The following is a 57,416-nucleotide window of genomic DNA, read 5'->3' as shown; positions in this document are numbered from 1 at the left end:
TGGCCGGACCGGGAGACGGTCACGGATCCGTCGCAGGGTGCTCAGCTGGCCAAGCTGCAGGGGCTGGTCCGGTACTGGGGCAGCGGATACGACTGGCGGAAGGTGGAAGGGAAGCTGAACGCGTTGCCGCAATTCACGACGAACATCGACGGGGTCGACGTCCACTTCATCCACGTCCGCTCTCGTCACAAGAACGCGCTTCCGGTGATCATCACGCACGGTTGGCCGGGCTCCGTGCTCGAGCTCCTCAAGGTCATCGGTCCCCTCACGGATCCCACCGCGCATGGCGGCCGCGCCGAGGACGCGTTCGACGTCGTGATCCCGTCGGTGCCGGGTTACGGCTTCTCCGGCAAGCCGACGGGCACCGGCTGGGACCCGGACCGCATCGCTCGAGCCTGGGCGGAGCTGATGAGGCGCCTCGGATACGACCGCTACGTCGCCCAGGGCGGCGACTGGGGGGCTCCCATCTCCAGCGCGATGGCGCGCCAGGCGCCGGCGGGATTGCTCGGCATCCACCTCAACCTGGCGGCGACGGTGCCGCCCGAGGTGGAGGCGGCGCTGGCCAGCGGGGCGTCCGCGCCGGCGGGGCTCTCCGAGAAGGAGCGCGCGGTGTTCGACGCGCTCGCCGCATACCGCAAGGCGGGGAGCTCGGCCTACTTCGTGATGATGACCGCGCGGCCGCAGGCCGTCGGGTACGGGCTGACGGATTCCCCGGCCGGGCTCGCGGCGTGGATCCTCGTGCATCCGGGCTTCGCGCGATGGACGTACGGTGACGCCCCCGGAGCGTCCCCGACCAAGGATGAGGTGCTGGACGACATCACGCTGTACTGGCTGACGAACAGCGCGACCTCGTCGGCGCGACTGTACTGGGAGAACCGGGGGCGTGGCCCGACGAGCGCCGCCGCGCAGAAGACTGCCGAGATCTCGCTCCCCGTGGCCATCACGGTCTTTCCGGAGGACGTCTATCGGCCCCCGGAGACGTGGGCCCGGCGCGCCTACCGCAACCTGATCTACTTCCACGAGGTCGACAAGGGCGGGCACTTCGCGGCGTGGGAGCAGCCAGAGCTCTTCACGGCCGAGCTCCGCGCGGCGTTCAGGTCGCTGCGCGCCACCCCCGCCCACGCCGCCCGGCGGTGAGCCCCATGAGCGCGCAGGGCCTGCTGGTCGGCGTCCTCGTCGCAAGCGCAGCCGGCTTGATCGGTTCGTCGGGCAGGGAGGAAACCAGGGTGCAGCCGACTCCATCCGAAGCGGTCCAGTTGCCCGTCGAAGGCGACCTGCCTTCTCTCGAAGGCGCCACGCTGTGGCTCAACTCGGAGCCGCTGACCCCTACCAACCTGCGGGGGAAGGTCGTCCTCGTCGAGTTCTGGACGTACACCTGCATCAACTGGCGCCGCCAGCTCCCGTACGTTCGCGCGTGGGCCGAGAAGTACAAGAACAGCGGCCTCGTCGTCATCGGCGTGCACACGCCCGAGTACGAGTTCGAGAAGAACGTCGACAACGTGCGCCGCGAGGCGAAGGAGATGAGGGTCGACTATCCCATCGCGGTCGACAGCGACGGAGCGATCTGGCGTGCTTTCCAGAACCAATACTGGCCCGCCCTCTATTTCGTCGATTCGCGCGGACACATCCGGCATCGTTACTTCGGCGAGGGTGATTACGCGCGGTCCGAGCTGATCCTCCGACAGCTGCTCGCGGAGGCAGGGAGCAGAGACCTCGGTCCCGAGGCCTCGATCGCGCCCCGTGGCTCAGAGGCCGGCGCGGACTGGGAGAGCCTGCGATCCCCCGAGAACTACCTCGGATACGAGCGCACGGAGAACTTCGCGTCCCCCGGCGGCGCGGCGAAGGACCAGCCTCACACGTATGCCGTCCCCGCGCGCATGAAGCTCAACCAGTGGGCGCTCTCGGGTGCCTGGACCATGAAGAAGAACACCTCCGCGCTCGATGCGGCGAACGGACGGCTCGTCTGCCGATTCCACGCCAGGGATCTCCACCTCGTGATGGGCCCGGCTGCTCGGGGGGCTCCGGTGCGCTTCCGCGTCCGTATCGACGGGCAGCCGCCCGGCGCGGCGCACGGCCTCGACGTCGACGAGCAGGGCAATGGCACGGTCTCCGAACAGCGGCTGTACCAGCTGATCCGGCAGCCGAAGCCCATCGCCGATCGACAGTTCGAGATCGAGTTCCTCGAACCCGGCGTGGAGACGTTCGCGTTCACGTTCGGCTGATCCCGTGTCGCATTCGCCCCTCCGCGTCCAGGGGCCCCATACGTCTTCGGGCGCGTCAGAAAGGTCCAAAGCCATGACCGAGGTCACGCAGCAGCCGGGCAATGACGCGACCGCGAACCGCCCGAGCAGGGACACCGCGGATATCCGTCCATTTCAGGTGCACTATCCGGACTCGGCACTTACCGACTTGCGAAGGCGCATCAATGCCACGAAGTGGCCCGGCCGGGAGCCGGTCACGGACCCATCGCAAGGCGTGCAGCTCGACACGATCCGGGAGCTCGCGCGCTACTGGGCGACGGATCACGACTGGCGCAAGTGCGAGGCGAAGCTGAACGCCCTCCCACAGTTCATGACCGAGATCGACGGACTCGACATTCACTTCATCCACGTTCGCTCGAAGCATGAGGACGCCCTTCCCCTCATCGTCACGCACGGATGGCCCGGCTCGGTCATCGAGCAGCTGAAGATCGTCGACCCCCTGACCAACCCCACGGCACATGGCGCGAGCGCTTCGGACGCTTTCCACCTGGTGATCCCATCCTTGCCGGGCTACGGGTTCTCGGGCAAGCCGACCACGACCGGCTGGGGTCCCGACCGCATCGCACGTGCGTGGGTGGAGCTGATGAAGCGCCTCGGATACACGCGCTTTGCTGCGCAAGGCGGCGATTGGGGCGCGATGGTCGCGGATGTGATGGGTACGCAGGCGCCCCCGGAGCTGCTGGGCATTCACCTCAACTGGCCTTTCACGATTCCACCAGACATCGACAAGGCGGTCCAGACTGGCACCGCGCTGCCATCCGATCTCTCGGCCGACGAACGACGCGCGTGCGAGCAGCTGGACTTCTTCTACAAGCACGAGCTGGGCTACGCGCTCGAGATGGCGAGCCGCCCACAGACGCTCTACGGAATCGAGGATTCGCCCGTTGGCCTCGCCGCCTGGCTCATCGACCACGACGCGCGCAGTTACGCGCTGATCGCACGCGTCTTCGGCGGTCAGACCGAGGGGCTCACGCGAGACGACGTCCTCGACAACATCACGCTCTACTGGCTGACCAGCACGGCGGTCTCCTCGGGGCGCATTTACTGGGAGAATAAGCGGTACACTTTCTTTGCGCCGAAACACGTCGCCATCCCGGTCGCGGTGAGCGCCTTTCCCGACGAGGTGGTACAGACCCCGCGGAGCTGGGCGGAGCGGGCGTATCCCAAGCTCATTCATTACGGCAAGCTCGACAAAGGCGGGCATTTTGCGGCGTGGGAACAGCCGCAACTCTTCTCGGAAGAGGTTCGCGCGGGCTTAAGACCGCTGCGGGGCGCGCTGGGCCAGCAGGGATCGCAGCCCACCGTGCACTGAGGCCGGCGCCATGGGCGCCTCGCAACCCCCGGCGCTCGCTGCGCGTTCACGGGCAGAGGGCAGGCTCGACGCGTGCGCGAGAGATCGATCGCCTCATGACCACGCACATTCGTGAGCACCGCTTCCACATTCCCCGACTGATTGCCGTCGTCCTCGCAGGCGTGATCCCCGTCGTGAGCGGCGCCCCCCCGAGCGACACGGCGCGGACCGCACGCTCCAGAGCGCCTCCAGGGACCGCGGGTGCTCCGTATCCACGAATGCCCGCGATCGCGCCCATCGGGGTGAGAGTCGACAAGTACCTCGATGTCCCGGAAGCCGCCAAGGGGCCGCCGATCGATCCGGCAAAGGGGTACCGCACGCAGAAGCTCGGCGACGGACTGTTCATGGTCACGGACGGCAGCTATCAATCGATGTTCATGGTGTACGAGCAAGGAGTCGTCGTCGTGGACGCTCCGCCCTCGTACGCGGCACACCTCCCCGCCGCGATCGCGGAGATCACGGACAGGCCCATCACCCACGTCGTGTACAGCCATTTTCACAAGGATCACATCGGCGGCGTGCGGGGCCTGCTGCGTGACCACCCGATCATCGTCGCGCAAGCGGAGACGAACCGGCTGCTCGCTCGCGCCAAGGACCCGGACCGCCCGCTCGCCACCGTCACGTTCGATCGCAGCCATCGGCTCGCCGTCGGGAGCCAGGTACTGGAGCTCTCGTACCGCGAGGCGGCACACGCTCCGGGAAACATCTTCATCTACGCGCCAAAACAGAAGACGCTCATGATCGTCGACGTCGTGTTCCCCGGCTGGATGCCGTGGCGTCGGCTGGCGCTCGCGCAGAACATTCCGGCGTATTTCGCCCAGGTCAGGGAGATCGCCGGATGGGACTTCGAGACGCTGGTCGGTGGTCACGTGGCTCGAGCCGGAACGCACGCGGACGTCGAGGTGCAGCTCGCGTTCATGGAGGACCTGAAGAACGCGGCCGCTGCGGCGCTGAAGAAGACGACGCCCGGCGAGGGGCTCGACGCCTCCGACCGCGCCAATCCATGGGCCGTGTTCGACAACTACATCGACCGCGTCGTGATCGAGTGCGTCAACCAGCTCGCGCCGAAGTGGTCCGGCAAGCTCGCGGCCTTCGATGTGTACATCTGGGACCAGTGCTATGCGATGGAGCAGAGCCTCCGAATCGATTGAGTAGCCGCCGTGCCGGAGGATCGGCAATTGCCGAGTTCTCGGCGTGCGCCTGCGGGCGCCACCGGCGGGCGCTCGGCCGGCGCCCACCGCTTGCGTCGTGCCCCGGGGCCGACGCGACCACGATCCGGTCGCACCCGGCGGGCATGCCGCTTGCTGCTCCAGCGAGTGTGGGCGGGCAGCGCGCGTCACGCCCCATCGCGAACCGAAGCGTCGACCAGGTCGCCTATCACGCGCACGGTCGACGGGCGCGGACACATCGTTCCATGACGGAGAACACGCAATGGCCGAACCCCAAGTCGACATGAGGCTCGAAGTCGCGATGCTAGGCGTTTCCGACGTCGACCGTGCGAAGACGTTCTACGAGAAGCTCGGCTGGCGGCTCGACGCCGACGTCGCGATCGACGGCTTCCACGCCGTGCAGCTGACGCCGCACAACTCGGAAGCCTCGATCATCTTCGGCAAGGGAGTCACGTCACCCAAGCCTGGCTCGGCGGACAGCCTGGTCCTCGCCGTGAACGACCTCGACGCCGCCCGCAAGGAGTTGATCGCCCACGGCGTCGAGGTGAGCGAGATCTTCCATTACGCCGGCGGCCCCTTCAACAGCTCCGCGAAGAGCCCACGCGTCAGCGGGCGCGACCCGCAAGGTCGTTCCTACTTCTCGTTTGCCGCGTTCGCGGATCCGGACGGGAACGAATGGCTGCTCCAGGAGATCCAGACGCGGCTCCCCGGCCGCGAGTGGACACCGACGCGAGCACGAGCGACGGACGTCCCGACGCTCGCAGCGCTCCTCCACGAGACGGCAGAGCACCACGACCACTTCGAGAAGACGCACGCCGAGCACCACTGGTGGGATTGGTACGCGTCCTACCTGAGCGCCCGTCAGAGCGGCAGCAGTCCCGAGAACGCAGCAGCCGCCGCCGGCCGCTACATGGAGGAGGTCCTTCACGTTCTTCCCCGGTGACGGTGCTTCGGCTGGACGCATCGTCCGGACCGCGCCGGAGGGAAACACATGAGATTCGTCAAGGCCGCTGCCGTTCAGATGAGTCCCGTGCTCTACAGCCGCGATGCGACGGTCGCGAAGGTCACGCGGAAGATCCACGACCTCGGGCAGCAGGGCGTGCAGTTCGCCACGTTCCCGGAGACGGTGATCCCGTACTACCCGTACTTTTCCTTCGTCCAGACTCCCGTGCAGAACATCGCCGGACCCGAGCAGCGGAAGCTGATCGAGCAGGCCGTGACGGTGCCCTCCCCCGCCACGGATGCGATCGGCGAAGCCGCCGGACAGGCGGGCATCGTCGTGTCCATCGGCGTGAACGAGCGTGACGGCGGGACCCTCTACAACACCCAGCTACTCTTCGACGCCGATGGGACCTTGATCCAGAGGCGCCGCAAGATCTCGCCCACCTATCACGAGCGCATGATCTGGGGCGAGGGAGACGGTTCGGGCCTGCGCGCCGTCGACAGCGAGGTCGGCCGCATCGGCCAGCTGGCGTGCTGGGAGCACTACAACCCCCTGGCGCGCTACGCGATGATGGCCGACGGCGAGCAGATCCACTCGGCCATGTATCCGGGCTCCATCTTCGGCGAGCTCTTTGCGCAGCAGACGGAGACGAACGTCCGCCAGCATGCATTGGAGTCCGGGTGCTTCGTCGTCACCGCGGCGGCCTGGCTCGACCCCGATCAGCAGGCACAGATCATGAGGGACACGGGCTGCAGCATCGGGCCGATCTCCGGCGGCTGCTTCACCGCGATCGTGGCTCCCGACGGGACCTTGTTGGGCGAGCCCCTTCGCTCGGGTGAAGGCGTGGTCATTGCCGACCTCGACTTCACGCTGATCGACAAGCGCAAGCAACTGATGGACTCGCGCGGCAACTACGCCCGGCCGGAATTGCTCAGCCTCCTCATCGACCGCACCCCGACCGCCCACGTTCACGAACGCGCCGCGCACGTCGGGAAAGCCGCCGAGCAAGGCTCCGAGGAGCTTCTCGCGACGGTGGCCGGACGTGGAAGGAGCGAGAGAAATGAAGGCCATGGAGGTCAAGGTCCGGAGAATCAGCGTCGTCTCGTCTAGCCCATTCGAGGAGACCGTCAGGCGCTTCACGGCGACCATCGGCCGTCCGGACATGAAGTCGTTCCATGACGCGCTCGAGGCAGCAGCGAGCATGGCGGGACTGGAAGAGATCGTCCGGGCGGCCATCGGGCCCTCGAACCTGATGGAGTTCGTCCGCTTCGACGCGGGCGAGGTCCTGCGCAAGGAGGCAGGCGGTCGGGGCCCGAGGATCCTCCGCCTCCTCGTCGGTAATCCGCTCATCATGAAGGAGATGGCGAGGACCACTCCCGACGCAGCATCCTACGCGCCGGTGACGATCCTGATCGACCAGCGCACGGACGGGGTGCACCTGTCGTACGACTCGATGGCGAGCCTCCTCGCTCCGTACGGCAGTCAGGCGGCTCTCGTCGTCGCCAGGGATCTCGACGCCAAGGTCGAGCAGCTGCTCGAGACGGCGGCGCGGTGAGAGGCAGGGGATGGAGAAGCACCGAACGCTCTCACGCAGCGGCGCGGAGCTGCACGAGCTCGGCCTCATGGCGGCAGCACGTGCGCTCCGCAACGGCGACGTCTCCTCGGAGGAGCTCGCCGGCCGGCTGCTGCAGCGGGCGCGTGCGCACGCCGACCTGAACGCCTTCATCACGATCGATGAAGGCGCCGTGCTGGAGGCCGCCAGGCACGCCGACCGGGGGATCCGAGCACGACGCAGTGACCCCTTGCTCGGCGTGCCTCTCGCGGTGAAGGACAGCTATCTCACGAAGGGGCTGACCACCACCCTCGGCACCTCCGTGCTGGCGCACTTCGAGCCGATGCGCGACGCCGTGGCGGTCTCGATGCTCAGGGAGGCGGGGGCGATCATCTTCGGCAAGAACAACCTCGAGGAGATGTCGTACGGCCTCACCGGGCTGAACGCGCACCATGGCCAGGCGAAGAACCCGTACGACGGGGCGCACGTGACGGGCGGGTCCTCCAGCGGGTCGGCTGCCGCGGTGGCTGCGCGCATCGTTCCCGCCGCGCTCGGCGGGGATACCGTCGGCTCGATCCGTGTTCCCGCCTCGTTGTGCGGTGTCGTGGGGTACAAGCCGACGCCGGGCCGCTGGCCGACCCAGGGCGTCGCGCCGATCTCTGGAACCCTGGACACGACCGGTCTCCTCGCGCGCAGTGTCGAGGATTGCGAGCTCGTGGATTCCATCCTCATCCGAAGCCCTCTTCGAGGCGCGGACGCGACTCGCGACCTGACGGGCGTCCAGCTCGCCTACGCACCCCGGCAGCACCTGGCCGACGTGGCCGCTCGGACGGAGACTGCGTTCCGCGAGACACTGCGCAAGCTCCAGGACGCAGGGGCCGGGCTGGTGGAGGTCGATCTGGGTGGAGACTTCCTGGCCCTGACGGCTCGCACGACGTGGCCCATCTTCTTCCACGAGACGATGCCCGCCGTTCGGGAGTTCCTCGCCTCGAACGACGTGCCCGTCTCCTTCGAGCAGATCCATGCGGGCCTTGGTGAACACATCAACGCCAGCTGGTCACGAGCCGTCGTGCCCTCCGGCGCAGACTACGTCTCCGAGGAGAGGTACCTCACCGCGCTGAACGCGGGCAGGCCAGAGCTGCGCCGGCGGCTCGCGTCGATCGTATTTGGACGCGCCGATGCGCTGCTCTTCCCGACGACGCCGTGTGCAGCGCCTCGGATCGAGAATCAATGGATGTTCCAGGTCGGCGGCAGGGAAGTCACCGACACCTTCCTCGCCCGGAACACGCATCCCTCGAGCTCCGCCGGCATACCGGGGATCAGCCTTCCAATGGCACTGAGCCCGGAAGGGCTTCCGCTGGGCCTCGAGCTCGACGCGGCGTCGGGACGCGATAGCGACCTGCTCGCCCTGGCGCGCCGGGTCGAACGCGTGATCGGGCCGGTGCCCGGACCCGGCTAGCGGCCCTCCTCGCCGGGTCGGACGTCGACGATCCCGAGCTTCTCCGCGACCTCGACGCGGTCCTCGAGGTCGGCGCGGATCCCCTCGTCCGAGAGATCGAGGGGGTGCGAGTGCCTCCAGTCGTGGTGCACGACCTTCTCGAGGTGCTCCACCACGTCGTCGTCGCGTACGGCGATCGCGAGCTCGCGGCGGTCGTCGAAGCTGCCCGGGCTGAGGTTGATCGAGCCGACCAGGGCGGAGACGCCATCGGCGACGAGCACCTTCGCGTGCAGCCTGAGGTGCTTGAGCTTGTGTACCTTGATCCCCACGTCGTTCATGATCCGCAGGCCCCCGACGCCCTCGACCAGCTTCTCCGGCTTGAGCGTGTGCGGCGGCCGCGTCATGACGTGGACCTTCACTCCACGGCGGCTGGCCCGAACCAGGTGCTCGATCAGGATGGTGTCCTGGTACCGCTCGTTCTGGAGGAAGAGCGTGTGCTTCGCCTCGTCGATCAAGTGGGCCATCTGCTCCCGGCCCCCCGGGCACCACACCAGCTTCGAGCCCTCGCCACGATCGAACCGCTGCCGGTTCCAGTCCGCCTCGAAGCAATCGACGATCTCGCGGACCTCGTGCTTGTGCGACGTGACCACCGCGAAGTCGCGCGTCTCGCTCAGGTTCCGCGTCGCCCAGTTGAACGACTTCACGAACGCGACGGTCTCGTCCACCACCATCGACTTCTCGTGCGTCACCTGGAACTCCGGGTTGCTGTCGATGACCTCGACCCGCCCGCGGCGGAGCCGCTTGCGCGCGTCCTCGTTGTCCTCCTCGCCGCTACGGCGCGCCGGGTTCAACATGATCCGCACCGCGACGCCACGGCGCCTCGCCGCGACCACCGCATCGAGCAGCGCCTCGTCCGAGAAGATGAACATCTTCACCTGGAGCGACTTCGAGGCGGCTCCTATCGCGTCGAGGATCGGCTTCGCGGAGTCGTCGGGCAGGACGACGAGCGATCGTCGGAACGACATTCAGGCTCCCGCTCTTCGGATGGTCGGATGATCGCCGGCGAGATCGCCGGATCGGGCCTGGGTGCGATGGAGCGCTCCGTAGATCCCGTCCATCGAGAGCAGCTCGTCGTGCGTGCCTTGCTCGGCGACGACGCCGCCGTCGAGGACGACGACCCGATCGGCGTCGTGGATCGTGCTCAGGCGGTGGGCGATCATTATCACCGTCCGTCCTTTCATGAGGCGCTCCAGCGCCTCGATGACGACGCGTTCGGATTCGACGTCCAGCGCCGCGGTGGGCTCGTCGAGGATGAGGATGGGCGAGTCGCGAACGAGGGCGCGGGCGATCCCGATGCGCTGCCGCTGGCCCCCCGAAAGCGTCGTCCCTCGCTCGCCCACCTGGGAGGCATATCCATGGGACATCCGGACGATGAACTCGTGGGCGTTGGCGAGCTTGGCAGCCTCGACGATCTGCTCTTCCGACGCGCCCGGTCGGCCGTACGCGATGTTCTCGCGGATCGTCCCGCGGAAGAGGATCGTGTCCTGGAGCACGAAGCCCATCTGGTCCCGCAGCCGCTGGAGACTGTAGTCGCGGACGTCGACGCCATCGACGAGAACGCGCCCGGCGCTGGGATCGTAGAAGCGCGGGATCAAGCTCACGACCGTGGACTTGCCGCTTCCGGTCGTCCCGACGATCCCGATGAACTGGCCCGGATCGATCGAGAAGGTCACCTCCCGCAGCACCGGCGTGGCGGGATCGTACGCGAACGCGACGTGATCGAACTCGATCGCTCCCCGCAGCGTACCGGGGTCCCGCGCATCCGGCCGCTCGGGGAGGCTCATGTCGAGCTCCAGGATGCCGCGAACGCGCTCCACGGCCACGGCCGCCTGCGCGATCGTGCCGCTCAGCTTCGCGAGGTCCTGCACCGGCTTGAAGAACTTGCCGAGGTACGAGAGGAACACCGTCAGCGACCCGGCCGTCATCGCCGATGCAAGCACGAGCAAGGTGCCTCGCCAGAGCACGAACGCGGTGCAGAGAGAGACGACGACCGTGACCACGGGAGAGACGATGGATTTGACTCGCCGCGCGCGGAGCGCCGCCCGCACCTCGGCCCGGCTCGCGTCCTCGAGGCGCTTCTCCTCGAGCTCCTGCCGGCCGAATGCGTTCACCACCCGGACCGACTCGAGCCCTTGCTCGATGACGCTCACGATGTCGCTCTCGCGCGCCCGGACCTCGCGGGTCGCCCTCTTCACCGCCTTCCTGAAGCGCAACACGAAGAGGAGGAGGAACGGCGCCACCCCGACCGCGATCAGCGCGAAGTCCCAGCGGAGCCAGAACATCAAGCCGAGCATGCCGGCGATCGTGAGGAGGTCCACGACGATGCCGAGCGTCGTCGAGGCGGCGAACTCCTGGATGGTCGCGATGTCGTCGGTGAGGGTGCTGAGGAGTGCGCCGGTCCGATGGGTGTCGTAGTACGCGAGCGGGAGGTGCTCGACATGATCGTAGACGCGGACGCGAAGGTCGTTCGCGACCCATTGGCCGACGTCCTCGGTGTAGTAGTGCTCGACGTAAGAGGAGATTGCGCCGAGCGCGGCGATGAGCACGGTGGCGACGGCGGCGAGCACGGCGAACCGGATGGCGTGACTCCCGGGCATCCAGCGCGCCGCGTGCCGGATCCACGCCAGGGGCTCGCGGCCCTCGATCACGTTGTCGAGGACGATCTTGAGGGGCCAGGGCGCGGCGAGGCTCGCCGCCGTCTCGGCCGCCGTCGCGAGCAGGATCATCGCGAGCCAGACCCGGTACGGCCGCAGCAACTCGGCGATGAGACGTCGCATCCCGCCTGGCCGACGTTCCCGGTCCGCGCTGAGTCTCATTCGCGGCACCTCGCGGGAGAAGCTCCTCGCCCCGCGACTGCTCACGTATTCACGTGCTCACCTGCTTCACCTTATTGATGCCCCCTCGCAGCTCCCGCCACGGATTCGCCGATGATCGGGCGGCGGCCCTCTCTCCCTGGAGTCCGGCAGACGAGCGGGCGCGGCGGTTGCCGCGGAGCGGCTGCCTGCCCGGGTGCACGCCGTGCTCTTGGTCTGGCACGAACCGTGGATTGGAGTGCTCTGGACCTCGAGAGAAAGAGGTTGCTGTCCGACGCGGCTCGTTCGGAGAAGGGGTATGGCGATCTTCTCTCGGTTCGGCGCCTGCGGTGCCCTCCTCTTCGCAATCTCTGCGTCGGGCGCCGACGAGCCCCCCGCCGATCAACAGCACGCGCCGGATGCCGTCGTCGTCGCTCCAGGCGCGCACTACCGTGCGGGCTCGTTCTTCAGGTTCCTCTTCGGTGGGCAGTGGAGAGACGACTGGACGACGGCGATCCAGGTACCGGAGCTCGACCTCTCGACGTTCGACGGCGGCCTCGCGCCCGTCCGGCGCGGCGGCAGCCATGGGCTGCAGACGAACAGCCTCCGCCTGAACAGCGCGAACGGCCACACGTGGGCCTTTCGCTCCGTCGACAAGGACGCGAGGAAGGCGCTCGACCCGGAGCTGCGCGGTTCGATCGCGGGGAACCTCTACCGCGACATCACGACCACGTCGCAGCACCCCGAGGGGGCGCTCGTGGTCGCTTCGCTCCTCGAAGCGGCGGGCGTTCTGCACGCGACCCCCCAGCTGTTCGTCATGCCGGACGATCCTCGCCTGGGCGAGTTCCGCGACTTCGCCGGCGTCCTCGGAGTGATGGAGCTGCACGCGGGGCGCGGGTTCGCTGGGTCGGACAAGGCGCTCGGGACGCTCGAGCTGTTCGCGCGGATGGACCAACGAACGGACGAGCGCGTCGATGCACGGGCGTATCTCCGGGCCCGCCTCATGGACGTCCTGATCGGCGACTGGGACCGGCACTGGAACCAGTGGCGGTGGCTCCGGTTCGAGGAGAACGGCGAACGCGTGTGGCGGCCGGTCCCGCGCGATCGCGACGAGGCCTTCTCCCGCTTCGACGGGATCCTGCCTTCCATCGGCGAGTACTACACGAAGTTCCTCGTCAGCTTCCACGAGGATTACCCCTCGATCGACAAGCTGACCTTCGGCGGGCGGTACATCGATCGCCGGTTCCTCGTCGGGCTGGAACCGTCGGACTGGCGTGCCGTCACGTCGGACGTCGTGGCGCGGCTCACGGACGAAACGATCGCCACCGCCGTCCGACGCCTCCCTCCCGAGATCTACGCGCGGGACGGGGCGAAGCTCGAGCGCGCACTGCGCGCGCGCCGGGACGCCCTCCCGAAGGAGTCCGACGCCTTCTATCGGCTGCTCGCCGAGGACGTGGACGTGTACGGGAGCGAGGGGGCCGACCTCGCCACGATCCACAGGGCTCGCGACGGCGGGGTCGACCTGACATTGAGCGCACGCAACGAGGACACGGGAGAGGCGCTCGGTCCGCACTATTTCCATCGCGCGTTCCGCGCCGGCGAGACCTCGGAGATCCGGCTCTACCTGCTCGGCGGCGCCGACCGCGTGGTCGAGGAAGGCGAGCGGGGCGGGCCGATCCGCGTGCGCATCGTGCGAGGCGGTCCCGACCCAGCCGCGAACCAGAATGCGGCCGCGAACGTTCAGCCCACGAAGACGGACACGCCCGACGCCGTGCAGGTCGCCGATCCCCCGGGCGACGACCAGGAGCGTTTGATCCGGCGGTACGAGCATCCCCGCGACTGGGGCACCGATTGGCTCGTCTACCCGCAGCTCTCGTACGACGGCACCCGCGGGCTCGTCGCGGGCGCGCGACTCGAGCGGACGCAGTTCGGCTTCGCCCGCGAACCGTTCGCGAACCAGATGAACTTCGCAGCGGCGTGGTCGACCGGGCTCGCCCAGCCGCGGCTCGAGTACAGGCTCGACCTGCGCACGCAGTCGCGGCTCGGCGTGGTCGCTTACCTCGCCTACTCCGGGATGGACTTCGCGAACTTCTTCGGGTTCGGCAACACCACCGCGCGCAGCGCGTCGCTGGATTCGCACCACTTCTACCGGGTGGATCAGCAGCGGTTCGTGGTGCGCCCGCTCGTGACCGCGAGCCTCGTCGGGCCGCTGCGCGCGCGCGCCGGGTTCGCGCTCCAACGCTTCTCGAACACGCCCCACGACCCGGGGTCGCCGGCCTCGGGCGCCTACGGCTCCGGCACGATGTCCCTCGCGGACGCGGAGGCGGGCCTCGACCTCGATACCCGCAGCGGAGTCCTGACGCGCCGGCGAGGCCTCCTGGCCGACCTGAGCGTGCGCTACTTTCCGCCGTGGCTCGACAACGCCTCGGCGTTCACGAAGCTTCGGGGCGAGGCCGTGGCGGTGTTCGGCTCGCCGATCGCCTCTCCCGTCCTGCTCAGCCTGCGCGTCGCGGGAGAGAAGAACTGGGGGCGCTATCCGTTCTTCGAGGCCGCCTCCATCGGCGGCATCGCCGTGACCTCTCCGCTCTCACTTTCGGGCGGCGCCACGGGCAACCTCCTGCGCGGATACGATCTGAATCGGTTCGCCGGCGACGCGTCCATCGTCGGCAACCTGGACGTCTTCGTTCCCCTGGGCAGGTACTCCGCGATCGTGCCGCTCCGGTACGGCCTCCAAGGGATCGCCGACGTCGGCCGCGTCTTCTTGGCGGGCGAGTCGTCGCACAGGTGGCATCCCGGCGCGGGAGGCGGCCTCTGGCTCGCGTTGCGCGCCGCCGGGGCGGGGATGGACTACTCCACGGCGATCAGCGCCTCCGTCGTCCACTCGGACGAGGGGACGTCGTTCTACCTCACGAGCGCGTTCAACTTCTGATGCAGCGCCGAATGGTCGGCAATTGCCGAGTTCTCGGCGTGGACGCCTCGGCTCGCGCGACCCGGCAGCCCTTCCCCCCGGCTCGCCGAGATCTCGCCGCCTCTGGCACGGGTGATGAATACCTCGGTTGAGCGGCAGGTGGCGCTCGGCGACGCGCGGGCGTGCCCCCCGGGATGATCGGGCCTGACCAACCGAAGGTCGTCAAGCCCCGCGAAAGGATCTCGCCATGACCTCACGGTCCACGCACCTCGTCACCCCGGAAGGCCCGGGCTCCGTCTCCGGTGCGCCGAATCTCCCGGCCGGGTTCACCGACCAGTTCACCAGCCGTTACATCGACACCGACGGACTCCGTCTGCACGCGGTGATCAGAGGCGAGGGGCAGCCGCTGCTGCTGGTGCACGGCTGGCCCGAGAACTGGTACGCCTGGCGGCTGCTGATGCCGGCGCTGGCGAAGGACTTCGAGGTCATCGCGGTCGACCAGCGCGGTATCGGGCTGTCCGACAAGCCGCAGGACGGGTACGCGCTGGCACCCTCGCTGGCACTCGATGCGACCCTCGCACAGAACGAGCAGCGCAAGACCCGGCGGCTGAAGATGCCCGTCCTGGCGATTGGCGGAGCGGCCAGCTGGGGTGAACACGTCGGCGATGCGATGAAGCCCCTCGCCGACGACGTGCAGAGCGTGGTCATCTCCGGCGCCGGCCACTGGGTCGCGGAGCAGGCTCCCGAGGACATGCTGGCGGCGCTGACGGCGTTCCTGGCCCCGTACCGCGGCGCGGCGGCCCACACACTCAGGCCGGATGCTGGCGCGGGGCCGACGCCTGCGTACCCGTGAACGGCGACCATGAAGGCGATCCGTATCCACCGTCAGGGAGGCCCGGAAGCGCTCGTCTACGAGGATGCCCCGATTCCCGCGCTCCAACCGGGCGACGCGCTGGTCCGCGTCCATGCCGCCGGGATCTCCCCGGCCGAGTTCACCTGGCACATCTGGGAGACGCCCGAGGGCCGCAGCCGGCTTCCGTTGATACCCTCCCACGAAGTCTCGGGCGTCGTCGTGGCTGTCGCACCGGACGTGCGAGATGTCGAGGTCGGCGGTGCCGTCTACGGGCTGACCGATTTTTTTCGGGACGGAGGAGCGGCCGAGTACGTAGCTGTGCGCGCTACCGACCTCGCCCCGAAGCCCCGCAGCCTCGACCATGCGGGCGCCGCGGCAACCCCGCTCTCCGCCCTGACGGCGTGGCAGGCTCTCTTCGACCACGCGCGGCTCATGCCCGGGCAACGGGTGCTGATTCATGGTGCTGCGGGCGGCGTTGGCAGCTTCGCCATCCAGCTCGCCCGCTGGCGCGGGGCGCACGTCATCGGGACTGCCTCCGCCCGCAACGTGGACTTCGTGCGAAAGCTCGGCGCGGACGAGGTCATCGACCATGAGGCGACGCCGTTCGAGACCGTGGTGCGCGATGTCGACGTGGTCCTCGACACCATCGGCGGCACGATCAGGGAGCGGTCCTGGTCCGTCCTGCGGCAGGACGGGCTGCTCGTCACGATCGTGAGGCCGCCACCGCCGGAGGGGGTGGCCGGTCGCGCGAGAGGATTGTTCTTCACCGTGGAACCGCGCCGCACACAATTGAACGAGATCTCTCGCCTGATCGACGCCGGCATCATACGACCGATCGTCGAAGCGGTCCTGCCGCTCCAGCAGGCACGCGAGGCCTATGAGCGCGGGATCAGGGACCACCCCCGAGGAAAGCTGGTCCTCGCGGTGGTGGGCGAGGACGGAGGGACCGGCTGAGGTGCACGCCGCTCGGCGTCCACGGGAGACTCTGAAGCGAGCTCATCTGTCGGACAGCGCGGGTGCAATCGCATCCGGCCTTCGCGATGCCCACAGTCAGCTCACCGTCAGCACGATCCGGCCGAGCGGATGCCCCTTCTCTCCGTACTCCAGCGCAGCGGCTGCCTCCTCGAGCGCGAAGGTCCGCGCGATCGGGACCTGGAGCTGCCCGTCGTCGATCGCCTTGCGAAGCCTCTCGAGCAGCAGCGGCTCATGCGTCGTGTTGACGTTCGTCGCGGCGATTCCGCGTGCCTGGTACGCGGCCTCATCGGCCGCGAACAGCGTCGTCACCAGGCGTCCGCCCGGGTGGAGCAGCGTTGCGATGCGCGAAAGCTCGTCGGGGCGGCTCACCAGGTCGAGGACGGCATCGACTCCTCGCGGGTGCCTTGCTCTCACGGCTTCGACCACGTCCTCCGCCGTGTAGTCCACGGTCTCGGCGGCGCCCATCCGAGTGACGTACTCGCCTTCGCCCGGCCGGACCGTCGCGATCACACGCACTCCCTGCCGCGAAGCGAGCTGGGTCGCGAAGGAGCCCACGGAACCCGCGGCGCCTACGATGAGCAGCGTCTCGTCGCGCTTGGTCCGAAGCGCGTCCGTGGCGACCAGCGCCGTGAGGCCACCCATGGAGGCCGCGGCGGCGTGGACGAAGTCGAGCGTTGATGGCTTCACGCCGAAGAACCAGCGCGCTGGGCTGACCACGTAATCCGCGAACGTTCCATCGAGGAGGACCTGTTTCCACAGCGTGCCATAGACCGCCTCGCCGCCCCGGTATGCGTCGACCCCGTCGCCTGGGCGCTCGACGACTCCGGCCATGTCGAACCCGAGAGTGATCGGGAACCTGTGCTCTTGCGTGCCCTGGTAGGCACCGTGCCACAGCCGCCAATCAGCGGCGTTCACGCCAGCCGCGCGAACGCGGAGCAGCACCTCGCCCGCCTTTGGATCCGGCGTCGGGATCTCGCGCACCGTCACCGGCGCGTCGAAGCCGTCGATCATCACCGCCCTCATGCGATTCTCCCCTCACGCGGGTCGAGCCTCCGCGTCGACAACCTTGCCGGTGCTCATTGCGGGGAGAACACCGTCCCGCCATCACCTTGCGGTGGGAGGCTCCTTCCGAGGGCGCTTCGGAGCTGGGTAGAGCATGAGCATGGCCCTCGCCGCCTCGGCGCTCCGCCGCGCGATCTCGGCCTCATCGGGCCGACCCACGGTTCGTAGAAGCATGTTCAGGAGGAGGTCGCCCCACAGGAGAGCGAAGAACCGTCGCGTCATCTCCTCGGGATCGCCCGAGACGAGATGGTCCGCGCGCGCCTTCGAAAGGGCATCGCGCACGACGGAGCGGCCGCGCTCTCGGCCGAACTCCTCGAGGGCGCGGGCCACCTCGGGTGCGGTCACCGCCTCGGCGATGGCGAGCCGGAACGTCTCGATGACGCTCGGGTCGGTCACCTCTCGCAAGAACCGCTCTGCGAACCTCGTGAGCGCAGCCGTGAGCATCTCGCGGTCCTTCGCCTCGGGCAGGTCCGCCGGGAGCGGGAATCGCTCCGACCGATCCCGGATGCACTCGATGAGCATCGACTCCTTGTTCCCGACGAGCGCGTAAAGCTCGCGCTTCGAGACCCGGGCGCGGGTTGCGATCTCGAGCGTGCTCGTCCGCGAGTAGCCGAGCTCGGTGAAGGCCGTGAAGGCCGCCCCGAGGATGCGCCGGCGCAGCGCCGACTCATCCGTCTCCTTCGACTCATTCTTCCTGTCCTGCTTGGGCCTCATGTGGAACCCCTTGACATGGTACCACCCCGTACCTTACTTCAACCGCGTACGGTACCACTCGGTACCACGGGGACCGGGCGGCTCGCCTCTCCTCCTGGAAGGACGGCAAGCCGAGCAGGCGACCGTTCCAGGAAGAGGACGGCGCTTCGTTCCCAGGAGGAACGAGACGATGAGTGCGCTGGAGAACGGGCCCGTCGCGCGGTTCGAGCGGGTCGGCAAGGTCTACGACGACGAGGGGCTCGCCGTCACGGCCGTGAAGTGCGTCACCTTCGAGATCCCCAGGGAACGCTTCGCGATGATCGTGGGGCCGTCGGGGAGCGGAAAGACGACGCTCCTGAACCTCATCGGCCTGATCGACGTGCCCACCTCGGGCCGCCTCGAGGTGTGCGGCGAGGACGTGGGGGCGCTCGCGGACAACGCCCTCACCGATTTTCGCTCGCGGAACATCGCCTTCATCTTCCAGAGCTTCAATCTCCTCCCCGTCCTCACCGCTTACGAGAACGTGGAGTACCCGCTCCTCCTCATCGGAGTGAAGCAGAAGGAGCGCCGCGAGCGGACCATGGCGGTGCTCGAATCGGTGGGGCTCTCCGACAAGCGACACCACCGGCCGAATCAGCTGAGCGGCGGCCAGAAGCAGCGCGTCGCCGTCGCCCGCGCCCTCGTGAAACGGCCCGCGCTCGTCCTCGCCGACGAGCCCACCGCGAACCTGGACAGCCGCACCGGCGCCGAGATCACCGCGCTCATGCGCAAGATGCAGACGGAGCACAAGGTGAGCTTCGTCTTCTCGACGCACGACCCCCAGCTCATCTCGCACGCCGACGACACCTTCGTCATCCGCGACGGCGAGCTCGTCGCCCATGAAGAGGAAGGGCGGACCCCATGATCGTGAAGATCGCGTTTCGGAACATCCTGCGGAACGGCCGCCGGTCGCTCATGACCCTCCTCGCCATCGCCGTGGGCGGGATCGCCATCGTCCTCTTCGGCGAGTTCATCTCGTTCGTCCGTGTGAGCCTCGAGACGAACGCCGTCGAGAACGTGGGCCACCTCACCGTCTTCAGGAACGGCTACTTCGATTACGGGGCGGGGAATCCGGGCGCCTTCGGCATCGACCGGTACGAGGACGTCATCCGGATGATCGCCGAGGACCCCGTCGTCGCGCCCACCTTGAACGTGGTCACTCCCACCATCTCCCTCACCGGAATCGCCGGGAACTTCGAGATCGACGCGTCGAAGACCTTCCTCGGAACGGGATACGTTCCGAGGGACCGCGAACGGCTGCGCCGGTGGGACGAGCACGGCGTGACCCTGGGACGGATCCGCACCGACTCGGGGCTGAGCGACGAGGACGAGAGCCGCGGTGTGGTCGGCCTGGGGCTCGCCCGCGTGCTCGGGCTCTGCGAGGACCTTCGGATTCCGAATTGCCCGCCGCGGCCCGCGCCCTCGGTCCGGAACGTCTCGGCTTCCTCCCTCGCGCCGCCTCCCATCGCGGTGGACCCCGAGCCGGACGCGGGATCTCGCGTGAAGGGCCCCCGGCTCGACCTCCTCGCCGCGACCGCGAGCGGCGCGCCTAACGTCTTGAGCCTGTACGTCACCCGGGCAGAGCCCCAGGGCGCTCGCGAGCTCGACGAGAACGTCGTCCTCATGTCCTTCTCGCTCGCCCAGAAGCTCCTCTACGGCCGCGGCGAGAAGAAGGCGACCGGGATCATCCTGCAGCTCGAGCGCACGAGCGACCTCGTGAAGGTTCGCGCCCGCCTGAACGAGCTCTTCGCCTCCCGCCACCTGGACCTCGAGGTGCGGGACTTCGCGGAACGCGAGCCGTTCTACCGGCAGGCGGTGGGCATGTTCGGGGCCATCTTCCTCTTCATCTCCTTCATCATGGGCATCATCGTGGTCTTCACCGTGGTGAACACCACGGGGATGAGCGTTGCCGAGCGCACGAACGAGATCGGCACCGTCCGGGCCATGGGCGTGCGGCGCGGTGGAGTACGCCGTCTCTTCGTCGCCGAGGGGGCGATGCTCGGGATCCTCGGAGCGACCCTCGGCGTCCTCGCCGGCCAGGTCCTGGCGATCCTGTTCAACCGCGCCGGCGCGACCTGGACGCCGCCCGGCCAGGCCGCCCCCGTTCCGCTCGCGGTGCTCACCTCGGGCGTGACCGGACTCCTCGTATCGGCCTGGGTGGGCCTCGTCGTCATGGCCACCATCGCCGCCGTCGTTCCCGCGAATCGCGCCGCCCGCCTCGAGGTGGTCGACGCCCTGCGCCACGTCTAGGAGGACACGATGAAGCGCTCCGGACTCCTTTCCCTCCTCTTCCTCTCCTTCGGTATCGAGGCGCTCCCCGCGCCGGGCGAGGCGGCGACGCCCTCGGCGAAGGAGATCGTGGCCGCCGCCGATGCCGTCCGAAATCCCGGCGAGCCGTTCCGGGTCTCCCTCGCGCTCGTCGAGTTCGAGAACGGGAACGCACGGGACGCCGTGCACCTCGCCGTCCACGCCAAGGTGGACTCCGCGACCCACCAGTACCGGAACGTCGTCCGCTACGAGGCGCCGCCGCGCGACGCGGGGAAGGCCGTGCTCCTCGCCGGCGGGAACATGTGGTTCTACGACCCGGCCTCCAAGGCGAGCATCCGCATCTCCCCGCAGCAACGGCTCGTCGGGCAAGCCTCCGACGGCGACGTCCTCACCGTGAACCTCGACCACGACTACGTCGCGAAGCTCGTGGGCGAGGAGACCGTCCAGGACGCCGACAAGAAGAGCCGGACCGTCTGGCACCTCGACCTCGTGGCCTCGACCGGGGAGGCGGCCTACGCGCACCTCGAGTACTTCGTGGAGAAGGAGACGTACCGTCCGGTGAAGGCGAAGTTCTACTCGGACAGCGGCCGGGTCCTCAAGGTCGCCTACTACCGGCGCTTCGACCAGGCACTCGGTGCCACACGTCCCACCGAGACGATCATCATCGACGCGGTCGACAAACACCTCGTCACGGTCATCCGCTACTCGGACTACCGCGCCGAGAAGGTGGAGGACGCCTGGTTCGAGCGCGAGTACCTGCCGCGGTTCGCGAAGGACTAGGTTCGGATGCGCGGGCTCGTGATCACCATCGCCGCCTCGGCTGCGCTCGCTCTCATCCCGGGGGGGCCCAGAGCGGGCGACGACGAGGACCTGGGGCGGATTCCAGGCGAGGCGCTGGCGGAGGAAGCCCCGCCCCAAGGCACCCAGGGCGAACCTCCCGCCGCGGAGGCACGGACGCCGTTCGAGCGGAGGCTCTTCCTGGAGGGCGCCGCCACCGCTTCGCCGTTCACCCGCTCCGTCCCCGTCCCGTACCCGAACGGCGTCGTCGTCCCGTACCAGAACCGCACGAGCCTCGACGGCGCGCTCACCTTCTCGCCCGTGAAGCCCCTTCGATTCGTCCTCTCCGATCGGCTGAACGTGCTCGAAGCGAGTGACCTCTCGTTCTTCTCCTCGCAAACCGTGGAAAACGACCTACGCGAGGCCTTCGTCTCCGCGGAGATCCACCGGAACACCTTTCTCGAGGTGGGGCGGGTGAACGAGCGAAACGGCATCGCCCTCGGTTTCAATCCGACGGATTTCCTGAAGACGCGAACGCTCGTCGGCCAGTCCTCGCTCGACCCATCCGTCATCCGCGAGAACCGGCTCGGCGTGCTCATGGTGCGACTCGAGTCCGTCTTCCCGGGCGGGGGAGCGAGCCTCGCCTTTGCACCAAAGGTGAGAGCCCCCTCGCCGCTCTCCGAGCATCACCCCCTCGGCGTCGATCCACGCTTCGGAGCGACGAACGGCATGAACCGTGCGGTCGGGACGGTGAGCCTCGATCTCCTCGATCTCAGCCCGGAGCTCATCGGATACCTGGAACCCCATCGCCAGAAGATCGGCCTGAACGTCTCTCACGGATTGGGGAGCGCCGTCGTCCTGTACGGGGAATGGGCCGGGGGAAGAGAACGGAACCTCGCGGCGCGCGCGCACGATCTCGGAGTCGCGACGGGCACGCTCCCTCCCAGTGCCCCAGTCCTCCCCCCCACCACGACGAGCACCGCGTTCCTGAACGACCTCGCCGCGGGCTTCTCCCTCACCGTCGGGACCACGGCGACCCTGAACCTCGAGTACCACCTCCACGAGGGCGGCTTGGGGGGTAGCGCCTTTCGACGCTGGCTCTCCGCCGGCTCCTCGCCCTCGGCGCCCTCCTTCGCCTCGGACGAGCTCTGGTACGTCCGCGGCTACGCCGCGGACCTGCAGGAACCGCTCGCTCGCCAGGAACTCTTCTTCCGCGTCTCGTTTCCGAAGACGCTCCGGCATGACCTCGACCTCGGCGCCTTCGCCTTCGTGAACCTGGCGGATGGCTCCTCCCTTTCGCAGCTCTCCCTGAGCTACTACCTCTCCGACGCCTGGACCGTCTCCGCCTACCTGTCCGCGAACCTCGGCGCTCGCGACTCGGAACGCGGCAGCGAGCCCGCGAGCGCGAGCGGGATCCTTTCGATCAAGCTCTATCTGTGAGCGAAAGCGGCCTCGATGTACGTGGGCTCGCCGCCTCGTGAGACACCCGATTGAATGGTTCGAAGGCTGGCGCGGGCGCGTGCTCGGCCGATTACGTTTCGCGGACGAACCAGGAACGTGCGGGACTCCCGCCGGGGCCGAGGTGACCGATGGAGCGAAAGAAGGCGTCCGACTTCCACCCCGAGGTGCTGAGCCTCTTCGATCAGTACGTCCACGGCTCGATCGACCGCCGCGCCTTCCTGGCCAGGGCCGCGAGGTTCGCGGTGGGCGGCATGACCGCCAGCATGCTGCTCGACGCGCTCAACCCCAGGTTCGCCGAGGCCCAGCAGGTCGCCAAGGACGACTCGCGGCTCGGGGCCAGCACCGTGGAGTTCGACTCGCCGAAGGGCTCGGGGAAGGTGCGCGGCTACCTCGCGCTGCCGGCCAAGGCGCAGGGCAAGCTGCCCGGCATCCTGGTCGTTCACGAGAACCGCGGCCTGAACCCGCACATCGAGGACATCGCCCGCCGCATCGCGTTGGAGAACTACGTCGCCTTCGCGCCGGACGCCCTGACGCCGCTGGGCGGCTATCCCGGCGACGAGGACAAGGCGCGCGAGCTGTTCGCGAAGCTCGACCAGGCCAAGACCCGCGAGGACTTCCTCGCCGCGCTGGCCGTTCTGGAGAAGCGCCCGGAGTGCAACGGCAAGGTGGGCGCGGTGGGCTTCTGCTACGGCGGAGGAATGGTGAACTTCCTCGCCACCCGCGCGCCCGAGCTGGCCGCGGCCGTGCCCTTCTACGGCAGCCAGCCGCCGGCGGAGGACGTGGCGAAGATCAAGGCACCGCTCCTCATCCACTACGCGGAGAAGGACGACCGCATCAACGCCGGCATTCCCGCATTCGAGCAGGCGCTCAAGGCCAACAAGGTGAAGTACCAGCTCTTCACGTATCCGGGCACGCAGCACGGCTTCAACAACGACACCACCCCGCGCTACGACAAGGCGGCGGCGGACCTGGCCTGGAAGCGCACCATGGACTTCTTCAAGCAGAATGTACGCGGATGAGCTGCGACGCGGTGCGGGAGATCGCGCGCGCCCTCGCCCGGAGGCGCGCGTCTCATCGGCGCTGACCGCCGCGCCCGGTCGCCAGCGAGACCATCGCGAACCCGAAACGCGCGCGGATGCTGTCGACGACCGCGCCGACCCGCTCGTTACGATCGAAGAGCGGGAGCTGCTCGAACATGCCCAGGTTCGAGAGCTGAACGCCGAGCAGGCGGATGGGCAGAGACCGCGTCCGCGCCGCCGCAAACATCTCCTTGACGATGGGATAGAGCTCGAGCTCCGAGCTGGTCGCCATCGTGGTTTGCGAGCGCGTGAGCGTGTGGAAGTCGGCATAGCGCAGCTTGAGGGTCACGGTGCGCGCCTTGACGTGGCGCTTGCGCGCGCGCCAGCAGACCCGCTCGCACAGACCGCAGAGGACCGCCTCGATCGACGCCGGGTCGGTCACGTCCTCGCGAAAGGTCCGCTCGTTGGAGATGCTGCCGACGGTCTCGCCCTCGGGATCGTGCTCGGCGAACGCCGGGCGCTCGCGGCCGACGTCGCCCGAGCCCAGCCCCTGCACGCCGCGCGAGATCGACGCCGCCCACGCGCCGAAGATGTTCTGTAGATCCTCGACCGAGGCCTCCGCGACCGCGCCCAGCGTCTGGTAGCCGGCGGCGTGCAGCCTGGCCTCGGCAACGGGACCGATGCCGGGGAACGACCGGACCGGCAGCGGCGCGAGCACGGCGCGCTCGACGCCCGCGGGGACCAGCATCACACCGCGCGGCTTGGCCAGCGCCGATGCCACCTTGGCCACGACCTTGCTGGTCGCGACTCCGACGCTCGAAGGCAGTCCGATCTCGTCGAAGACTGCCGTGGTCAACTGCAGCGCCGCGCCTTCGATGGCAACGTCGCCAGCGCGGTCTTCGCCGCCGTTCCCGCTGGCGGCGTCGCCGGAGCGGTAGAGCCGCTCGCAGCCGGAGAAATCGAGATACATCTCGTCGATGCTGGCGACGAGCACCTTGGGCGCGAAGCGACGCGCGATCTCGCGCACGCGCTCCGCGTAGGTGCCGTAGATCTCGTGCCGCGTGGGCAGGTAGATCGCGTTCGGCGCGCGCTTGCTGGCCTCGATCAGCGACATGCCCGACTTCACGCCCAGACGGCGCACCTCGTAGCTGGCGGCGGTGACCACGCCGCGGCTTCCCGGCTTTCCCCCGACGACCACCGGTTTGCCTTCCAGCGTCGGATCGAGCAGTCGCTCGACGGACACGAAGAACGTATCGAGATCCAGGCAGCAGATGCGCGGCGCCGAGAGCGGCTGCGCGCGCGCGAGCTCCGACGCCATTCCCATGGGCAGAACGCTAGCTGATCATCCGTTCAGGTGCAAGCCACGCCCTGAGATTCGAAGGGTGTTCCTCGTCGACTCTCCGATGTCGTGGGCGGTCATCGGCCGACGCGCGCCTGCAGGCGCGCAGGATACCGGTCGCCCGGAGGATGTTGGGGGCGAACGCCTGCCAGACCAGCGGAACACGGGCCACTCGTCTGTTGCGCTTCCAGCTCGCGAAGACGAGCCTCCCGCCTCACGACGCCGCAGGACGCACCCACGAGCACACTTCCCGCCGTCCAGCGTCGCAGCCGACCGTGCACTGACCACGAGGGAATGTGCCATGCCAGGCCTTTCGCAGTTCGACACCGACCGCACCTATCCGGGCCGGTGGACGATCACCTTCAGCAACCCGCCGATCAACATGTTTGGTCCCGAAACTCTCGTCGAATTGGGAGCGCTCATGACCGAGCTCGAGGCGGACCCGTCCGTGAAGGTCGTAGTGTTCCAGTCGGTCAATCCCGATTTCTTCATCGCCCATTTGGACCTATCCAACGCAGCCGAACTGCGCCCAGCCAGTTTTGCGCCTTGGTTCGACTTCGTGCTGCGCCTCTCGTCCACGCCAGTCGTGAGCATCGCCAAGATTCGCGGCCGCACGCGCGGCATCGGTAACGAGTTCGTGCTGGCCTGCGACATGCGCTTCGCCAGCCGGCAAAGCGCCCTGTTCGGCAACCCCGAGGTCGGCGTCGGACTGGTCCCGGGCGGCGGAGCGCTGGAATGGCTCCCGCGCTTGGTCGGCCGCTCGCGCGCACTCGAGATCGTCCTCAGCGGCGACGATTTCGATGCTGATATCGCCGAGCGCTATGGCTGGGTGAACCGCACGCTGGACGATGACGACCTCGACTCGTTTGTCGATGCGCTCGCCCGGCGTCTGGCCTCGTTCGACCGTGAAGCGCTAGGCGCGGTGAAGGCCCAGGTCAATCGGTTCGGGACGCCGACAGCTACCGAGCTCCAGTCGAGCAACGACGTGTTCTTCTCTGCCCTGGCCTGGCCCGGTCAGCGGACGCGCCGTGCCAGGGTCCGCAGCATGGGTTACGGCGTTCCGAGCGACTTCGAATTGAACTTCGGCAAGCACCTGCCTACGCTCGGGCGGGCGGACGACGATGACACGGATGCGCAGCCAGCGCCCCATTAGTACAGCGCGCGACTCGGCCATTCGGACCGATGGAGACGTTTGCACGGCGCGCCGACGCGCAACTGCGTACGCCGCGTGATGGCGCGGTCGAGCGCCGAGTTCAGGCGGTCGCGTCACGGGAACTCTCGGTCCGGGCCTTGGGCCTTCTTTACCCGGGACGGCAGGGCATTCGGCGGTCTGCGCCCCCGCGCCGTCCGACCGGCGTCACGCCTGGAACTTCCGAGCCAGCTTCGCGACGACCCCTGGCAGCGAGCGCACGCGCACGTTGCGGCCGGCCTCGTCGAACGTCTCCGAGAGGACGCGCGCGCTCTCGTACACCTCGGCGATCAGCCCCTGACGCGCGTAGGGAATCCGAAGGTCGGCCTCGACCATCTGCGCCTCGAAGAAGTCGAGCAAGCGCTGGCGGAGCGCGGCGACGTCCTCCGACGCGTGCGCCGAGAGCAGGAGCGCCTCGGGGAACCTCGCCTGGAGCCCGCGCCGGGTCGCCCCGTCGAGCCGGTCGATCTTGTTGAGCAGCAGGAGGTTCGGCACCTCGGCCGCGCCAATCTCACGCAGAACGGCCCTGCTGACCTCGAGCTGGTCCTCCCACGACGGGTCGGAGGCGTCCGCGACGTAAAGTAGTAGCGACGCCTCCAGCGCCTCGTCGAGCGTCGAGCGGAAGGAGGCGACCAGGTCGTGCGGCAGCTTGCGGAGAAAGCCCACGGTGTCCGACACCAGCACGCGAGGCCGGGACTCCGGCTGGAGCGACCGCACCGTCGTGTCGAGCGTCGCGAACAGCTGGTCCGCGACCAGGACCTCGCTGCCGGTGAGCGCCCGCATCAGCGACGACTTGCCGGCGTTGGTGTAGCCGACCAGGGCCACCCGCAGCTGATCCCTCCGAGCGAAGCGGCGGTGATCCTGAGCCCGCTGGACCGCCGCCAGCCCCTCGTTCAGCTCCGCCACACGGTCTCGGATCTTGCGCCGGTCGAGCTCGACCGCGGAGTCGCCCGCGCCCCTCCCTTGCTGACGCTCCGACCGGCCCGATGACTCGCGCAGCCGGGGCGCCAGGTACTTGAGCCGGGCGATCTCCACCTGCATGCGCGCCTCGCGGCTGCGGGCGTGGCGGTGGAAGATGTCGACGATGACGCCGGTGCGATCGAGCACCAGCGCCCCGGTCGCCTTTTCCAGGTTACGCAGCTGGCTCGGAGTCAGCTCGTGGTCGACGACCACCACCGTGGGCTTCTCGCCGGCCGCCGCCAGCGGGTCGGCGGCTGCCGGGTCCTCGTCGGTGGAATCCCCGGCGCGCTCTTCCTCGGCGGCTTCTGCCTCCCAGCGCTCCTTCGCCTTCGAGGTGCGGTCGGCGGCCCCCGAGGCGATGACGCCCGGCCCCCCGGTGAGCCTGGCGAGCTCCTGGAGCTTTCCGGCGCCGAGCACCGTGCCCGCCCCCGTCCCGCCGCGCCGCTGCGAGAGCGTGGCGACCGTCTGGTAGCCGAGGGTGCGCACCAGCCTCCCCAGCTCGGCGAGGTGCGTGGCGTGCTCGAGATCCGACACGTCGGGCAGCTGGACGCCGACGAGGACGGCACCCGGCCGATCGGCGATGGGGCTAGGCATGGCGCCCTCATACCAGTCCCGAGGACGAAAAGCCCGCCACCGCTCGACCGCCCTGGGATGCGCAGCACGCGCCGCACGACACTGCGAACCCGGGGCGGCCCTCTACGGGATCAAGATCGGCGTTCTGGTCCTCGGGTTCGGGTCGCTCGTCATCGAGGTCGGCAGGCGCAGCTCAACTACTTCGTGTCGGCGGGGAGCGTCTTGATGCGCTCGCCCCGGGAGTCGGTCGTGACGGTGCCGTTGGACTTCAGCTGCTCGGCCGTCGGGGTTCCGACTGCGAACGACACGACGGAGCTGCGCTTCGCGGCGCCGAACGTCCCGTTCACCGCGATGACCAGGTTAGAGCGCCCTGGTCCCGGCGTGAACGTCACGTCGAAGGTCGCCGACTGGCCCTTTGCGAAGCGGTTGCCCGAGATCGGGGTCTCGGCCGACGTGACGCTCAGTCCGTCGACGCCGTGGACCTGGACGTCGACGTCCCGGGCCCCGCTCCGGAAGACGATCGTCACCGTCGCGCTCCCGGCCGAGAGCCGTGCCTCGACCTTCACCGGTGCGGACGGCTTGCCGCGGGTCACGGCAGACGCCGCCTTGCGCGAAGGGACGGGCGTGCCGTCCGCGAGCGTGGGGAGACAGATGAGACCCGCAACGAGGGCGATGGCGAGTCGTTTCATATCGTGAGCTCCTGGCCCGTGGACGGTCACGGGCTCGTCACATTCAACGTCACCTGGTACTCCCCGGTGCCCTGGTCCGCGTACCCCGTGAGGACGAGAACGTATGTCTGCCCAGCCTGCGTTGGGCCGCTGATCTGCTCGGTGCCGCCGGGCCCGTACTGGTCCGCCCTCACCAGGACGGTCCCCTGGCGATACAGCGTGATCCCGACGTCCTCCGAGGAGCTCGCGCTGATGGTCACCTGGGCGCCGTTGCCCTGGAAGACGAAGTACTCGTTCTCCGCCCAGGTATTGTACCGACCGTAGGAGAGCAGATACGCGAACGCCCCTCCGCCGACGACCGCCGTCTGGTACATGTCGGCCATCGGGCCGTCGCCCTCGCCCCACTCCGTCGTGACGGGGCCGATCGCGTAATGGGCCAGCAGGGCGTCGATGGCGGTGACGGCGCCGGGGCTGAAACCCTTGAGCCCGGTGATGAAGCTGGCGATCGTCGTGAGCGCTTCCGTCGTCCTCTCGGGGCCGGTCAGCACGTCGACGATCGGGCCCAGTCCGAGCGCGACCTGGTCGAAGCTCTCGTTCGCCCCATCGAACAGGTCGTACAGGAGGCCAGTGATGTTCGCTTCGGAGAAGGCTCCAGGGATCTGGGCGTCGGGTGGGTTGTTCTCGACGTCCGTTCCGCCCGCCGTGAGGGTGCCGCCCGGGCCTCCCCAGAGCGTGTCTGCATATATCGGATCGTTCAGCGTCATCGCGGAGATCGCCGTCCCGTACCCCTCACCGAACGCGACCCGCGGATCCAGCACGTCACCGGGGCCGTGCGGCCCCCCAGGGCTGTCGGACCGGGAGAGCTTCGACTCGAAGAAGTGGCCCCACTCGTGGACGATCACGTGGTTGTCGAACTCGTCGGTATCGATCGCTGCCGCACCGAGGACGTAGATCTGCCCCTCCGCGGGAGAATAGTGGCTGGTCGTGATGAAGCCCTGGGTCTTGTCGCCGGCCTGGGGCACGTTCTTCGGACTCCAGTTCACGACCAGGGGCGGGATGCTCGTGGCGGGGCGAGCGCTCAGCACCGCCTTCGACGCGGTGTACATCGAATCGAGGATCGCGAAGGGTGCGGCGGTTCGTTTGCTCGGGTCGTATGCCGTTCCGGTCCAGCCGTGCGTCGCGTGGAGGTTCAGCGTGGTGTTCGCGGCGGCGAGCGGGGCGCTGATACCCCAGAGTGCTTTCTGATCCGTGTTGTCGCGGACCTCGATCGCCGGGGTCGTCGTCCTCGCGAGCGCCACGAGGGTGAGCGAGCCCGTGCCAGTCGGCGTGTAGGTGATGCTGTATTGTCCCGTGTCGCTGGTGGTCGCGGTCGCGAGCGTGTCGGTGCCCTGGAGAAGCATGACGGTTCCGTCCCGAACCGGCTTCGCCGATGCCTGATTGAACGCCAGCGTCCCCGACTGTGCCTGCGGGTCGAAGATCGCAGGCACGAAATCGTACGTGACCGTGCCCGCGACCGTCCTGACTCCACCGCCGCCCGGGTTCACCGTGATGCTCACGCCGGCAGTGGTCGATCCAGCGGAGTTCGTCGCAGTGATGGTGTAGACGGCCGTGGAGGTCACCGCCGAGGGCGTCCCCGAGATCACGCCCGTCGAGGTGTTCAGGCTCAAGCCGGCGGGCAGCGCCGGCAAGACGGAATACGAGATCACTGCACCTCCTGAGCTGCTGGGCATGTTCGGTGCGATGGTGATCCCGACCGTGTACACGGCAGGGTTGACGGAGTACGTCAGACCGCTCGGCGGGGAGTCATTACTCTCCGTTCCACCGCCACTGCACGAAGACAGAACGAGGGCGGTCGCTCCAACCAGCGTCGTGAGCAGGTATGGGCGCATTTTCATATTCCACCGATTGCAGACCGGATTCCGAGACCGCGCGTCCGCATGATGCCCCGCTCGGCCTGGACCCTGCACAGCATGTCAGGCACGAACACGATGGAGAATCGTCTCGGCGGGCACGCACGTCATGATTAGCTCGGTGGCACCAGATCATGTCGGTCCAGCCGCGTGAATAGCCTGGATTGACGCGTCGATTCATCGCCCCCGGAGGACGCAGCCACGTCGAGGACGTCTGCGTGCGATCCTTCCGCTCCGAGCGCCCTCACCGTTCGCACCCGACTATCCGTGAGCCCCCCTCGCCTCGTGGTGCGAGACTCGCAGGCAGAACGAGCGCTCCTCGGCGACCTCGGAGCCGAGGTCGCTCATTCGCAGCGGAGGAGCAAATGCCTGGCCATCGATCGTGGTGCGGCGCGCTGCTCGCCGTCGTCCTCGCCTACGCGAATGGCTGCTCGGGTGGTGGCGGCGGAGGCGGCGGAGGCGGAGGCGGAGGCGGAGGCGGAGGCGGAGCCACCGCTACACCCGATCCGGTCGACACCTCGCCTCTCACGTCAACGGGGACGATCGCCTACGTGAAGGGGAGCGAGCTGCACCTCGTCGAGCCGGACGGCTCGAACGATCACGTCGTCTGGACCACACCGCCCGTGCAGGGCGCTTCGTATACCGTCTCCGGCCCGGCGTGGCGCCCCGACGGCACCGAGATCGCCTTCGCGAGCGATCATGAGGAAGCGCTGTCACCCTATGAAACCGACATCTACGGAATCCGCCCGGACGGGAAAGCGCTGCGCAAGCTCACGAATGGGCCGACGCGCACGCGCCAGCTCACGTTCGCGAAGGGCGCGGTGCAGGTCACGGTGTCGAACCCGACGTACGACTCCGGCCCGTACTGGATCATCGTGCTGGGAGGCGAGGTGCAGATGGACGTCATCCCAGGCGGCAGCACCAGGACGTACACGTTCCGCGACGTCGCCGACCTGGGCGACGTGCGCCAGCCCGTCGTCGTCACGGACGGTCGCGTCCGGTTCTTCGGAACCGCGAGCGCCGACGTGAAGCCCGGCCAGACCGTCGACGCCGGGTCGATCATGCTCGCCGGCGGGACGCCGCTCGGTGCCCAGGAGCCGTTCTGGCGAAGCGATGCGTCGCGCGTCGGCTACAACTCCCCTCTCTGCAGCCTCGAGAGCATCGCCGCGGTGCCCTCGCCCGGCTGGTCGTACGAGCCGCTCGTCGCGACGGACGCGTTCTTCGGAACCTGTCACGGTGAGTGGGGACCCCCGGCGGCCGCTTCGGATCTGCTCCTCGTCGACTCGTCCCGGGGCGATGGCTTCGTCGATGTGCTCCGCCCCAGCGAGCACGCGACCACGAAGCCGGCGCCGGTCGCGACCTTCCGAGGCTTCTACGCGCCTGACGTCCACTGGGTTCCCGACGGATCGGGCTTCTACATCCTCTCGCAGTCGGACCTCGTGAGTCCCATGCAGATCTTCCTGTACACGTTCGCGACCGGGCTGACGGAGCAGATCTCGGACGTGTCGCTCGGGTACGACACGATCCGGCGGTTCAGCGTATCGCCCGACGGGCGGCGCATCGCGTTCGAGCGGACCGACGATCCATTCGAACTCATGGCCACTCGGACGGATCTCTGGATCATGGACCGAGACGGATCGAACCTGCGACTCCTCGCGACGGGCGGACGGCACCCGACGTGGAACCCGACGCGCCCCTGAACGCCTGACGCGTCGCCCACTATCTTTTTCCTGACGGGGCCGATTCCTCGGCGGAGATCTCGTTCAGGCGCCGTTCGAGCAGGGCTTTCTCGGGAATCGTCGGTGCGGCCGCAAGGGCGCGCTTCGTGTGCATGAGCGCGCGATCGCGATGCCCGCACCTTCGATGAAGCTCGCCGAGCGTCGCATCCCACAAGTAGAAACCAAGGAGCCAACCCGGCGCCTCGAACGCCTCGAGCGCGGCGAGGCCCACGTCGGGTCCCTTCCATTCGGCCAGCGCGATCGCGCGATTCAGGACGTTGAGCGGCGACGGAGCGACGCGCTCGAGCACCTCGTAGAGCCGAACGATCTCCTCCCAGTTGGTCTCGGCATACGAGGGCGCGAGGCAGTGCTGCGCCGCAATGCCCGCTTCGACGTGATAACGCGATACCGCCTCGCCGCGCGCGGATCGCATGAGATGATCGAGCCCGCGCTGGACGAGCTCGCGATCCCAAAGCGAGCGATCCTGCTCTTCGAGGAGCAAGAGGCCTCCGCATCCGTCCACGCGAGCGTCGAAGCGCGCCGCGTGAAAGCACATGAGCGCAACGAGCGCGTCCGTCTCCGGGAGCGCTCCCGATGGATCTTCCCTCAGCATGAGCGCCAATCGAAGCGCTTCGTCGCAGAGCTCGCGGCGGATCACACGATCGGGCTGCGCGGAGCTGTAGCCCTCATTGAAGAGCAGATAGAGCATGTGAAGGACGCCATGCACACGCTCCGGATCGATGCTCTGCACCTCCGCGTGCTCGCGTAGCCGAGCGCGGGCGCGCTGCAATCGCTTGTGAACGGCGTCTTCGCTCTGGAACAACCGAAGCGCGATCTCCTCGGTGCTGAAGCCGCAGAGTGTCTTCAGCGCGAGCACGAGCCGCGACTCGGGCGGGATCGCAGGATCGGCGCAGACGAAGAGCAGCCGAAGCACGTCGTCGTGGACCTCTTGCTGCGCATAGTCGGCGTGGACTTCGGCGAGGTAGCGCTCGTCTCGCTTCTCGCGACGAAGCTCGTCCAGCACGTAGTTGTGCGCGACCCGATAGAGCCACGCCCCTGGATTGTCGGGCAGCTTCGACGACCACGATTGCGTCGCTTGGAGGAGGGCGGTCTGCGCGGCGTCTTCGCAGAGCTCCATGCGATCGACGCCGAAGCGGCGCAAGAGAATGGAGACCAGGCGCCCGAGCTCCCGGCGGAACCAATGCTCTGGAAGCTCGGGCGTCGTCATATCAGAACGTCGTGATCTCGATGATCTCGACGCTCGTGAACATGGGGACCTCCTTGGCGATCCCGACCGCACGCGCGAGCGACTCGGCCTCGATGAACGACCAGCCCGCGACGATCTCCTTGCCTTCGACGTATGGTCCGTCCGTCACCGCGCCGGCCTTGCACACTGCCGATGTGCCGCCCGGCTTCGGGCCCGAGCGCGCAGGGGGCTGTTCGAGGATTTCCTTCGTGTGCTTGGCCATCCAGGACTTCCACTGCATGTATCCAGCCTGCATGTCGGCGGGAGAGGGCTGATCGCGCGGATCGGGTGACTTTCGGTAGAGAAACAGGAACTTCATCGTCGGACCTCCTGAATGACCCGCTCCATCGCAGGTCTGATCGGATGACGTCGGGAGATCCTCGAATGGACACCCCCTTGCTCATTTCTCGCACCGGAAACTCCGGGTGCCAGGCGTCCACCTCCATGAGCGGCTCGGCCCCACGGGGTTGACTCGTCCGCGAGGCAAGAGCGAGCAGCGAGTCATCTCGACATCGCCTGAACCAGAGCCTGGTCCGCTCGGCCGGCTGGTAGGCCATCTGGCGCGAGCGAATTCCCAGTTGAAGTCACATTGGACGGCAGTACCGCGCTTGCCGTCATCCTCGGTCCGTGACCCCGAACGCCAGGCGGTACGGGAGCGTGTCGTCGTATGCGCTGAGCATCCGGGACGCTTCGCCGCGTTCACCGCGCCGGCCGGAAGGTGATCCACCCCGCGGCGACGGCGGACATCGCCTTCATCAGCCTCGCCGAGACGAAATTCACGCCGGCCCGAGGGTCCGCCCGGACGAAGTCCTCCCCATCGTAGACGGCGTCGTTGAATCTGCCGCCCTCCACTTGAATCGACGGAACGACGGCGGGCACCAGCTCCCAAAGCGGACCGAGCTGCTCGGCGATAGCCGCATCGTGCTGCCGCTCCAGAATGTAGTCCTCGGGTTCGCCGGTCTGCGGATACTGCGGAGGCTCGTCTGCCGTTCGGTCCCAAGTGTGCCAGTCGAGGCGCACGATGCGGGCCTTCTCCACCGGCCGAAACACGAGGCCGGGGACCTCTCTCCCCAGGGCTCGGCGAACCTTGTCCGTCACGATCACGTCCCCGAGGCCGGGCAACGTCACCGGCGGGATGAACGGCCCGGTCCGTTCGAGCTGAATGCGCCCACCGCTCCGGCCCAGATGCCCTGACATGCCGTGAACGAGGATGGCGCCGTAGTCACCCCATGGCGCCTCGGCCTGGTCGAGCTCGTACATCGTCATCTCATCCCCCGCGGTCGCGGCGCGCCCCGCGCCGCTCGATCCGTCCTGATGCTGCCGAACGCAGCTCGCGGCGAAGAGCATGATGATCAGCCGGAGCGGTCGCATGGTGGCGCCAAGCTTACCCGGATTGTGGGTACGAGTCCGGGCAAGGGGCGATCAGTCGGCAAGTGACATCGACCACAGCGGCACCTCTGGGCAAGCTCCTTGCGGCGCTTGAGCTCGCCGCCCGGCGTCACCGGGGGAAGCAAGAGGCGTGGCGGCGGAAGATGCCCCAATAATGGAATGTCGAAATCCGGCTGCCGGCTCCGACTCGAGGGTGAAAGGAGCAGGACATGCGGAAGATCATCGTGACGGAGTGGATGAGCCTGGACGGCGTGGTGCAGGCGCCGGCCTACGCGAACGAAGACCCCAGCGGCGGGTTCAAGCACGGGGGATGGCATCTGCCGTACTTCGAGCCGGTAGCCATGAAGTGGGTGGCGCAGACCCTCGAAGGGGCGGGCGGGTACCTGTTTGGCCGCCGCACCTACGAGACCTTCGCGGCGTACTGGCCGGGCGCGCCGAAGGACGAGGAGGTGCTGTCGCGGCCGTTGAACGAGCGGCCGAAGTACGTGGCCAGCCGGACGTTGAAGGGCGAGCTGCCCTGGAACAACGCGCGGGTCATCGAAGGCAGCCTGGCAGCGCTGAAGGACGGAGACGGCGGGGACCTGCTGTGCATCGGCAGCTCCGCGCTGGTGCAGGCACTGTTCGCGCTCGACCTCGTGGACGAGCTGCGGTTGATCGTCGACCCCGTGCTGCTGGGCGGCGGAAAGCGCGCGTTCCGGGACGACGGCGTGCGGCGGCCGTTCCGGCTGGTGGAAGGACAACTCACCAGCACCGGCGCATTGCTGGCGACGTACGCTCGGGCATGAGGAGAGCCCCCTTGAGATACCTCCTGATGATGAACGTCCCCGGCCAGACGGCGTACCAGATGCACACGTGGCCCGAAGAAGACCTGCAGGCGCACTTCGCGTTCCTTCGCCGCTTCAACCAGAAGCTCGTCGAATCCGGAGAGCTGGTCGGCATCGAGGCGCTCACCGCCCCGGACCAAGCGAAGTGGGTGCGCGCCGGGAAGGACGGGCGGCCCGTCACCGACGGCGTGTTCCCGGAGACGAAGGAGTTCCTCGCCGGCTTCTGGGTGGTGGACGTGGAGAGCCCGGAGCGGGCGTACGAGCTAGCGGCGGAGGCGTCCGCCGCGCCGGGTCCGGGCGGCCAGCCCCTCAACATGGCCATCGAGGTGCGGCAGGTGATGACCAGCCCGGCCAAAGACCTCCTGTAGATGCACGAAGCGCTCTTGAAAGAGCTGGGGCCGCAGGTGCTGGCAGTGTTGCTGCGCCGCGAACGGGATTTCACGCTCGCTGAGGACGCGGTGCAGGAGGCGCTCATCGCGGCGGCAGTGCAGTGGAAGGCGCAGGGCATCCCCGAGAACCCGCGCGCGTGGGTACTGCAGGTGGCGCAGCGGAGGCTGGCGGACCACCTGCGCTCGGACGGCGCACGGCGGAGGCGCGAAGAGCAGGTCTTTGCGCTCAGGCCGCTCGTTGGCGAGGCTGCCCCGGCGCGGGACGACACGCTGGAGCTGCTCTTCTTGTGCTGCCACCCCGCGCTCACGGCGGCGTCGGCCATCGCGCTCACCGCGCGGGCGGTGGGCGGGCTAACCACGCAGGAGATTGCGCGCGCGTTCCTGGTGCCGGAGGCGACGATGGGCCAGCGCATCAGCCGCGCGAAGGAGACGATCCAACGGTCGGGCACCCCGCTCGCCGCTTCCGCTGACCGGCTCTCGGAGGTGATGCACGTGCTCTACCTGATGTTCAACGAGGGTTACACCGCGAGTGCCGGTCCGGAGCTGCAGCGGCCGGACCTCGCCCTGGAGGCCATCCGGCTCACCCGCATGCTCGAGGCGGTGTCGCCGGAAGAGCCGGAGGTGGCCGGGCTCCTGTCGCTGATGCTGCTCACCGATGCGCGACGTGCCGCCCGCACCGGGCCCAGCGGCGAGCTGATCCCGCTGGACGAACAGGACCGGTCAAGGTGGGACCGGGCGCTCATCAGCCAAGGCGTGCGCCTGCTCACCGCCGCGCTGTCGAAAGGGAGGGTGGGCGTGTACCAACTGCAGGCGTCCATCGCCGCCGCGCACGTGGAGGCCTCGCGCGCCGAAGACACGGACTGGACGCGGATCCTCGGGCTGTATGGGCTGCTGCGGCGGATCGACGGCAACCCGATGGTGGCGCTGAATCACGCCGTGGCGGTCGCCATGGTGCACGGGGCCGAGGCGGGGCTGAAGGAGGTGGACGCGCTGCCAGAGCTTGCCGGCCACCACCGCACCGCCGCGGTCCGCGCGCACCTTCTGGAGCGGGCCGGGCAACGGGACGCCGCCGCGAAATACTTCCGGAAGGCGGCCGCGCTGACGGACAGCGCGGCCGAGCGGGACTACCTGCTGCTGCGCGCGGCGCGGCTCGGACGTCCGACGAACGGCAGAGCGTGACGCCACAGCGCGTGGGTGCTCACGCCGGACCAGGAGATGGTCCGCGTCGACAGGGGGTCAGTCCTGACGATACCCGGGTGGCGGCGCGAAGCCGGGCAGGACCTGGGCGTTCAGGAGCGCACGGGCGATGGCGAGGATGCGCATCTCGGACCACCTGGGCCCCACGATCTGCACGCCGATGGGCAGCCCGTCCTCGTCGCGACCCGCCGGCGCGACGAGCGCGGGGAGGTCGGCCAGGTTGGCCATGGCCAGCACCGCTCCGTGGCCGAAGTAGTCCGCGAGCTTGCCGTCGACCGGGAGAGGCGTGCCCGGCTCGCAGTGAGGGAAGGCGGTGGTCATGCTGGGCGGCAAGAGCAGCGCGTCGAAGTCGCGGAAGAACGCCTCCCAGGCGGTGATGAAGCGGTCGCGCCGATCGAGCGCGGCGAAGTACCAGGCCAGCTCCTCGCCGCATCGCTCGGCGGTGATGGCCGAGATGAGCTCGCGGACGAGCAGGTTCGCGCCGTCCCAGTCGCAGCTGGGGAGCCGCTCCTCCACCCGGGCCCCCGCCCTCGCGGCCAGGGTCGCCACCTGCTCGACGTGCTTCCTCAGCGAGCTCGCCACGACGGCTCCGGGGACCGTCGTGGCGTAAGCGATCCGCAGGCCGGCCAGCCCGGCCACAGGCGCCCGCTCCAGCGGGATGGGCGCCACGTCGGTGTCGAGCCCGTCGGGGCCGGCGAGGAGCGACAGCGCGAGCTCCAGATCGTCGAGGTCGCGCGCCATGGGCGCCAGCGTCGAGAGGATCCGGACCGAGCGCGGTGCTCCCGGCGGGAGGCGGAAGAACCCGGTCATCGGGATACGGTGCTCGGTCGGCTTGAGGGCGTAGACGCCGCAGAAGTGGGCGGGCAGCCGGCTCGAACCGCCCAGGTCGGAGACGACCTCGAGCGGCGTCATCCCGGCGGCGACCGCCGCCGCGGCCCCACCGCTCGATCCCCCGGCCGTCCGGCCGGGGTTCCACGGATTGGAGGTGCGGCCGAAGAGGGCGTTGGCGCTCTGGTAGTCGGCCAAGAACGGCGCGACGTTGGTGTGGCCGACGATGATCGCCCCCGCCGCCCGGAGTCGCACGGCGACGGTGCCGTCGGCGTCGGCCGTACGTCGAAGACCTCGGTCCCCAGCGTGGTCCGCAGGCCGGCCACGTCGTTGCCGTCCTTGAGTGTGATGGGGACCCCGTGGAGCGGACCTCGAGGCGAGCCCTGCGCGAGCGCCCGGTCGGCATCGTCGGCCTGCGCGCGGGCGGCTGCGACGTCGAGCGACACGACCGCATTCAGCCCGGCGTTCCACCGCTCGATCCTCGCCAGATACGCTTCGAGCACCTCGCGGGCGGACCGCTCGCGACGCGCGATGCTCCTGGCCAGCTCCTTTGCCGAGAGCCAGCAGGGATCGGCGTTCCGGGAGGTCTGCTGCACCGTCGAAGGATCCGAGAGTTGCATCACGCTGACCTCGCGAGCTGGATGTGGAGCTCGGTGACGGGGGCCTGCGCCTGCCCCGGCCCCTGGCTCGGCCTGTTCCGGTAGAGCTCGTAGCTCGCTCCCTCGCCCATCCGATGCCCGCTCCGCGGGAGCCACTCGCCCATGAAGCGAGCCCAGACGTCCCCCAGCTGCGTGCAGCTGCCCACGTGCGCTGTGCAGGCATAGAGGCCCGCGGGTATCCGCTGAACGCGCATCCCTCCCGGCACGACGGAGCCGGGCGAGACGACGATGGCAGCGTCCGAGCGGAGGTCCGGCCCCGGCGTCATCTCGGGGTCGTCGTGGTACAGGGCGAGCATCGCCGCGTCCGGGCCGATGAGCTCCGCGGCGACGGCCAGCTCGCCGAGACGGGCGAACGCCTCCGAGATCCGGTTGTAGGGGCCGAGATGCCGCACGGTCGCGACGCGAAGCTCTGGCATCTCCTTCAGCTCGACCTCCAAGGCGGGTCCCATCTGGTCGAGGTGAACGGACGGTATCGACGCCTGCCCAGGCTGGAAGTGGATTCCCGACCGGGCGGCGAGCTCCACCTGGGTGGGATGGGCGCCGGCTGGACCCTCGGCGTGTCGCCGCTGCCTGAACTCGGACGGCGAGCAGGAATAGCGCGCGCGGAACGCGCGCGTGAAGGCCTCGTGCGTCTCGTAGCCCGCGGCGAACGCCACGTCGGTCACCGAAGAACCAGCGTGCAGCAGGTACCACGCGGCTCGCTCCAGCCTCAGCCGTCGCAGCAGCTCGAGCGGGGTCTCGCCCACCAGCCCGCGGAAGACGCGGTGGAAGTGGAAGGGCGACAGCGCCGCAGCGCGCGCGAGGCCCTGGAGGTCGAGCGCCTGGTCGAGATCCGAGGCCACCCGCTCGATCGCGCGCTGAACGGCCAGCTCGTAGAAGGATCGGGTCTCGGGCTTCATCAGGGGCAAACTAACGGACCGCCCTTGGCCGACGCTTGACGCCCCTTGCTGTTTCGGGCGAGGGCCCCACGTGGAGCGACCGCTACCCTCCTCCGGCTCCAGCGGCAGGAGAGACGCGGGCGGCGACGCACGTGCCAGGCGCGGGGCGGCGATCTCAAGGCGGGCAGATACCCGCTGCCGACCTCAGCTCCCGAATGGCGTCGTCAATTCCGTCTCGTTCGTGTCCACCACGAACACCGCGAGGAGCTTGGCCGGCTTCGTCTCGCTGGCATTGGCGCTGACACCGTGGCGGTCGCCGGGCAGCTCGGAGAAGCTCTGTCCCGCATGGTATGTCGTCACCGGTCCGTCATTGACCTGACTGCGGATCGAGCCCTCGAGCACCGTCGCGTAGATGAAGGCGGATCTGGGATGCGTGTGGCCCGGCGAGTAGCCGCCCGGCCCGTATTCGACGAGCACACCTTTGATGCTCTTGCCGGGCACGTTCGGCAGCTCGTGGTTGTAGACGACAGTCACTTTGGCGTTCTTCGACTTCGGCGCATCGGCGAGGAGGCTGCCGCACGGCACGGCGGCGATGAGCAGCGAACACAGGATGCGTTTCATTTGAAGACCTCTCCTTCCGTCGAGCAGGATCAGGCTGTTGCCTGGGAGCGGCGGAGCCATTCGTCGACACCGATGCGGCCGAGCCGCGCTTCGCCCAATGGCACGAGCGAGCGCTCCTCGATCCGGCCGCCGTAGTATCGGGCGTCGGGGTCACTCACGACGACACGCGGGTCGCCGACCGCCTTGAGATACCGGGCGACGATTTCGTTGAACGGTGCTCGTTCAGGGCCAGCGATCTCGATGATGCGGTTTCGCGGCGCCGCCAGTGCCACCTCGGCGACCATGGCAGCGACGTCGTCCGCTGCGATGGGCTGGAACAGGCTCGGCGAAATCCTGACCATGTTCCCATCCGCGCTTGAATCGGCGCTTGAATCGGCGATGGCGCGGAGGAATTCAAAGAACTGGGTCGAGCGGATGATGGTGAACGGGATACCGGAGGTCTCGACCAGTCTCTCTTGGGCGACCTTGGCGCGGAAATAGCCAATGTCGGGCGACCGATCATCGCCCACGATCGATAGCGTGACATGGTGCTTGACGCCGGCTGCGGCCTCCGCGGCGAGCAGGTTGCGGCCGGAGGCCTCGAAGAAGTTCAACACCGCCTTGTCTTCAAATGAGGGCGAATTGGCGACGTCGATCACCACGTGCGTGCCGCCCATGACCTCTTCGAGGCCCGCGCCGGTGATGGTGTTGACGCCGGTATCGGGCGCGGCGGCGACGACCTCCTGCGCGCGCTGTCGCAGAACCGCGACGGTCTTGGACCCGATCAATCCGGTGCCGCCGATGACCACGATCTTCATACCTATCTCCTGGTTTGTGGCCCGCACACTCCGTACTAGTAGAAGCTCACACTGCGATGCATCTCCTCGATGATTCGAGAACGGCTCACACGACGAGCGGAGCGTCCGTGTAACCTCCCCGCCTGCTCCCGATCTCGCATACGCACGCCGCATGCCGCTCTGATCGAGGCCTGCTGAGCCATCGCACGGGATGTTTTCCGGCGCGTTGAAGCGAGCGGCGCCAGCGGCGGCCCGTACCAACACGCCTCGCACTTGCTTCGCCGTGCCGAGAAGTGGGCGTTTTCCGAAAGGCGGGCACGCCGGGGCGCCCCGCACACGTTCGACGGCGACCCGCCCGATGGGCACTCGCTCGATCGGGCGGCGAGCGAGCACAAGCGGCAGGTACACGAGCGCGCGCACGTTCCGGCCTTGAATTCCGGGGCGGGCGGGCCGCCACCCCTTCTTGTTGCTCTCCGCACAAATGTCACGAATCCTCCACGCTCGCTCGATGGAACGTCGGCCTCGCGGCGCCTACGATCCACGCATGCGGCGCGCGAGGAGAGGACGTGAGCAACGGTCCCATCGGTCCCGGGACCCACGTCTGCCGCCCTCGCGCATCGTGACGTCGCCGCTCGCTCCGACTCGACGGCGCGGTGCTCGTCGTGCTCGGTGCGTGTCACGGCGAGCGGCCCCGGCTGGCGGGTCGCGCGGAGCGCGTCACCTCCGGTCGCCGTATCGACTTCTCGAGCTCCGCGCAGCTCGTCATGTTCCTGCGTCAATTCAAGTCCCTTTCGGATGGCGTGACGAAAGGAGAGGCGCATGCACGGCGTCGACACCGGGAGCGAGTTCCGGACGGTGGTACCCGTCGTCCCGTCTCACAGCGGGAGCGTCACACCCACGGATAAGTTTCAGCGGACGCTCGACCGCGTCACTCTGCGAATGGCGGGGGCGCTCGATCTGCGCGCGGTCCTGTCGGAGATCACGCGTGGCCTTACCGAGGACCTCGAGGCAGCGCTGGCGCGGATCTGGCTCATCGGTGCGGGCGATATGTGCACGCACTGTGCCCTGGCCGCCCAGTGTCCGGAGCGCAGCCGATGCCTCCATCTCGTCGCGAGCGCTGGTCTGTCGGAACGCCTCGACGGGATGTACGGCCGGATTCCGGTGGGAGTGCTCAAGGTCGGCGCCATCGCGGCGGCTCGCGAGGCGGTGTGCTCGAACTCACTGCTCGAGGATGCGAGGATCACCGACAAGGCCTGGGTGCGGCGAGAGGGCCTCGCCGCCTTCGCTGGATATCCACTCACGTTCGGCGACGAGGTCTTCGGCGTCCTCGCGATGTTCGCGCGTCGAGCGCTGACGGATCTCGAGTTCGAGCAGATCGCCGTCTTCGCTGCGCAGGCCTCGGCTGCCATCAAGAATGCCAGGCTCTTCGAGAGGGTCTCCCGGATGTTGCAGCAGCTCCAGACGGAGAACGCCTACCTCAAGGAGGAGCTGCGTCAGGGCATCGCCCACTCGAACATCGTCGTGTTTCAGCAGGATGCCGACCTGCGTTATCGGTGGATGTACAACCCGCAGAGCTTCATGTCCGAGGAGGTCGCCGGGAAGACGGACGCCGAGCTCTTCCCACCGGAAGTCGCCGCTCGCATGGCGGCTGCGAAGCGCCGCGTCCTGGAATCGGGCCAGGCGACGCATGACGAGCTGCGCGTGCCGCGGAACGGCGAGAGCACGCTGTTTCAGATCGACCTACACCCCTTCCGCGATGCGGCCGGAGCCGTGGTCGGCGTGACGGGCGTGTCGACCGACATCACGCGGGAGACGCGCGTCCAGCAGGAGCTGGCCCAGGCGCTCGCGTTTCGCGTTTCATCGCATCCGACGCTCGGCGGTGGTGAAACAGGAATTGCCACACTGAGGGTGGCCGAGCGGACGGCTGAGCTCGCGGCCGCCAACGAGGAGCTCCGGCGGGTAACGGATGCCATCCCGCAGGCGATCCTCGTCTTGGCGCCCGATGGGAGCACCGTCTACGTGAATGCGTTCGTGCTTGCTTACACCGGGCTGAACCTCGATGAGGTGAAAGCCGAGGGCTCCCACGAGAAGATCTTCCACCCTGACGATCTGGAGAGGGCCTGGCACGAACGTCAGATGGGCCTGTCACGCGGCGAGCCGTTCGAAACGGAGCTGCGCGCGCGCCGCAGGGACGGGCAGTACCGCTGGTTCCTCGTTCGGTACCACCCGCTTCGCAGCGAGAGCGGAGAGATTCTTCGCTGGTATGCAACGGCGACCGACATCGAGGACCGCAGACGGACCGAGGAGAGGGTTCGCATCGAGAACCTCGCGCTGCGGGACGAGATCGACCACTCGAATATGTTCGACGAGATTGTCGGCTCGTCCGAAGGACTTCGCCGGGTGCTCGCACGGCTGGCGAAGGTCGCGCCGACGGACTCGACCGTCCTCATCGTCGGCGAGACCGGAACGGGGAAGGAACTCATCGCTCGCGCCATTCACAAGCGCTCGAGCCGCGCGAGCCGGGCGCTCATCCGAGTGAACTGTGCGGCGATCCCTTCATCGCTGGTCGCTTCCGAGCTGTTCGGCCACGAGAAGGGCGCCTTCACGGGGGCGCTACAGCGTCGCGTCGGTCGGTTCGAAGCGGCCGACGGCGGTACGATCTTCCTGGACGAGGTCGGCGACTTACCAGCCGAGACACAGGTCGCGCTGCTCCGCGTGCTCCAGGAACGAGAGTTCGAGCGTGTTGGCAGCAGCCGCCCCGTGAGCGTCGACGTGCGCGTCCTCGCGGCCACGCACCGCGACCTGAGCGCCGCGGTCCAGGCGGGAACGTTCCGTGAGGATCTGTTCTTTCGATTGAACGTGTTCCCACTCGAGATTCCTCCGCTGCGCGAGCGTCCGGACGACATCCCGCTGCTCGTCGAGTACATGATCGAGCGCTACGCGAAGAAGGCGGGAAAGAGGATCAAGAGTATCGAAGAGGACACGCTCGAGATGCTTCGCGCTTACGCATGGCCAGGGAACGTCCGCGAGCTCCAGAACGTGGTCGAGCGTGCCGTCATCCTGAGCGACGCCGACACGTTCGTCGTGGACGACTCCTGGCTCAAGCGAGGGGCGAGCAAGGCGTCCCCGCCCGCCGCCTCCATCACGGGAACGCTCGCCGCCAATGAAAGAGAGCTCATCGAGGCTGCGCTGGCGGCGTGCAAGGGACGGGTCGCGGGGGCCGCTGGAGCTGCTGTACGGCTGGGAATTCCGCGGCAGACGCTGGATTCGAGGATCCGGGCCCTTCACATCGACAAATACAAGTACAAAACGTCCTGAGGACTGGCGATGTCGGCTTCAAGGGCCAGCGTGGCCGCAGCGCGCTCACCTTCGGCAATCGCCAACATTGCAGCACATGGGAGTGCAAGCACGGTGGGCTACTCAGTGAAGGGCGAGCTCATCAGGAAATCCACCGCCGACGCATGCTCGTAGCCAGGCACCAGGCGCTCTCCGAAATCCTGTCGTGGAGGCGAGCACTCGACAGCGAGCACTCGACACAAGGAGGCGACCGATGAAGGCGATCGTGGTGACGGACGAGGCCGCGGGAACGGCCGGGATGAAGCTGGTCGAGCAGCCCGAACCGCAGGCAGCGATAAACGACGTCGTCGTTCAGGTTCATGCGTCGGGATTCACCTCGGGTGAGCTGACATGGCCCTCGACCTGGACCGATCGCCTCGGCCGTGACCGGACGCCGTCGATACCCGGTCAGGAACTGGCCGGGGTGGTCACCGCCCTCGGCTATGGCACGACGGGGCTGTCGGTAGGACAGCGGGTGTTCGGCCTCTCCGACTCGTATCGCGGCGGCACCCTGGCGGAATATGTGGCCATCGAGGCACGCAACCTCGCGCCGCTGCCGGGCGACGTCGACTTCACGGTGGGCGCGGGCGTGGCGATGCCGGGCCTGACCGCGTGGCAGGGACTGTTCGTGCACGGCCGCCTTCAGGCGGGAAGAAGCGTCCTCGTGCACGGCGCGGCCGGCGCGGTCGGGTCGATGGTGACGCAGCTCGCACGAGAGGCCGGCGCCTATGTCATCGGCACCGGACGCGCCGCCGACCGTCAGAAGGCGCTCGATTTCGGCGCCCAGGCGTTCGTCGACCTCGAGAACGACGTCCTCGAAGAGGTCGGCGGAGTCGATCTGGTTTTCGATGTCATCGGCGGCGACATCCGGACGCGGTCCGCGCGCCTGATTCGAGCCGGGGGAAGGCTGGTGACCATCGCCGGCCCGACCGAGGCACGGCCCGCCGACGGCTTGACGATCGACTTTGTTGTCGTGTCCGATCGCGCGCATCTGGGTGAGATCATCCGGCGGGTGCGGGACGGACGGCTGCGGACGAACATCGGCAACATCGCGACCCTCGACGATGCCGTCGCCGCCTTCAATCCGACCGGGCGGAACAACGGGAAGACGATCATCCGCGTTCGTCCGTGAGCGACACGCGCCCGTCGATGCGCGCGGCCGGCCGGCGCGTCCAGATCGGCCGGCTGCGTCCTATCGGCCCCGCCGGGGGCAAACGGACATTTCCACCAAAGTGACACATGACCAAGGAGACAATTCCCATGAAGGCGATCGTGGTGACCGACCAGGCCGAGGGAACGGCCGGGATGAAGCTGGTGGAGCGGCCCGAGCCGCAGGCGGCGATAAACGACGTCGTCGTTCAGATCTACGCGTCGGGATTCGTCCCGACTGAGTTGGCGTGGCCCTCGACCTGGACCGATCGCCTCGACCGCGACCGAACGCCGTCAATCCCTGGGCACGAGCTGGCCGGAGTGGTAACCGCCCTCGGCTATGGCACGACCGGGCTGTCGGTGGGGCAGCGGGTGTTCGGCCTCTCGGACTGGTCTCGCGACGGCACCCTGGCAGAATATGTGGCCATCGAGGCACGCAACCTCGCGCCGCTGCCGGGCGACGTCGACTTCACGGTCGGTGCAAGCTTACCGATCTCGGGCCTGAGCGCGTGGCAGGGACTGTTCGAGCACGGCCGCCTTCAGGCGGGGCAGAGCGTCCTCGCGCACGGCGCGGCCGGCGCGGTCGGGTCGATGGTGACGCAGCTCGCGCGCGAGGCCGGCGCCTACGTCATCGGCACCGGACGCGCCGCCGACCGTCAGAAGGCGCTCGACTTCGGCGCGCAGGCGTTCGTCGACCTCGACAACGACGTCCTCGAAGACGTCGGCGGAATCGATCTGGTCTTCGATGTCATCGGCGGTGCTATCGGGAAGCGTTCCGCGGGCCTGATTCGAGCCGGAGGAAGGCTGGTGTCCATCGTCGGCCCGTCCGAGGCGCGGCCGGCGGACGGCCTCGCGATCGACTTCGTTGTCGAGTGCGATCGGGCCCAACTGGGTGAGATCGTCCAGCGGGTACGCGACGGACGACTGCGGACGAACATCAGCAACATCGCGCCCCTCGACGATGCCGTCGCCGCCTTCAACGCGACCGAGCGACGCCCGGGGAAGCAGATCATCCGCGTTCGTCCGTGAGGACCAGGGGGGAAGGCGCGCGGTTCTCCACTCCCGGATGGATCGTCCCTCCGACGTGGACTCCCGTGCCACCAAACCCGTTGCAGGGGGGTGGGCCACCTGCCTCGGTGCTGGGCTCGTCGGGTAGATGCGGCGGCGCGAGCCTCAACGTCGCCGATCCATCGAGCGAGTGCCATCCCGCGATGCGCGTGAAGGTGCGCGGGCCGCCCCGCCTGTGCCCGCCTTTCGGAAAACGCCGAGTTCTCGGCGCGACGGCGGCGGTGCGAGGGGGGCCCGGCACTTGGGCGCCGACGCGGGCCATCCGGGCGAGCATGCGCGCGGCAGACGGCGGGTAGACGCGCTGCCACGCCGAGCCGCACGCGTGCAACTCACCCGCGCTGCCTGGGTGATCGACGCTCGCACGGGTCGAGCGAGCGGTTGCCGTCGACGCGAGCAGGATTCCGCGTGCGCTCCGAGCGAGAGAGCGAAGACGAGCACGCTGGCGAGCGGAAGCGGAGCAGACCGGCGGGGACGGTCGCGAACGTCCGTCGACTCTGGCCCTGCATTTGCAGCTTCGCCGCAGTGAAGCTCGGGGCAAGGCGTGCCATCCATCCGAACGTCGTGATCCGATCGCGCGTGATTTACCTGAGGAGGAGGTTCCCATGGCTGCATCAGCTGCTACGTCGTCGCTCACAGCGCAACTCGAACGACGCACGCAAGCCTTCATCGACAGCCTCGCCGGCGCAAAGCCGCTCTACACGCTCTCACCCGACGCGGCCCGCGACGTGCTCGCCGACGCTCAGAAGTCCGTGCAGGTGACGCTCGCGCCCGCGAGCGTCGAAGACCGCGTCCTCAAAGTCCGGCCGAAGGGCCGCACCAACATCCGCGTGTACCGCCCTGCAGCGACCGGAGGCGCCCTGCCGGCCGTGATCTACACCCATGGAGGCGGCTGGGTGCTCGGCGACCGCGACACCCATGACCGCTTGGTCCGCGAGCTCACCGTGGGAGCAGACGCCGTCGTGGTGTTCGTCGACTACGACCGCTCGCCCGAGGCCCGTTACCCGGTGGCCGTCGAGGAAAGCTACGAGGTCCTGAAGTACGTGGCCCAGCATCCCGAGGAATTCGGCGCGGACGCCAGCCGGATCGCGATCGCGGGCGATAGCGTCGGCGGCAACATGACCGCCGCGGTCGCGCTGCTCGCCAAGGAGCGCAAGGGCCCCGCGATCCGGGCGCAGCTGCTCTTCTACCCGGTGACCGACGCCTCGATGTCGACCGGCTCATACAGCCAGTTCGCCGAGGGTCCGTGGCTGACGAAGAAGGCCATGGCCTGGTTCTGGGATCAGTATCTCCCCGACGTGACGAAACGCGCAGACATCCATGCTTCGCCGATCAACGCCACCTCCGAGCAGCTCAAGGGGCTACCTCAGACGTTGCTCCTCGTCGACGAGAACGACGTCTTGCGCGACGAGGGCGAGGCGTTTGCGCGGAAGCTTGCGGCAGCGGGTGTGACCGTCGAGTCGGTCCGCTACAACGGCACCATCCACGACTTCATGCTGCTCAACCCGATCGCCGAGACGCCCGCCGTCCGCGGCGCCGTGGACCAGGCCTCGGACTATCTGCGCAAGGTCTTCGCAGTCCACTGAGCACCACCTCACGCGGCGTCTGGATGAGGAGATAGCGCATGACGGAAGGAAGCTTCAGAGGCGTCGGCGGCATCAAGATCTTCACGCGCGAGTGGCAGCCGGCGGGCAAGCCGCACGCCGTTGTCGTCATCTCCCATGGATTGAACGCGCACAGCGGCCTGTACGAATGGGCAGCCCAGCAGTTCACATCCAACGGGCTCGCCGTCCACGCGCTGGATCATCGCGGCCGTGGCAGGTCCGAGGGCGAGCGCTTCTTCGTCCAGAAGTTCTCGGACTGGACGACGGATCTCGCGACGTTCATCGACAAGGTCAAGGCGCGCGAGCCGGGCCTGCCGGTGTTCCTGCTCGGTCACAGCGCCGGCGGCGTGATCGCCTGCGGCTACACGCTGGAACACCAGGACGAGATCGCGGGCCTCATCTGTGAGGACTTCGCGTACCAGGTGCCGGCGCCGGACGTCGCGCTGGCGATCCTCAAAGGGGTCAGCCACGTCGCGCCGCACGCGCACGTGCTCAAGCTCAAGAATGAGGACTTTTCGCGCGACCCGGCGGTCGTGGCGGCGCTGAACGCCGACCCGCTGATCGCCAACGAGTCGCAGCCGAGCGAGACGGTCGCCGAGCTGGTGCGCGCCGACCAGCTGCTCAAGAAGAGCTTCGGGCAGTTCACCCTGCCGCTCCTGATCCTGCATGGCACCGCCGACAAGGTGACGAAGCCGAGCGGCAGCAAGGAGTTCTACGACAAGGCCGGCTCCAGGGACAAAACGTTGAAGCTGTACGAAGGGCACTTTCATGATCTGCTGGCCGACGTCGGAAAGCAGCAGGTCATGGCGGACATCCAGGCCTGGATCGACGCGCACATCGGCACCGAGGACACCGCTCGCCCGGCGCGAGCTGCGCACCTGAAGAGCGACTCTTCCGCAGCGCAGCACGAGCCGTAGCCCGGCAGCGCCCGACGGACCGCGACCTCGATCGTCCGGCCACACGCATCCCAAATCCGCCTTCATCTGCGCGACCGTGCTCGAGGCGGCGATCCGTAGTCAGGTCAACGACGGACCGGTGATGACCTACGAGGCGGGGCAGAGCTTCTCCGAGCCGCAGAGCGACCGCCACGGCGCAATCCCGCGTGAAGAAGCAAGAAGACACGGGAGGTCTTGCACGATCGGAACGGAGGAGACGGATGAGGACTTTCAGCGCCGTGCTGTTGAGGCTCGCTCTCGGGCTCTCGTTCCTTTCCGCGGTGGCAGACCGCTTCGGCTGGTGGGGATCGTTCGGCCAGAGGAACGTGGCGTGGGGCAGCTTCGCGAGATTTGTTGCATACACCGCGAGGCTGAATTGGTTCCTGCCGCAGGCGATGATCCCGCCGTTGGCGGTTCTCGCTACCTGTGTCGAGCTCTTGCTCGGTCTTCTTCTCGTGGTCGGCTGGCAAACGCGGATCGCCGCTGCGTGCAGCGGGATCCTCCTGATCACATTTGGCCTGTCGATGACGGCGGCGCTGGGGCTGGAGGCGCCGCTCAGCTTCTCCGTCTTCTCGGCGGCTGGAGGAAGCCTGCTTCTGGCAACCTGTTCATCGTTTCCGTACAGCGTGGACGAACTGCTCGGGCGGGCCGCGACGCTACCTGAAGGCGGTAGGCGACTCGCGTGACGTTGCGAGTGAGGAGCTAGCCGGCCACACCAGCGGCAAGCCGCCCCGGGCGGACTCCGCCCAGTACGAAGACGCGTCGTTCGCGTCAGCCTCGTCGCGGAGCAGCGAACGGAGGTAACGCAGCGCCGGCGGCCCGAGCGCACGGATGGCCTCGGTCGCGGCGTCCGCGTGCGCGCCCGCGTCGAGTAGGGCCGCCGGGTTCGCACCCGCTCGTCGACCGATGCCGTCATGACCACGCGTCTCGGACCCGCGCCACGGATTCCGCGGGGGGAGCCGCCGCCGTGTGACGAGCCGGCTCATGCGGCTCGACTAGGACAGGTGAAAACCGGCCAAGCGTGGACGGGTCAAAACCGGCCAACGGCCAGGACCCACTGAACCGTCGCGATCACCCGCAGAACACCGTGCTGGGTGACGGCGACCTCGCCGCACGACGAGGAACATGCCGGGGCTGACCTGGCGGTTCGTAACCAGGCGTCTTCACGTGGGCGAGGCCGTATCCCACCTCGCGCACGGCGACACACAAGGCGCTCAACGTCGTCTGCGGGACGTTGCGCTACAACGCGCGCGAACGCTTGCGCAGCCTGGCATCGAGGCTCCACGGCCCCGCGCCGGCGGCCGAGAGGTATAGCCACACGAAGCAGAACAGGACTGCCGGGTGACCGTTGTTCACGACCGGCCAGAAGCCCCGTGGCGCGTGGCCGATGAAGTACACGAACGCCATCTCGCCCGAGAGCAGGAACGCGACCGGTCGGGTGAAGAGGCCGACGAGGATCAGCGCGCCTCCGAAGGCCTCGAGGACGCCGGCGACGCCGGGCAATGACGCGAGCGCCGCGGTTCCGCCGCCTGGCATGATGGCGGCGGGGAACGCGAACAGCTTGGCGGTGCCGAACTGTACGAGCAGGAAGGCGGCGACGATCCGGAGCGCGCTCAATAGGTAGGGCGCGCAGGTGGACCACCGCACGATGACGTTCTTCTTGTCCATGATGCCTCCACCATTCGTTACGGCTTGCCGGCTGAGAATGCGGTCTCAGCCGCCAGGTGCCGGCTCCGGCCGCGGGCCATGGCGACTGCCGGGATCGCGATCCGGACGACGACTGGCCCGCGACGCAGCTCATCGCCGCGGACGAGCGGCGCGGTCCGCGGTGGGGCGACGTCTCGGCGCCCGCCCCCCGCGGACCGCGATAACCGCGATTACGGATGAGCTTCACCAGCCGCGAGACGCCCTACCACTCGTCCTTCGCCTGCGCCATGCTGGCCTCGAGCGCGCTCACGCGCGATTGCGCGTAGCTGCGTAGTCCAGCGTCCGCGCCGCGCTCGAGCTCGGCGCGATGAAGCGCGAGCTCCCGCGTGTGCACGTCCGCCACGGCCTGCTCGAACGCTTCGTCGAAGGAGCTGTCCGACAACGTGGCGAGGCGGTCATAGACCTGGTTGTCCTCGGTCGACGGATGATTTCCCGTCGCGATGGCGCGCTCTCGGGCCAGGTCGGCGAGCTGTGCGCTCAGGGCCGAGTGCCGCTCGACCATGGTGCGTGCCATCTGCTTGACCTCGTTGGAGCTGCCGCGCCGCTGCGCGAGCTGCCCCAGGGCGAGCTCCGCCTGGTTGATCGTCTGCGCGCTTTGCGCGTAGGACCGTTCAGCAGGCGTCGCCCGGACCGCCTGCTCGACCGCGCTCGGCTCCTGACCGGCATGCGCGGCTCCGGCGGAGATCAGCATCGCAGCGCCACCGGCCACCATCTTCTTCCAGTACCGCATCGTGTTCTCCCTTCGAGGAGGCCGCCCGAAGTGGTGCGGCCGTTCATGGAGCGCAACGCCGGCCGCGTCGAACCGTTCCATCCGGAGTCCAGATCTCACCGAGCCGGTTCATGGGCGGCACCGGCGGAAACGATCGCGAGGAAGGTGGTGGGGCGTCGGGAGAAGGCGGCGCGGAGGCACCGCAGATACGTCGCGAACCCCCATAGCCGGACGATGGTGAAAGCGTGCGTGACGACATCTCTGCTGGTGATGAGGCCCTTCATGTCGGTGCCTTCCGGGCAGCGGGTTCACCGTGGCGAACGCCCGCGCTCGAGTCACCGTTCCTGCTGCGGCCGCATGGAACGGTTCCGCCCCTGTCGGCGTTGACGGGGTGAGACGGGGCACGGCATCCCTCGTGGAGCGCTCCTCGCGAGGAGGGGCGCACGAGGCCGAGACGTGAGAAATGGCAGCAATGGAGCCAAGGACGTGGAGTCGCGATCCTGCACCGCGGCGCGGACCGTAGCGGCGACTCCGCCCGCCTGACCTCGGAGCTCGTGAACTATCACCTCCGCGTGCTCGCGAGCCAGCACCCCATCGAGATCGAGACCGGTGGGTCGCACCAGGTGAAGCCCTGGTTCGAAGGCAAGCTTGACTTCGCCCCCGTCGTGCCGGCGCCGGCAGGCGGCGAACTCGGACGCGGATCCGACGGAGCTGGGGAGGTCGCCGCCGCGACCGCCGCGCCACTGGGCCCGTGACCGAGCGACGGCGGGAGGCGGTGGAACCATCCGGCGCGCCCGGCGTTGACCCGGAGGGTAGGGACACTTCACTCAACCAGGAGAGACAATGACGTCCATCCGTCGCATCGAGAAATGGCTGATCGACCCGCCCACCACTGGGCATCCCGCGATCCTCCTGCCAAGACTCATGGCCGGGGGCGTGTTCGTGTCGGAAGGAATCCTGAAGTTCGTCTTTCCGAATCTGGGGGTCGGACGCTTCGCCACGCTGGGCTTCCCCCTGCCGAACGCCACGGCTTCGTTCGTCGCGGGGCTCGAGATCGTCGGCGGAGCCTTGCTCATCGCGGGGTTGGTCACCCGGCTCGTGGCGATCCCGTTCGTCATCGAGATGGTCGTCGCCGTCCTCTCGACGAAGGTCACGCTCCTTCTCGGAACGTCACCACTGCCGCTTCCGCCCGCGCCGCCCGTCGTGGGCCTCTGGGCGGTGCTGCACGAGTCGCGCTCGGACTACGCGCAGCTCCTGACGTCGCTCTTCCTCGTCATCGTGGGACCCGGCCAGTGGTCTCTCGACGCTCGCTGGCGGCGCCTGAGGGAGCGCATCGCCATCAGGCGAGGCCGCTTTCCCCCTGACGCCAGGGCGGCCTGAGCTCCTCGCCCGCGCGGACCCGCGGCAGATCATTCGGCCATGGAGGACTGACGCGCTTGTCCCTCGTCGCGCCCGGCATCACCTCTCGCGCGCCATCTCGCTGGGGTGGTCCCTTGCCAGACGTGAAATGCGCGCTGAATGGAATTGACCTCTTCGATGCCGAGCAGGAACGCGACCTCGACTTCGCGTACCAGGTGCCGGCGCCGGACGTCGCGCTGGCGATCCTCAAAGGGGTCAGCCACGTCGCGCCACACGCGCACGTGCTCAAGCTCAAGAATGAGGACTTTTCGCGCGACCCGGCGGTCGTTGCGGCGATGAACGCCGACCCGCTGATCGCCAACGAGTCGCAGCCGAGCGAGACGGTCGCCGAGCTGGTGCGCGCCGACCAGTTGCTCAAGAAGAGCTTCGGGCAGTTCACCCTGCCGCTCCTGATCCTGCATGGCACCGCCGACAAGGTGACCAAGCCGAGCGGCAGCAAGGAGTTCTACGACAAGGCCGGCTCCAGGGACAAAACGTTGAAGCTGTACGAAGGGCACTTTCATGATCTGCTGGCCGACGTCGGCAAGCAGCAGGTCATGGCGGACATCCAGGCCTGGATCGACGCGCACATCGTCACCGAGGACACCGCTCGCCCGGCGCAAGCTGCTCACCTGAAGAGCGACTCCTCGGCGGCGCAGCACGAGCCGTAGCCCGGCGGCGCCCGGGGGATCAGGCTCGTCTGTATGGCATGCGCCTTCTTGTAAGCACGGCGCTCGCTCGCGAGCTGATCCAAGGAAGTTCTTGCGCAATGCTGACGCTAATCGCCCGGCGCGCGACCGTGCGCTGGCGAACGGCTTTCACGTACGACGGCGAGGCGTCGTCCGCGACCCATTCGGAAGCGAAAACGGCGTGGCGCGCCGCTGGCCCTCCAGACAACAAGCGCGGGGCGACGAGCTCAGCGCCGATCTTCTCGGGTCCATCCAGTCCGGCGCGAAGCGCGTCTTCGCGCCGTCCGAGGGCACGCCGCTCACACGCAAGGCCACCCGGCCGTCGTGACAGCGCGAATCGTGACACGACAATCGGCCCCGGCGCAGACGCAGTCGCCGTGGGGCTCGCCCGGGCGAGGAAGGGAGCGGAGCGATGAAGATCCTCCTCCAGTGCACGATCCAGTACGCGGCCGACGACTGGCACGTCGGCCGGTTCAGCCTTCTCGCGCAGGAGCTCCGGAAGGCAGGCCACGTCGTGGTCGCGCGTGACCTCTCGCCGGACTCGCGCGGCATCGACCCGGTCCTGTCGCGCGTCTCGCGCGACGACTTCGATGAGCTCTGGCTGCTCGGGGTCGATGGCGGGCGGACGCCGGCTCTCTCCCAGACCGACATCGAGGCCGTGAATGCGTTCCACCGCGCCGGAGGTGGGCTCTTCACGACGCGCGATCACGAGAACATGGGGCGATGGCTTCGTCAGGTCGAGCGGGTGGGTCAGGCGCACTTCTTCCACTCGAGCGACTGCTGCGAGCTCGACACGGACCGCCGGCGGCCAGACGACGTCGAGACCAAGGCGATCTCCTGGCCCAACTACCACTCCGGCGCCAACGGCGACTTCGAGCGCATCGAGGCGATCGAGCCGATGCACCCGCTCCTTGCGAAGGCTGACGGTGGCCGCATCGAGCTCTTCCCGGCCCACCCGCACGAGGGCGCCGTGGGCCTGCCGCCCAGCGATCCAAGCGCGCGCGTCGTCGCGCGCGGCCGGAGCACCGTGACCGGTCGCGCGTTCGACCTCGTCGTCGCGTTCGAGCGGGATGCCGGTTGCGGGCGAGCCATCGCGGAGTCGAGCATCCACCACGTTGCTGACTACAACTGGGAGGTCGCGCGAGGAGCACCGACCTTCGTCTCGGAGGCTCCGGGCGACGGGATGCGGCGCGAGCCGCGTGCTCTCGAGGACATCCACGCCTACGTCGCGAACACGGCGCGGTGGCTTGCGCCCCGCAGCGAACGCGCCCACCCCTGACCTCATGGATCGCGCCCATTTCCCATGATCTCGGCGTGCCCAGCGCTCCGTCGTCGGAGGGCGGAGACCGGCGCGGGCCGAGGTTCGTGCCCGGTGAGCGACCTTTCCCCGAGCACGCCATGCGGCGTGATCGCAACCTCGCCCTCCGGGACGCCGTAGCGTGCGTTACCTGCTCTTCAGCGAATGTTTGCAGAACGACTTCGTCGCGCCGATGGCCGCCGGTGCGCCGCTCCCGAGTGAGCTCCACATCGGACGCGCGGAGAGCCGGCGCCTGCTCGGCGATCCGGAAGGGGCGTGGGCGGAGGAAGGTCCACTCGCGCGCTTCTTGAGGGCGTTCCGGACGGGGGCGGGCCGTGATCACAGGTCTATCCACATCCGCGACTGGCACGATCCGGACGACCCGGCGACTCGCACCCACCTCGAGCAATTCGGTAGTCACTGCGTTCGCGGTACGCGCGGCGCGGAGTTCGTCGTTCCGCTCGCTGCCGTCGTGGAGGCGGGTGGCCTCATCGTCGATTCCCAGGTGCTCTCCGACTTCGTCGGCTCGACCCTCGAGGAGACGCTGCGACCGATGATCGGCGGTCCCGTCCGCGCCGGGATCATCGGCGTATGGACCGACTTCAAGGTGCAATACCTGGCCTACGAGCTGCAAACACGCCTGGGGCTGCGCGATGTGGCGGTGTGCAGCGCGCTCACCGCCTCGCGCAGCCGCCTCGCGCACCGCCAGGCGCTCGAGCACATGGCCGCGAACCTGGGCGTGACCGTGATCGACGGCATCCCGGACTTCCTGGCATGGCTCGGGATCGAGGCGCAGACCGTCACGCCGTCGGTGGCGAAGAGCACGCCGAGGCCGACGATCGGGTTGCCGGACAGCGTCTCGCTCGATGACGAGGAGCGCCGGCTGGTCGAGCACCTGTACCGCGGGTGTCGCTCGGTGCAACTCCGCCCGATCGGAGGCGGCTACTCCGGCTCGCGCGTCTTCGGGTCGCTCTCGGTCGACCGGATGGGACGGCGGGAGATACCGTTCGTGACCAAGATCGACGTCCACGATCGGATCGCTCGCGAACGAGTCGCAGTGGAAGGCGTGGAGAACCTGCTGGGGGCCAACGCGCCCCGGCTGGCCGATTACGTGGACCTCGAGACGCGTGGGGCGATCAAGTACTACTTCGCCACGATGCAAGCAGGAGAGGCCCGCACGCTTCAACGAGCTTTTCGCGAAGCCGAGAGCGCCCCCGCAGCGCGCACGCTCTTCGACCGCCTGATCGAGCGCGTTCTGCGCCGCCTCTACCAGATCCCGATTCTCGACCGGCTGGATCTGTTCGCCTACTACGACTATCGACCATCCTACGCCGAGGCCACACTGGCGCACGCCGCCGGCCTCTGCGAGGAACACGAGGGCAGCGCCGTCATCGCGGGTCTCGCCGAGCCTCTGCCGCATCCCCGCCGCTTCTACGCATGGCTGGAGGCGAACCGCCCCCGCGGCGAGGAGGTCGCCGTCGCCACCGTGCACGGTGACCTGAACCTCGCGAACGTGCTGCTGGACGACGTCTCGAACATATGGCTGATCGACTACTTCTCGACGCGCACTGGCCACGTGCTGGACGACATCGCCAAGCTCGAGAACGACCTGAAGTTCATCATGTTGCCGCTCGCCGACGACCTAGCTCTGGCTCGGGCGGTGGCGCTCGACGAGCACCTCCTCGGGCAGGCCGACCTCCTCGCGCCGCCCGGGCAGCCAGCGGCCAGCCTGGTCGCCGATCCCGCTGCGGCCAAGGTCCACGCAGCGGTCTCGCGCCTGCGTGAGTTCGCCTCCGAGTTGCTGCGCGAGGCCGGCCTCCCGGGACCGGTGCCCATGCGACAGTACTGGGTCGCGCAGCTGCGCTACAGCGCCCACACCCTGACCTTCGTCGAGAGCGACGAGCGCCAGAGGCGCTTCGCCCTCGCGAGCACCTGCCGGCTTGCCGATCGGCTCGCCAGGAGCCCTCCCGGCTGACCGCTTCACGCTAGGTGACTACGCGTCGTCGAGAAGATGCATCCACGCATAGCGCGCGCATCCACGATTTGCATGCGGAGATCCCGATGGACAAACCTCGCATCTTCCTGGGTTCGTCGAAGCAGCAGGAGAAGCTGCTCCAGGCCATCGCACGCGGCATCGAGGACCTCGCGGAGGTGGATCCCTGGACGACATCCTTCAATCCTGGGACCACCACCCTGGAACGGCTGGTCGAGCTCGCAAACAAGGTCGACTTCGCGGCGTTCGTGTTCGCCAAGGATGACTGGACGACGGCCAGCGTGCCCGCGTCCGCGCCATCGGGGGCCGGTCAGGCTGCACCTCGAGACAATGTCGTCTTCGAAGCGGGCCTCTTCGGCGGAGTCCTCGGCATGCACCGGACCTTCATCCTCCACGCGAGCGGCTCGAAGCTTCCGACCGATCTGGCCGGCCTCACGAGCATCCGGTACGAGGCGACCACTCCTTCCGAGCTGAAGGTCCTCAACCAGAAGCTCAGGAAGGCGATCCAGGACGAGGGGGGCCGCGCACGGATCGAGGGCCTCTGGTGGCAATTCTCCCTGACGGAGCGCACTTCAGGGGAACCTTCCGCCGTGAGCCTGCTCCGGATTGCGCGCGGCCGCGACGGCGCGCTGGGCGTCAACGGTCACTCCTGGCAGGAAGATGGCCGGCTGTGCGCCACCTACTGGAGTGAGGCGGTGGCAGAGAAGAAGGAGCCTTCAGGGCTCTTCTACTACTGGAGGGGAGAGCGA

The 57,416-nt window shown here is 68.3% G+C and carries 51 protein-coding genes and 1 pseudogene (2 of these 52 cut by a window edge); 33 read left to right on the top strand and 19 right to left on the bottom strand.

The window, feature by feature from the left end:
- From AMOR_RS20350 to AMOR_RS20315, 8 genes are all read left to right on the top strand, one after another.
- Window positions 1–1,137, top strand: the 3' portion of a protein-coding gene (locus AMOR_RS20350; protein ID WP_404800908.1) for an epoxide hydrolase family protein. Its footprint begins 219 nt before the window's first position; 1,137 of the gene's 1,356 nt are visible here — the last part of the coding sequence; the start codon falls outside the window, past its left edge; the stop codon is at window positions 1,135–1,137.
- Between the two features lie 5 nt (window positions 1,138–1,142).
- Entirely contained in the window at window positions 1,143–2,222 is a 1,080-nt protein-coding gene (locus AMOR_RS20345; protein WP_248353581.1) for a redoxin domain-containing protein, read from the top strand.
- A gap of 73 nt (window positions 2,223–2,295) precedes the next feature.
- Window positions 2,296–3,573 carry an epoxide hydrolase family protein gene (locus AMOR_RS20340; protein WP_248353580.1) on the top strand — a complete coding sequence of 426 codons (1,278 nt, stop codon included), beginning with the start codon at window positions 2,296–2,298 and terminating at the stop codon, window positions 3,571–3,573.
- Between the two features lie 257 nt (window positions 3,574–3,830).
- Window positions 3,831–4,763 carry an MBL fold metallo-hydrolase gene (locus AMOR_RS20335; RefSeq protein ID WP_248353579.1) on the top strand — a complete coding sequence of 311 codons (933 nt, stop codon included), beginning with the start codon at window positions 3,831–3,833 and terminating at the stop codon, window positions 4,761–4,763.
- 301 nt (window positions 4,764–5,064) lie between these two features.
- Window positions 5,065–5,724 carry a VOC family protein gene (locus AMOR_RS20330; protein WP_248353578.1) on the top strand — a complete coding sequence of 220 codons (660 nt, stop codon included), beginning with the start codon at window positions 5,065–5,067 and terminating at the stop codon, window positions 5,722–5,724.
- Window positions 5,725–5,772: 48 nt separating this feature from the next.
- Window positions 5,773–6,834, top strand: coding sequence for a nitrilase-related carbon-nitrogen hydrolase (locus AMOR_RS20325; protein WP_248353577.1), 1,062 nt, complete (start codon window positions 5,773–5,775; stop codon window positions 6,832–6,834).
- A 52-nt stretch (window positions 6,835–6,886) separates the two neighbouring features.
- Window positions 6,887–7,279 carry a DUF302 domain-containing protein gene (locus AMOR_RS20320; protein ID WP_248353576.1) on the top strand — a complete coding sequence of 131 codons (393 nt, stop codon included), beginning with the start codon at window positions 6,887–6,889 and terminating at the stop codon, window positions 7,277–7,279.
- Between the two features lie 10 nt (window positions 7,280–7,289).
- Window positions 7,290–8,735 carry an amidase family protein gene (locus AMOR_RS20315; protein ID WP_248353575.1) on the top strand — a complete coding sequence of 482 codons (1,446 nt, stop codon included), beginning with the start codon at window positions 7,290–7,292 and terminating at the stop codon, window positions 8,733–8,735.
- Here the strand turns inward: AMOR_RS20315 and AMOR_RS20310 are convergent.
- The gene (locus AMOR_RS20310) at window positions 8,732–9,739 is read right to left on the bottom strand and encodes a phospholipase D-like domain-containing protein (RefSeq protein WP_248353574.1); all 1,008 of its coding nucleotides are present in this window, start codon (window positions 9,737–9,739) and stop codon (window positions 8,732–8,734) included. The two genes, AMOR_RS20315 and AMOR_RS20310, sit on opposite strands and share 4 nt — an antisense overlap.
- Complete coding sequence (locus AMOR_RS20305) at window positions 9,740–11,551, bottom strand: ABC transporter ATP-binding protein (RefSeq protein ID WP_248353573.1); 1,812 nt, start codon at window positions 11,549–11,551, stop codon at window positions 9,740–9,742.
- A gap of 334 nt (window positions 11,552–11,885) precedes the next feature.
- Between AMOR_RS20305 and AMOR_RS20300 the strand changes: the two genes are divergently transcribed.
- The 3 genes from AMOR_RS20300 to AMOR_RS20290 all read left to right on the top strand — a co-directional run bounded on the left by AMOR_RS20300 (window position 11,886) and on the right by AMOR_RS20290 (window position 16,281).
- Entirely contained in the window at window positions 11,886–14,495 is a 2,610-nt protein-coding gene (locus tag AMOR_RS20300; protein ID WP_248353572.1) for a BamA/TamA family outer membrane protein, read from the top strand.
- Window positions 14,496–14,721: 226 nt separating this feature from the next.
- Entirely contained in the window at window positions 14,722–15,327 is a 606-nt protein-coding gene (locus AMOR_RS20295; protein WP_248353571.1) for an alpha/beta fold hydrolase, read from the top strand.
- Window positions 15,328–15,336: 9 nt separating this feature from the next.
- Entirely contained in the window at window positions 15,337–16,281 is a 945-nt protein-coding gene (locus tag AMOR_RS20290) for an NADP-dependent oxidoreductase (RefSeq protein WP_248353570.1), read from the top strand.
- 96 nt (window positions 16,282–16,377) lie between these two features.
- Here AMOR_RS20290 and AMOR_RS20285 read toward each other — a convergent pair whose 3' ends face one another.
- A complete protein-coding gene (locus AMOR_RS20285) occupies window positions 16,378–17,325 on the bottom strand; it encodes an NADP-dependent oxidoreductase (protein ID WP_248353569.1) in 948 nt (315 codons plus the stop codon).
- An 81-nt stretch (window positions 17,326–17,406) separates the two neighbouring features.
- A complete protein-coding gene (locus AMOR_RS20280) occupies window positions 17,407–18,078 on the bottom strand; it encodes a TetR/AcrR family transcriptional regulator (RefSeq protein ID WP_248353568.1) in 672 nt (223 codons plus the stop codon).
- A 169-nt stretch (window positions 18,079–18,247) separates the two neighbouring features.
- On the opposite strand from AMOR_RS20280, the gene AMOR_RS20275 reads away from it, so the two are divergent.
- From AMOR_RS20275 to AMOR_RS20255, 5 genes are all read left to right on the top strand, one after another.
- A complete protein-coding gene (locus tag AMOR_RS20275; protein ID WP_248353566.1) occupies window positions 18,248–18,961 on the top strand; it encodes an ABC transporter ATP-binding protein in 714 nt (237 codons plus the stop codon).
- On the top strand, window positions 18,958–20,346 hold the full coding sequence (locus AMOR_RS20270; protein WP_248353565.1) for an ABC transporter permease: 1,389 nt from the start codon (window positions 18,958–18,960) through the stop codon (window positions 20,344–20,346). Before AMOR_RS20275 ends, AMOR_RS20270 begins: the two co-directional genes overlap by 4 nt.
- A 9-nt stretch (window positions 20,347–20,355) precedes the next feature.
- Complete coding sequence (locus AMOR_RS20265; RefSeq protein ID WP_248353564.1) at window positions 20,356–21,144, top strand: outer membrane lipoprotein-sorting protein; 789 nt, start codon at window positions 20,356–20,358, stop codon at window positions 21,142–21,144.
- Between the two features lie 6 nt (window positions 21,145–21,150).
- Window positions 21,151–22,581 carry a hypothetical protein gene (locus AMOR_RS20260; RefSeq protein WP_248353563.1) on the top strand — a complete coding sequence of 477 codons (1,431 nt, stop codon included), beginning with the start codon at window positions 21,151–21,153 and terminating at the stop codon, window positions 22,579–22,581.
- Window positions 22,582–22,730: 149 nt separating this feature from the next.
- Window positions 22,731–23,621: a dienelactone hydrolase family protein gene (locus tag AMOR_RS20255; protein WP_248353562.1), complete on the top strand. Its 891-nt coding sequence runs from the start codon at window positions 22,731–22,733 to the stop codon at window positions 23,619–23,621.
- 52 nt (window positions 23,622–23,673) lie between these two features.
- On the opposite strand, the gene AMOR_RS20250 is transcribed toward AMOR_RS20255, so the two are convergent.
- A complete protein-coding gene (locus tag AMOR_RS20250) occupies window positions 23,674–24,939 on the bottom strand; it encodes a DNA polymerase Y family protein (protein WP_248353561.1) in 1,266 nt (421 codons plus the stop codon).
- Window positions 24,940–25,261: 322 nt separating this feature from the next.
- On the opposite strand from AMOR_RS20250, the gene AMOR_RS20245 reads away from it, so the two are divergent.
- On the top strand, window positions 25,262–26,113 hold the full coding sequence (locus AMOR_RS20245; RefSeq protein ID WP_248353560.1) for an enoyl-CoA hydratase/isomerase family protein: 852 nt from the start codon (window positions 25,262–25,264) through the stop codon (window positions 26,111–26,113).
- 204 nt (window positions 26,114–26,317) lie between these two features.
- Here the strand turns inward: AMOR_RS20245 and hflX are convergent, their stop codons facing one another.
- The 3 genes from hflX to AMOR_RS20230 all read right to left on the bottom strand — a co-directional run bounded on the left by hflX (window position 26,318) and on the right by AMOR_RS20230 (window position 30,113).
- Entirely contained in the window at window positions 26,318–27,703 is a 1,386-nt protein-coding gene (hflX, locus tag AMOR_RS20240; RefSeq protein ID WP_248353559.1) for a GTPase HflX, read from the bottom strand.
- A 176-nt stretch (window positions 27,704–27,879) separates the two neighbouring features.
- Complete coding sequence (locus AMOR_RS20235) at window positions 27,880–28,371, bottom strand: hypothetical protein (RefSeq protein ID WP_248353557.1); 492 nt, start codon at window positions 28,369–28,371, stop codon at window positions 27,880–27,882.
- Between the two features lie 26 nt (window positions 28,372–28,397).
- On the bottom strand, window positions 28,398–30,113 hold the full coding sequence (locus AMOR_RS20230; RefSeq protein ID WP_248353556.1) for an Ig domain-containing protein: 1,716 nt from the start codon (window positions 30,111–30,113) through the stop codon (window positions 28,398–28,400).
- Between the two features lie 698 nt (window positions 30,114–30,811).
- Between AMOR_RS20230 and AMOR_RS20225 the strand changes: the two genes are divergently transcribed.
- Window positions 30,812–31,960, top strand: a complete 1,149-nt coding sequence (locus AMOR_RS20225; RefSeq protein WP_248353555.1) for a TolB family protein — start codon at window positions 30,812–30,814, stop codon at window positions 31,958–31,960.
- Between the two features lie 19 nt (window positions 31,961–31,979).
- Here the strand turns inward: AMOR_RS20225 and AMOR_RS20220 are convergent, their stop codons facing one another.
- From AMOR_RS20220 to AMOR_RS20210, 3 genes are all read right to left on the bottom strand, one after another.
- Window positions 31,980–33,206, bottom strand: coding sequence for an RNA polymerase sigma factor (locus AMOR_RS20220; RefSeq protein ID WP_248353554.1), 1,227 nt, complete (start codon window positions 33,204–33,206; stop codon window positions 31,980–31,982).
- A gap of 1 nt (window position 33,207) precedes the next feature.
- Window positions 33,208–33,543, bottom strand: coding sequence for a YciI family protein (locus AMOR_RS20215; protein ID WP_248353553.1), 336 nt, complete (start codon window positions 33,541–33,543; stop codon window positions 33,208–33,210).
- A gap of 380 nt (window positions 33,544–33,923) precedes the next feature.
- Complete coding sequence (locus AMOR_RS20210) at window positions 33,924–34,595, bottom strand: hypothetical protein (protein ID WP_248353552.1); 672 nt, start codon at window positions 34,593–34,595, stop codon at window positions 33,924–33,926.
- A 227-nt stretch (window positions 34,596–34,822) separates the two neighbouring features.
- On the opposite strand from AMOR_RS20210, the gene AMOR_RS20205 reads away from it, so the two are divergent.
- From AMOR_RS20205 to AMOR_RS20195, 3 genes are read left to right on the top strand one after another with little or no spacing between them, the layout of a single operon-like run.
- Window positions 34,823–35,398 (top strand): dihydrofolate reductase family protein, encoded by a 576-nt coding sequence (locus AMOR_RS20205; RefSeq protein WP_248353551.1) that lies wholly within the window; start codon window positions 34,823–34,825, stop codon window positions 35,396–35,398.
- 11 nt (window positions 35,399–35,409) lie between these two features.
- Window positions 35,410–35,805 carry a YciI family protein gene (locus tag AMOR_RS20200; protein WP_248353549.1) on the top strand — a complete coding sequence of 132 codons (396 nt, stop codon included), beginning with the start codon at window positions 35,410–35,412 and terminating at the stop codon, window positions 35,803–35,805.
- Window positions 35,806–37,005 carry an RNA polymerase sigma factor gene (locus tag AMOR_RS20195; protein WP_248353547.1) on the top strand — a complete coding sequence of 400 codons (1,200 nt, stop codon included), beginning with the start codon at window positions 35,806–35,808 and terminating at the stop codon, window positions 37,003–37,005.
- Window positions 37,006–37,062: 57 nt separating this feature from the next.
- Here AMOR_RS20195 and AMOR_RS20190 read toward each other — a convergent pair whose 3' ends face one another.
- The 5 genes and pseudogenes from AMOR_RS20190 to AMOR_RS20170 all read right to left on the bottom strand — a co-directional run bounded on the left by AMOR_RS20190 (window position 37,063) and on the right by AMOR_RS20170 (window position 40,806).
- Window positions 37,063–37,539: an amidase family protein gene (locus tag AMOR_RS20190; protein WP_248362568.1), complete on the bottom strand. Its 477-nt coding sequence runs from the start codon at window positions 37,537–37,539 to the stop codon at window positions 37,063–37,065.
- A gap of 51 nt (window positions 37,540–37,590) precedes the next feature.
- A pseudogene (locus tag AMOR_RS20185) lies at window positions 37,591–38,471 on the bottom strand (amidase); the annotation flags it as partial.
- A complete protein-coding gene (locus tag AMOR_RS20180) occupies window positions 38,471–39,409 on the bottom strand; it encodes an AraC family transcriptional regulator (RefSeq protein WP_248353546.1) in 939 nt (312 codons plus the stop codon). The pseudogene AMOR_RS20185 and the gene AMOR_RS20180, both read right to left, overlap by 1 nt.
- 183 nt (window positions 39,410–39,592) lie before the next feature.
- Entirely contained in the window at window positions 39,593–40,009 is a 417-nt protein-coding gene (locus AMOR_RS20175; RefSeq protein ID WP_248353545.1) for a cupin domain-containing protein, read from the bottom strand.
- 29 nt (window positions 40,010–40,038) lie between these two features.
- Window positions 40,039–40,806 carry an SDR family oxidoreductase gene (locus tag AMOR_RS20170; RefSeq protein ID WP_248353544.1) on the bottom strand — a complete coding sequence of 256 codons (768 nt, stop codon included), beginning with the start codon at window positions 40,804–40,806 and terminating at the stop codon, window positions 40,039–40,041.
- Window positions 40,807–41,604: 798 nt separating this feature from the next.
- On the opposite strand from AMOR_RS20170, the gene AMOR_RS20165 reads away from it, so the two are divergent.
- From AMOR_RS20165 to AMOR_RS20140, 6 genes are all read left to right on the top strand, one after another.
- Window positions 41,605–44,103, top strand: coding sequence for a sigma 54-interacting transcriptional regulator (locus AMOR_RS20165; protein WP_248353543.1), 2,499 nt, complete (start codon window positions 41,605–41,607; stop codon window positions 44,101–44,103).
- Between the two features lie 232 nt (window positions 44,104–44,335).
- Complete coding sequence (locus AMOR_RS20160; RefSeq protein WP_248353542.1) at window positions 44,336–45,253, top strand: NADP-dependent oxidoreductase; 918 nt, start codon at window positions 44,336–44,338, stop codon at window positions 45,251–45,253.
- Between the two features lie 128 nt (window positions 45,254–45,381).
- Window positions 45,382–46,299: an NADP-dependent oxidoreductase gene (locus AMOR_RS20155; protein WP_248353541.1), complete on the top strand. Its 918-nt coding sequence runs from the start codon at window positions 45,382–45,384 to the stop codon at window positions 46,297–46,299.
- A 641-nt stretch (window positions 46,300–46,940) separates the two neighbouring features.
- Window positions 46,941–47,921 (top strand): alpha/beta hydrolase, encoded by a 981-nt coding sequence (locus AMOR_RS20150; protein WP_248353540.1) that lies wholly within the window; start codon window positions 46,941–46,943, stop codon window positions 47,919–47,921.
- Between the two features lie 38 nt (window positions 47,922–47,959).
- Window positions 47,960–48,856: an alpha/beta hydrolase gene (locus AMOR_RS20145; RefSeq protein WP_248353538.1), complete on the top strand. Its 897-nt coding sequence runs from the start codon at window positions 47,960–47,962 to the stop codon at window positions 48,854–48,856.
- 185 nt (window positions 48,857–49,041) lie between these two features.
- A complete protein-coding gene (locus AMOR_RS20140) occupies window positions 49,042–49,560 on the top strand; it encodes a DoxX family membrane protein (RefSeq protein WP_248353536.1) in 519 nt (172 codons plus the stop codon).
- 553 nt (window positions 49,561–50,113) lie between these two features.
- On the opposite strand, the gene AMOR_RS20135 is transcribed toward AMOR_RS20140, so the two are convergent.
- From AMOR_RS20135 to AMOR_RS20125, 3 genes are all read right to left on the bottom strand, one after another.
- Complete coding sequence (locus tag AMOR_RS20135; RefSeq protein ID WP_248353534.1) at window positions 50,114–50,542, bottom strand: DoxX family protein; 429 nt, start codon at window positions 50,540–50,542, stop codon at window positions 50,114–50,116.
- Between the two features lie 241 nt (window positions 50,543–50,783).
- Window positions 50,784–51,311: a DUF4142 domain-containing protein gene (locus AMOR_RS20130; protein ID WP_248353533.1), complete on the bottom strand. Its 528-nt coding sequence runs from the start codon at window positions 51,309–51,311 to the stop codon at window positions 50,784–50,786.
- A 95-nt stretch (window positions 51,312–51,406) separates the two neighbouring features.
- On the bottom strand, window positions 51,407–51,574 hold the full coding sequence (locus AMOR_RS20125) for a hypothetical protein (RefSeq protein ID WP_248353532.1): 168 nt from the start codon (window positions 51,572–51,574) through the stop codon (window positions 51,407–51,409).
- 288 nt (window positions 51,575–51,862) lie between these two features.
- Between AMOR_RS20125 and AMOR_RS20120 the strand changes: the two genes are divergently transcribed.
- The 6 genes from AMOR_RS20120 to AMOR_RS20095 all read left to right on the top strand — a co-directional run.
- Window positions 51,863–52,045, top strand: coding sequence for a hypothetical protein (locus AMOR_RS20120; protein WP_248353531.1), 183 nt, complete (start codon window positions 51,863–51,865; stop codon window positions 52,043–52,045).
- An 88-nt stretch (window positions 52,046–52,133) separates the two neighbouring features.
- Complete coding sequence (locus AMOR_RS20115; protein ID WP_248353530.1) at window positions 52,134–52,670, top strand: DoxX family protein; 537 nt, start codon at window positions 52,134–52,136, stop codon at window positions 52,668–52,670.
- A 56-nt stretch (window positions 52,671–52,726) separates the two neighbouring features.
- A complete protein-coding gene (locus AMOR_RS20110) occupies window positions 52,727–53,359 on the top strand; it encodes a serine aminopeptidase domain-containing protein (protein ID WP_248353529.1) in 633 nt (210 codons plus the stop codon).
- Window positions 53,360–53,789: 430 nt separating this feature from the next.
- Window positions 53,790–54,656 carry a hypothetical protein gene (locus tag AMOR_RS20105; RefSeq protein ID WP_248353528.1) on the top strand — a complete coding sequence of 289 codons (867 nt, stop codon included), beginning with the start codon at window positions 53,790–53,792 and terminating at the stop codon, window positions 54,654–54,656.
- A gap of 160 nt (window positions 54,657–54,816) precedes the next feature.
- A complete protein-coding gene (locus AMOR_RS20100; protein WP_248353527.1) occupies window positions 54,817–56,649 on the top strand; it encodes an isochorismatase family protein in 1,833 nt (610 codons plus the stop codon).
- Window positions 56,650–56,735: 86 nt separating this feature from the next.
- A protein-coding gene (locus AMOR_RS20095; protein WP_248353526.1) for a TIR domain-containing protein crosses the window boundary here: on the top strand, window positions 56,736–57,416 show its 5' portion. Its footprint extends 249 nt past the window's final position; 681 of the gene's 930 nt are visible here — the first part of the coding sequence; it begins with the start codon at window positions 56,736–56,738; the stop codon falls past the right edge of the window.

The sequence above is a fragment of the Anaeromyxobacter oryzae genome, from assembly GCF_023169945.1.
Classification (GTDB): domain Bacteria; phylum Myxococcota; class Myxococcia; order Myxococcales; family Anaeromyxobacteraceae; genus Anaeromyxobacter; species Anaeromyxobacter oryzae.
This window is presented reverse-complemented; position numbering and strand designations above follow the sequence as displayed.

Coding starts and splice junctions, on each gene's coding strand:
- AMOR_RS20315 (WP_248353575.1), top strand. CDS start 7,290: ATGGAGAAGCACCGAACGCTCTCACGCAGCGGCGCGGAGCTGCACGAG.
- AMOR_RS20275 (WP_248353566.1), top strand. CDS start 18,248: ATGAGTGCGCTGGAGAACGGGCCCGTCGCGCGGTTCGAGCGGGTCGGC.
- AMOR_RS20260 (WP_248353563.1), top strand. CDS start 21,151: ATGCGCGGGCTCGTGATCACCATCGCCGCCTCGGCTGCGCTCGCTCTC.
- AMOR_RS20290 (WP_248353570.1), top strand. CDS start 15,337: ATGAAGGCGATCCGTATCCACCGTCAGGGAGGCCCGGAAGCGCTCGTC.
- AMOR_RS20280 (WP_248353568.1), bottom strand. CDS start 18,078: ATGAGGCCCAAGCAGGACAGGAAGAATGAGTCGAAGGAGACGGATGAG.
- AMOR_RS20305 (WP_248353573.1), bottom strand. CDS start 11,551: ATGCGACGTCTCATCGCCGAGTTGCTGCGGCCGTACCGGGTCTGGCTC.
- AMOR_RS20125 (WP_248353532.1), bottom strand. CDS start 51,574: ATGAAGGGCCTCATCACCAGCAGAGATGTCGTCACGCACGCTTTCACC.
- AMOR_RS20250 (WP_248353561.1), bottom strand. CDS start 24,939: ATGGCGTCGGAGCTCGCGCGCGCGCAGCCGCTCTCGGCGCCGCGCATC.
- AMOR_RS20105 (WP_248353528.1), top strand. CDS start 53,790: ATGAAGATCCTCCTCCAGTGCACGATCCAGTACGCGGCCGACGACTGG.
- AMOR_RS20300 (WP_248353572.1), top strand. CDS start 11,886: ATGGCGATCTTCTCTCGGTTCGGCGCCTGCGGTGCCCTCCTCTTCGCA.
- AMOR_RS20175 (WP_248353545.1), bottom strand. CDS start 40,009: ATGAAACGCATCCTGTGTTCGCTGCTCATCGCCGCCGTGCCGTGCGGC.
- AMOR_RS20150 (WP_248353540.1), top strand. CDS start 46,941: ATGGCTGCATCAGCTGCTACGTCGTCGCTCACAGCGCAACTCGAACGA.
- AMOR_RS20255 (WP_248353562.1), top strand. CDS start 22,731: ATGGAGCGAAAGAAGGCGTCCGACTTCCACCCCGAGGTGCTGAGCCTC.
- AMOR_RS20335 (WP_248353579.1), top strand. CDS start 3,831: ATGCCCGCGATCGCGCCCATCGGGGTGAGAGTCGACAAGTACCTCGAT.
- hflX (WP_248353559.1), bottom strand. CDS start 27,703: ATGCCTAGCCCCATCGCCGATCGGCCGGGTGCCGTCCTCGTCGGCGTC.
- AMOR_RS20285 (WP_248353569.1), bottom strand. CDS start 17,325: ATGAGGGCGGTGATGATCGACGGCTTCGACGCGCCGGTGACGGTGCGC.
- AMOR_RS20160 (WP_248353542.1), top strand. CDS start 44,336: ATGAAGGCGATCGTGGTGACGGACGAGGCCGCGGGAACGGCCGGGATG.
- AMOR_RS20295 (WP_248353571.1), top strand. CDS start 14,722: ATGACCTCACGGTCCACGCACCTCGTCACCCCGGAAGGCCCGGGCTCC.
- AMOR_RS20115 (WP_248353530.1), top strand. CDS start 52,134: ATGACGTCCATCCGTCGCATCGAGAAATGGCTGATCGACCCGCCCACC.
- AMOR_RS20220 (WP_248353554.1), bottom strand. CDS start 33,206: ATGACGACGCCCGAGCTTCCAGAGCATTGGTTCCGCCGGGAGCTCGGG.
- AMOR_RS20265 (WP_248353564.1), top strand. CDS start 20,356: ATGAAGCGCTCCGGACTCCTTTCCCTCCTCTTCCTCTCCTTCGGTATC.
- AMOR_RS20235 (WP_248353557.1), bottom strand. CDS start 28,371: ATGAAACGACTCGCCATCGCCCTCGTTGCGGGTCTCATCTGTCTCCCC.
- AMOR_RS20330 (WP_248353578.1), top strand. CDS start 5,065: ATGAGGCTCGAAGTCGCGATGCTAGGCGTTTCCGACGTCGACCGTGCG.
- AMOR_RS20180 (WP_248353546.1), bottom strand. CDS start 39,409: ATGAAGCCCGAGACCCGATCCTTCTACGAGCTGGCCGTTCAGCGCGCG.
- AMOR_RS20205 (WP_248353551.1), top strand. CDS start 34,823: ATGCGGAAGATCATCGTGACGGAGTGGATGAGCCTGGACGGCGTGGTG.
- AMOR_RS20130 (WP_248353533.1), bottom strand. CDS start 51,311: ATGCGGTACTGGAAGAAGATGGTGGCCGGTGGCGCTGCGATGCTGATC.
- AMOR_RS20325 (WP_248353577.1), top strand. CDS start 5,773: ATGAGATTCGTCAAGGCCGCTGCCGTTCAGATGAGTCCCGTGCTCTAC.
- AMOR_RS20245 (WP_248353560.1), top strand. CDS start 25,262: ATGCCAGGCCTTTCGCAGTTCGACACCGACCGCACCTATCCGGGCCGG.
- AMOR_RS20320 (WP_248353576.1), top strand. CDS start 6,887: ATGAAGTCGTTCCATGACGCGCTCGAGGCAGCAGCGAGCATGGCGGGA.
- AMOR_RS20340 (WP_248353580.1), top strand. CDS start 2,296: ATGACCGAGGTCACGCAGCAGCCGGGCAATGACGCGACCGCGAACCGC.
- AMOR_RS20155 (WP_248353541.1), top strand. CDS start 45,382: ATGAAGGCGATCGTGGTGACCGACCAGGCCGAGGGAACGGCCGGGATG.
- AMOR_RS20170 (WP_248353544.1), bottom strand. CDS start 40,806: ATGAAGATCGTGGTCATCGGCGGCACCGGATTGATCGGGTCCAAGACC.
- AMOR_RS20215 (WP_248353553.1), bottom strand. CDS start 33,543: ATGAAGTTCCTGTTTCTCTACCGAAAGTCACCCGATCCGCGCGATCAG.
- AMOR_RS20270 (WP_248353565.1), top strand. CDS start 18,958: ATGATCGTGAAGATCGCGTTTCGGAACATCCTGCGGAACGGCCGCCGG.
- AMOR_RS20195 (WP_248353547.1), top strand. CDS start 35,806: ATGCACGAAGCGCTCTTGAAAGAGCTGGGGCCGCAGGTGCTGGCAGTG.
- AMOR_RS20165 (WP_248353543.1), top strand. CDS start 41,605: ATGCACGGCGTCGACACCGGGAGCGAGTTCCGGACGGTGGTACCCGTC.
- AMOR_RS20145 (WP_248353538.1), top strand. CDS start 47,960: ATGACGGAAGGAAGCTTCAGAGGCGTCGGCGGCATCAAGATCTTCACG.
- AMOR_RS20345 (WP_248353581.1), top strand. CDS start 1,143: ATGAGCGCGCAGGGCCTGCTGGTCGGCGTCCTCGTCGCAAGCGCAGCC.
- AMOR_RS20310 (WP_248353574.1), bottom strand. CDS start 9,739: ATGTCGTTCCGACGATCGCTCGTCGTCCTGCCCGACGACTCCGCGAAG.
- AMOR_RS20210 (WP_248353552.1), bottom strand. CDS start 34,595: ATGCGACCGCTCCGGCTGATCATCATGCTCTTCGCCGCGAGCTGCGTT.
- AMOR_RS20135 (WP_248353534.1), bottom strand. CDS start 50,542: ATGGACAAGAAGAACGTCATCGTGCGGTGGTCCACCTGCGCGCCCTAC.